The sequence below is a fragment of the Stenotrophomonas sp. FR012 genome, from assembly GCF_047520565.2.
Taxonomy (GTDB): domain Bacteria; phylum Pseudomonadota; class Gammaproteobacteria; order Xanthomonadales; family Xanthomonadaceae; genus Stenotrophomonas; species Stenotrophomonas sepilia.
In genome coordinates this window covers 1-51230 of record NZ_JAXBQL020000018.1, presented here as the reverse complement: position 1 = coordinate 51230, position 51230 = coordinate 1, and the positions used below count along the sequence as shown (strand labels likewise).

General features: G+C 66.6%; 46 protein-coding genes and 1 tRNA gene. 14 read left to right on the top strand and 33 right to left on the bottom strand.

All coding sequences use genetic code 11. From position 1 onward, the window contains the following. Window positions 1–179: 179 nt before the first annotated feature. From ACM0O9_RS18935 to ffh, 10 genes are all read right to left on the bottom strand, one after another. Window positions 180–587 carry a DUF1801 domain-containing protein gene (locus ACM0O9_RS18935; protein ID WP_065178085.1) on the bottom strand — a complete coding sequence of 136 codons (408 nt, stop codon included), beginning with the start codon at window positions 585–587 and terminating at the stop codon, window positions 180–182. A gap of 38 nt (window positions 588–625) precedes the next feature. Beyond that, window positions 626–1060, bottom strand: coding sequence for a DUF1801 domain-containing protein (locus ACM0O9_RS18930; protein WP_005415738.1), 435 nt, complete (start codon window positions 1058–1060; stop codon window positions 626–628). Window positions 1061–1138: 78 nt separating this feature from the next. Next, the gene (locus tag ACM0O9_RS18925; protein ID WP_262221256.1) at window positions 1139–1519 is read right to left on the bottom strand and encodes a DUF6404 family protein; all 381 of its coding nucleotides are present in this window, start codon (window positions 1517–1519) and stop codon (window positions 1139–1141) included. Window positions 1520–1601: 82 nt separating this feature from the next. Further along, entirely contained in the window at window positions 1602–2003 is a 402-nt protein-coding gene (gene rplS, locus ACM0O9_RS18920) for a 50S ribosomal protein L19 (RefSeq protein ID WP_005415736.1), read from the bottom strand. Between the two features lie 153 nt (window positions 2004–2156). Continuing rightward, window positions 2157–2915: a tRNA (guanosine(37)-N1)-methyltransferase TrmD gene (gene trmD / locus ACM0O9_RS18915; RefSeq protein WP_005415735.1), complete on the bottom strand. Its 759-nt coding sequence runs from the start codon at window positions 2913–2915 to the stop codon at window positions 2157–2159. Between the two features lie 8 nt (window positions 2916–2923). Then, window positions 2924–3436, bottom strand: coding sequence for a ribosome maturation factor RimM (gene rimM / locus ACM0O9_RS18910; RefSeq protein ID WP_005415734.1), 513 nt, complete (start codon window positions 3434–3436; stop codon window positions 2924–2926). 44 nt (window positions 3437–3480) lie between these two features. Then, window positions 3481–3741, bottom strand: a complete 261-nt coding sequence (gene rpsP, locus ACM0O9_RS18905) for a 30S ribosomal protein S16 (protein WP_005415733.1) — start codon at window positions 3739–3741, stop codon at window positions 3481–3483. A gap of 99 nt (window positions 3742–3840) precedes the next feature. Then, the gene (locus ACM0O9_RS18900; protein WP_414603936.1) at window positions 3841–4653 is read right to left on the bottom strand and encodes an aminotransferase class IV family protein; all 813 of its coding nucleotides are present in this window, start codon (window positions 4651–4653) and stop codon (window positions 3841–3843) included. Beyond that, on the bottom strand, window positions 4650–5726 hold the full coding sequence (locus tag ACM0O9_RS18895) for an NAD(P)H-dependent flavin oxidoreductase (protein ID WP_061479149.1): 1077 nt from the start codon (window positions 5724–5726) through the stop codon (window positions 4650–4652). Before ACM0O9_RS18895 ends, ACM0O9_RS18900 begins: the two co-directional genes overlap by 4 nt. A gap of 148 nt (window positions 5727–5874) precedes the next feature. Continuing rightward, entirely contained in the window at window positions 5875–7251 is a 1377-nt protein-coding gene (ffh, locus tag ACM0O9_RS18890) for a signal recognition particle protein (RefSeq protein ID WP_005408591.1), read from the bottom strand. Window positions 7252–7373: 122 nt separating this feature from the next. Here ffh and ACM0O9_RS18885 point away from each other — a divergent pair, with 122 nt between their 5' ends. Then, on the top strand, window positions 7374–8168 hold the full coding sequence (locus ACM0O9_RS18885) for a cytochrome C assembly family protein (protein WP_005415730.1): 795 nt from the start codon (window positions 7374–7376) through the stop codon (window positions 8166–8168). Window positions 8169–8209: 41 nt separating this feature from the next. Here the strand turns inward: ACM0O9_RS18885 and ACM0O9_RS18880 are convergent, their stop codons facing one another. From ACM0O9_RS18880 to radA, 4 genes are all read right to left on the bottom strand, one after another. Next, window positions 8210–8668 (bottom strand): YqhG/Tai3 family protein, encoded by a 459-nt coding sequence (locus ACM0O9_RS18880; protein WP_065196537.1) that lies wholly within the window; start codon window positions 8666–8668, stop codon window positions 8210–8212. A gap of 90 nt (window positions 8669–8758) precedes the next feature. After that, window positions 8759–11065 (bottom strand): tetratricopeptide repeat protein, encoded by a 2307-nt coding sequence (locus ACM0O9_RS18875; RefSeq protein WP_414603935.1) that lies wholly within the window; start codon window positions 11063–11065, stop codon window positions 8759–8761. A 49-nt stretch (window positions 11066–11114) separates the two neighbouring features. Then, window positions 11115–12971 carry an ATP-binding protein gene (locus ACM0O9_RS18870; RefSeq protein WP_065185973.1) on the bottom strand — a complete coding sequence of 619 codons (1857 nt, stop codon included), beginning with the start codon at window positions 12969–12971 and terminating at the stop codon, window positions 11115–11117. Window positions 12972–13173: 202 nt separating this feature from the next. Further along, entirely contained in the window at window positions 13174–14550 is a 1377-nt protein-coding gene (radA, locus tag ACM0O9_RS18865) for a DNA repair protein RadA (protein ID WP_005408586.1), read from the bottom strand. A gap of 150 nt (window positions 14551–14700) precedes the next feature. Between radA and ACM0O9_RS18860 the strand changes: the two genes are divergently transcribed. Continuing rightward, window positions 14701–16758, top strand: a complete 2058-nt coding sequence (locus ACM0O9_RS18860) for a putative bifunctional diguanylate cyclase/phosphodiesterase (protein WP_414603934.1) — start codon at window positions 14701–14703, stop codon at window positions 16756–16758. A gap of 199 nt (window positions 16759–16957) precedes the next feature. Here the strand turns inward: ACM0O9_RS18860 and cyoD are convergent, their stop codons facing one another. Genes cyoD through cyoA form a run of 4 tightly spaced genes read right to left on the bottom strand, consistent with a single transcriptional unit; the run spans window position 16958 to window position 20974 of the window. Next, window positions 16958–17299 (bottom strand): cytochrome o ubiquinol oxidase subunit IV, encoded by a 342-nt coding sequence (gene cyoD / locus ACM0O9_RS18855; protein ID WP_005415725.1) that lies wholly within the window; start codon window positions 17297–17299, stop codon window positions 16958–16960. Continuing rightward, the gene (gene cyoC, locus ACM0O9_RS18850) at window positions 17299–17937 is read right to left on the bottom strand and encodes a cytochrome o ubiquinol oxidase subunit III (protein ID WP_005408583.1); all 639 of its coding nucleotides are present in this window, start codon (window positions 17935–17937) and stop codon (window positions 17299–17301) included. Before cyoC ends, cyoD begins: the two co-directional genes overlap by 1 nt. Then, a complete protein-coding gene (gene cyoB / locus ACM0O9_RS18845) occupies window positions 17934–19931 on the bottom strand; it encodes a cytochrome o ubiquinol oxidase subunit I (protein ID WP_414603933.1) in 1998 nt (665 codons plus the stop codon). Before cyoB ends, cyoC begins: the two co-directional genes overlap by 4 nt. A gap of 2 nt (window positions 19932–19933) precedes the next feature. Further along, window positions 19934–20974: a ubiquinol oxidase subunit II gene (gene cyoA, locus ACM0O9_RS18840; RefSeq protein ID WP_005415723.1), complete on the bottom strand. Its 1041-nt coding sequence runs from the start codon at window positions 20972–20974 to the stop codon at window positions 19934–19936. A 353-nt stretch (window positions 20975–21327) separates the two neighbouring features. Between cyoA and ACM0O9_RS18835 the strand changes: the two genes are divergently transcribed. Both ACM0O9_RS18835 and ACM0O9_RS18830 read left to right on the top strand, forming a co-directional pair. Next, window positions 21328–21963, top strand: a complete 636-nt coding sequence (locus ACM0O9_RS18835) for a GyrI-like domain-containing protein (RefSeq protein WP_414603932.1) — start codon at window positions 21328–21330, stop codon at window positions 21961–21963. Window positions 21964–21976: 13 nt separating this feature from the next. Beyond that, window positions 21977–22309 (top strand): hypothetical protein, encoded by a 333-nt coding sequence (locus ACM0O9_RS18830; protein WP_414603931.1) that lies wholly within the window; start codon window positions 21977–21979, stop codon window positions 22307–22309. A gap of 95 nt (window positions 22310–22404) precedes the next feature. Here ACM0O9_RS18830 and ACM0O9_RS18825 read toward each other — a convergent pair. The 4 genes from ACM0O9_RS18825 to ACM0O9_RS18810 all read right to left on the bottom strand — a co-directional run bounded on the left by ACM0O9_RS18825 (window position 22405) and on the right by ACM0O9_RS18810 (window position 26925). Further along, a tRNA-Thr gene (locus ACM0O9_RS18825) sits at window positions 22405–22480 on the bottom strand. A gap of 85 nt (window positions 22481–22565) precedes the next feature. Continuing rightward, the gene (locus ACM0O9_RS18820) at window positions 22566–22892 is read right to left on the bottom strand and encodes a hypothetical protein (RefSeq protein WP_111201640.1); all 327 of its coding nucleotides are present in this window, start codon (window positions 22890–22892) and stop codon (window positions 22566–22568) included. A 51-nt stretch (window positions 22893–22943) separates the two neighbouring features. Further along, entirely contained in the window at window positions 22944–23954 is a 1011-nt protein-coding gene (locus ACM0O9_RS18815; RefSeq protein ID WP_414603930.1) for a 2-hydroxyacid dehydrogenase, read from the bottom strand. A gap of 97 nt (window positions 23955–24051) precedes the next feature. Continuing rightward, entirely contained in the window at window positions 24052–26925 is a 2874-nt protein-coding gene (locus ACM0O9_RS18810) for an autotransporter domain-containing protein (protein WP_414603929.1), read from the bottom strand. A 236-nt stretch (window positions 26926–27161) separates the two neighbouring features. Between ACM0O9_RS18810 and ACM0O9_RS18805 the strand changes: the two genes are divergently transcribed. Genes ACM0O9_RS18805 through ACM0O9_RS18785 form a run of 5 tightly spaced genes read left to right on the top strand, consistent with a single transcriptional unit; the run spans window position 27162 to window position 33170 of the window. After that, the gene (locus ACM0O9_RS18805) at window positions 27162–27689 is read left to right on the top strand and encodes an RNA polymerase sigma factor (protein WP_080352916.1); all 528 of its coding nucleotides are present in this window, start codon (window positions 27162–27164) and stop codon (window positions 27687–27689) included. Continuing rightward, window positions 27686–28654: a FecR family protein gene (locus ACM0O9_RS18800; RefSeq protein ID WP_235649523.1), complete on the top strand. Its 969-nt coding sequence runs from the start codon at window positions 27686–27688 to the stop codon at window positions 28652–28654. The genes ACM0O9_RS18805 and ACM0O9_RS18800 overlap by 4 nt, the downstream gene beginning before the upstream one ends. Before the next feature lie 11 nt (window positions 28655–28665). Further along, window positions 28666–31464: a TonB-dependent receptor plug domain-containing protein gene (locus tag ACM0O9_RS18795; protein WP_414603928.1), complete on the top strand. Its 2799-nt coding sequence runs from the start codon at window positions 28666–28668 to the stop codon at window positions 31462–31464. A 45-nt stretch (window positions 31465–31509) separates the two neighbouring features. Then, complete coding sequence (locus ACM0O9_RS18790; protein ID WP_414603927.1) at window positions 31510–32466, top strand: hypothetical protein; 957 nt, start codon at window positions 31510–31512, stop codon at window positions 32464–32466. Next, on the top strand, window positions 32463–33170 hold the full coding sequence (locus tag ACM0O9_RS18785; RefSeq protein ID WP_414603926.1) for a hypothetical protein: 708 nt from the start codon (window positions 32463–32465) through the stop codon (window positions 33168–33170). The genes ACM0O9_RS18790 and ACM0O9_RS18785 overlap by 4 nt, the downstream gene beginning before the upstream one ends. An 82-nt stretch (window positions 33171–33252) precedes the next feature. On the opposite strand, the gene ACM0O9_RS18780 is transcribed toward ACM0O9_RS18785, so the two are convergent. The 7 genes from ACM0O9_RS18780 to murJ form a co-directional block, all read right to left on the bottom strand. Beyond that, window positions 33253–33915 carry a lysoplasmalogenase gene (locus ACM0O9_RS18780; protein ID WP_065196546.1) on the bottom strand — a complete coding sequence of 221 codons (663 nt, stop codon included), beginning with the start codon at window positions 33913–33915 and terminating at the stop codon, window positions 33253–33255. Further along, window positions 33912–35795 (bottom strand): M61 family metallopeptidase, encoded by a 1884-nt coding sequence (locus ACM0O9_RS18775; protein ID WP_164261371.1) that lies wholly within the window; start codon window positions 35793–35795, stop codon window positions 33912–33914. Before ACM0O9_RS18775 ends, ACM0O9_RS18780 begins: the two co-directional genes overlap by 4 nt. A 181-nt stretch (window positions 35796–35976) precedes the next feature. Beyond that, window positions 35977–36927 (bottom strand): 4-hydroxy-3-methylbut-2-enyl diphosphate reductase, encoded by a 951-nt coding sequence (gene ispH / locus ACM0O9_RS18770; RefSeq protein ID WP_005415710.1) that lies wholly within the window; start codon window positions 36925–36927, stop codon window positions 35977–35979. 27 nt (window positions 36928–36954) lie between these two features. Next, window positions 36955–37479: a signal peptidase II gene (gene lspA, locus ACM0O9_RS18765; protein WP_005415709.1), complete on the bottom strand. Its 525-nt coding sequence runs from the start codon at window positions 37477–37479 to the stop codon at window positions 36955–36957. Next, window positions 37479–40310 carry an isoleucine--tRNA ligase gene (gene ileS / locus ACM0O9_RS18760; protein ID WP_414603925.1) on the bottom strand — a complete coding sequence of 944 codons (2832 nt, stop codon included), beginning with the start codon at window positions 40308–40310 and terminating at the stop codon, window positions 37479–37481. Before ileS ends, lspA begins: the two co-directional genes overlap by 1 nt. Continuing rightward, the gene (locus ACM0O9_RS18755; RefSeq protein ID WP_005415707.1) at window positions 40307–41254 is read right to left on the bottom strand and encodes a bifunctional riboflavin kinase/FAD synthetase; all 948 of its coding nucleotides are present in this window, start codon (window positions 41252–41254) and stop codon (window positions 40307–40309) included. Before ACM0O9_RS18755 ends, ileS begins: the two co-directional genes overlap by 4 nt. A 75-nt stretch (window positions 41255–41329) precedes the next feature. Continuing rightward, window positions 41330–42934: a murein biosynthesis integral membrane protein MurJ gene (gene murJ, locus ACM0O9_RS18750; RefSeq protein ID WP_414603938.1), complete on the bottom strand. Its 1605-nt coding sequence runs from the start codon at window positions 42932–42934 to the stop codon at window positions 41330–41332. 117 nt (window positions 42935–43051) lie between these two features. Here murJ and rpsT point away from each other — a divergent pair, with 117 nt between their 5' ends. Then, window positions 43052–43321, top strand: coding sequence for a 30S ribosomal protein S20 (gene rpsT / locus ACM0O9_RS18745; RefSeq protein WP_005408560.1), 270 nt, complete (start codon window positions 43052–43054; stop codon window positions 43319–43321). A 194-nt stretch (window positions 43322–43515) separates the two neighbouring features. Here rpsT and cgtA read toward each other — a convergent pair whose 3' ends face one another. From cgtA to rplU, 3 genes are all read right to left on the bottom strand, one after another. Continuing rightward, window positions 43516–44568, bottom strand: a complete 1053-nt coding sequence (cgtA, locus tag ACM0O9_RS18740; RefSeq protein WP_069139083.1) for an Obg family GTPase CgtA — start codon at window positions 44566–44568, stop codon at window positions 43516–43518. Window positions 44569–44745: 177 nt separating this feature from the next. Then, window positions 44746–45009: a 50S ribosomal protein L27 gene (rpmA, locus tag ACM0O9_RS18735; protein ID WP_005415704.1), complete on the bottom strand. Its 264-nt coding sequence runs from the start codon at window positions 45007–45009 to the stop codon at window positions 44746–44748. Between the two features lie 18 nt (window positions 45010–45027). After that, window positions 45028–45336 (bottom strand): 50S ribosomal protein L21, encoded by a 309-nt coding sequence (gene rplU / locus ACM0O9_RS18730; protein WP_005408557.1) that lies wholly within the window; start codon window positions 45334–45336, stop codon window positions 45028–45030. Between the two features lie 317 nt (window positions 45337–45653). On the opposite strand from rplU, the gene uvrA reads away from it, so the two are divergent. The 3 genes from uvrA (at window position 45654) to ACM0O9_RS18715 (ending at window position 49870) form a co-directional block, all read left to right on the top strand. Further along, the gene (gene uvrA, locus ACM0O9_RS18725) at window positions 45654–48647 is read left to right on the top strand and encodes an excinuclease ABC subunit UvrA (protein ID WP_414603924.1); all 2994 of its coding nucleotides are present in this window, start codon (window positions 45654–45656) and stop codon (window positions 48645–48647) included. Continuing rightward, window positions 48647–49060 carry an acyl-CoA thioesterase gene (locus tag ACM0O9_RS18720; protein WP_414603923.1) on the top strand — a complete coding sequence of 138 codons (414 nt, stop codon included), beginning with the start codon at window positions 48647–48649 and terminating at the stop codon, window positions 49058–49060. The genes uvrA and ACM0O9_RS18720 overlap by 1 nt, the downstream gene beginning before the upstream one ends. Window positions 49061–49144: 84 nt before the next feature. After that, the gene (locus ACM0O9_RS18715) at window positions 49145–49870 is read left to right on the top strand and encodes an enolase (RefSeq protein WP_164092684.1); all 726 of its coding nucleotides are present in this window, start codon (window positions 49145–49147) and stop codon (window positions 49868–49870) included. Between the two features lie 72 nt (window positions 49871–49942). Here ACM0O9_RS18715 and ACM0O9_RS18710 read toward each other — a convergent pair whose 3' ends face one another. Beyond that, window positions 49943–50389 (bottom strand): copper chaperone PCu(A)C, encoded by a 447-nt coding sequence (locus ACM0O9_RS18710; protein WP_005415700.1) that lies wholly within the window; start codon window positions 50387–50389, stop codon window positions 49943–49945. 34 nt (window positions 50390–50423) lie between these two features. On the opposite strand from ACM0O9_RS18710, the gene ACM0O9_RS18705 reads away from it, so the two are divergent. Beyond that, entirely contained in the window at window positions 50424–51200 is a 777-nt protein-coding gene (locus ACM0O9_RS18705) for an enoyl-CoA hydratase/isomerase family protein (protein WP_005415699.1), read from the top strand. Window positions 51201–51230 lie beyond the last annotated feature (30 nt).

Below are 51230 nucleotides of genomic sequence, written 5' to 3'. Positions count from 1 at the left end.
GGTAGTGCGGGCCGCTGGCCGGCAACTTCAAACCCCTCCGCAAGCATCGCAAAGCAGCCGGCCAGCGGCCGGCTCTACCGCTTCTTCGCCGCCGGGGATTACCACGGTAGTGCCGGCCGCTGGCCGGCAACTTCAAACCCCTCCGCAAGCATCGCAAAGCAGCCGGCCAGCGGCCGGCTTTACCGCTTCTTCTTCGCCGCGTTGAGCGTCGCCGCCGCGCGCAGCAGCGCCTTGAACGCAGCGGCATCCGGCATCGCGCCTTCATGGATGTCGATCGCACGCCGCGTGTTGCCGTCCAGGCTTGCGTTGAACAGCCCCTTTGGATCGGCCAGCGCCGCACCGTTGGCGAAGGTCAGCTTCACTGCCTGCTTGTAGGTCTCGCCGGTGCACAGGATGCCGTTGTGCTCCCACACCGGTGTACCCCGCCATTTCCAGGTTTCCTGCACGTCGGGCAGCGCTTCATGGATCAACGCACGCACGCGTGCCAGTGTTTCACCGCGCCAGTCTGCCAACTCGGCGATGCGTGCATCGATCAACTCGGTGGCCGGTGTTCCGGCATCGGCCGGGTTGGGGGCATGCGTGGCCATCAGGAGCTCTCGTCGGGAAAGGAATGAGAAGGTCGGGGTTACATGCGCTCGCCGGGCAACGCGGCGGCCTGGCGCACCCAGTCGAGGAACTGTGCCTCATCCAGCAGGCCGTCCTGCGGGATGTGCAGGTAACGCGTATCGGCGCTCCTGGACGGCTCGGGCGGCACTGGCGCCAGTGCCGCGCCACGGAAGAACGCCACCTTGATGTAGCGGGTGAAGCAATGGAAGCTGAGAAACCACCCTTCGCCCGGCGCAACCGCATACATCGGCGAGTTCCACTTCACCGCCTTGTGCACCCCAGGTACGGCCTGCTCGATCAATGCATCCAGTCGCGCGCCGATCGGACGTTTCCAGTCCGGCATGGCGGCGATGTATGCCTGCACCGGCGCATCGCCCTCGCCCTTGGCGATCTGCGGGTTGCCACCGGACAGCAGCGTGGGCGCAGTGGAAGGTGCGGTTCGCTTGGCAGGCATCGCACGCTATGTCCATCGGGATGAAGCTGCAGCCTAGCGCGGGCCCGCCCGGTGGTCACGGCGCAGTGCGCCATCGGCTCAGCCCGCCTGCCGTGCGCGGAACCGGCGCCAGTCCGGCAGCTTGCGGTGGCAGCGCAGCGAGCGCATCAGCGCTGCCATCACGATACCGAACAGCACGCCAGCCGACAGGCCGGCCACCAGCAACAGCGCCAGCGGGCGCTCGCTGCCCTGCCACAGCATCAGCCACATCAGCGCGGTCCAGAACACCCCGAACAGCAGGCCCTGCACCAGCGCATTGGTGCCGAAGCCCGCCAGGATCGGTGGCGGCAGGGCAATGCCCAGGCGCCATAGCAGGCGGTGCAGCAGCGGCGCCGACTGCACGCGCGCCAGCCCCTTGCCGTCGAGAAAGCGCAGTGCCGACTGGATCACGGCGGGATAGCGCGGGTTGATGTCGCTCATCAGCTGATCGTGGCCGATGCGATGCCGGAAACGCAAACGGCCACCCGAAGGTGGCCGTCGCGGCAACAACCGAAGTTGTTTATCAGGCCTTGTCGGCCAGACGGGCAGCCTTGGCGGCAGCAGCGGCAGCCAGGTCTTCCTTGATGCGGGCAGCCTTGCCTTCCAGGCCACGCAGGTAGTACAGCTTGCCGGCGCGGACCTTACCACGACGCTTCACTTCGACCGAGTCGATGATGGCGCTGTGGGTCTGGAAAACGCGCTCGACGCCGTAGCCGTGCGAGATCTTGCGCACGGTGAACGAGGAGTTCAGGCCGGCATTCTTGGTGGCGATGACGACGCCTTCGTAGGCCTGCACGCGCTCGCGGCTGCCTTCCTTCACCTTCACGTTGACGACAACGGTGTCGCCCTGGCTGAACTTCGGCAGTTCACGGGTGATCTGGGCGGATTCGAATTCCGCGACGATGGACTTGTTCAGCTTGCTCATGGGTTACACCGATTCTTGTTCGGGTGGGCGTGTCGTATCGACAACGTGGGCTCATGCAGTCACCGGACTGTGCTGCACGTTTGTTTTGGTACTGCGCGCGCCAACCGGAGATGGCGGGAATTGGTCATGATAGCCGATAAAGCCAGCCCTGCGCTAGGGGCTGGCCTTCTGGTTCCGGGCCTGACGGCCCTGCTCCAGCAATTTGCGGTCAGCCTTGCCCAGTGCCTGTTCATCCAGCAGGTCCGGGCGTCGCTGGGCGGTCCGGAGCAGCGACTGCTGGCGGCGCCAGGCGGCGATGGCCGCGTGGTTGCCCGAGCGCAGCACCTCCGGCACGTCCCCCAGTGGGTGCTGGGCCGGCTGGCTGTAATGCGGGCAGTCGAGCAGGCCGAGGTCGCCCTCGAAGCTGTCCTGCGCCGCCGACTCCGCATCGTTCAGGGCACCGTCCTGCAGGCGGGCCACGGCGTCGATGATCACTGCCGCGCCCAGCTCGCCCCCGGACAGCACGTAGTCGCCGAGGGAGATTTCCTCGTCGACATTGGCCTCCAGGAAACGCTCGTCGATGCCCTCGTAGCGGCCACAGAGCAGGACCATGCGCGGCAGCGCCGCCAGTTCCCGCACCTTGGCCTGGGTCAACGGCGCACCCTGCGGACTGAGATAGATCACCCGCGCCGGGGTGGGATCGGCCTCTCGGATCGCCTGCAGGCAGGCCTGCAGCGGCTCGATCAGCATCACCATGCCCGGGCCACCACCGAACGGACGGTCGTCCACCCGGCGGTAGTTGCCTTCGGCGTAATCACGGGGGTTCCAGCCATGCAGGCTGAACAGTCCCTTCTCCTGCGCGCGCCCGACCACGCCCAGTCCAGCGGACTGGGCGAGGAACTCGGGAAACAGGGTGATGACGTCGAAACGCATGCTCACACTCAGAACTCGGGATCCCAGTCGACCACGATCAGGTTGGCCTCGAAATCGACCGATTTGACGAAGTCCGGCTGCACGAACGGAATCATCCGCTCGCGGTCACCCCGGACCACAACCACGTCATTGGCGCCGGTGCTGAACAGGTGCGAGACCTGGCCCAGGGCGACGCCCTCGGTGGTCTTCACATCCAGGCCTTCCAGGTCCACCCAGTAATACTCATCGGGCTTCGGCGGCGGCAAGGCACTGCGGGCCACGTAGATCTCGGTGCCGCGCATCGCTTCGACCACATCGCGATCCTCGACCCCGGGGAAACGGGCCACCAGGTGCTTGCCGCTGTCGCGGCCGCGCACACCTTCAACCGTGGTTTCCACGCCGGATGGGCTGCGCACGATCCACGGCTGGTAACGGAAAATGGCGGAACGTGGCTCGGTCCAGGACTCGAGTTTGATCTCGCCGCGCACACCAAAAGCGCCGACAACCCTGCCCAGCAGGATGCGGCGCTCGATATCTTTCATCTGCTTCAACCAAGAGGGCCACGCCGAAGCGTGGCCCGTCAGGATCAGGCCGCAGCGGCCTGGGACTTGGTCGCTTCCTTGATCAGGTTGCGGACCTTGTCGGTCGGCTGGGCGCCGTTCTTGACCCAATGGTCAACGCGGGCCAGGTCCAGCTCGATGCGCTTCTCGGCGCCCTGGGCGACCGGGTTGTAGAAGCCGACGCGCTCGATGTTGCGGCCGTCGCGCGCGCTGCGCACGTCGGTGACGATGATGTGGTAGAACGGACGCTTCTTGGCGCCGCCGCGGGTCAGTCGAATCTTGACCATGGTGTTTTTCCTATTGCCCAGTCGCCAGGATGGCGAGGTAAGCGGGCGATTATAGCGGCAGATCGCGGCCGGGCCAACCCCGGGGATGAACTCCCGGGGTCAGATCCCTTTTGCGGCGCAAAAGGGATCTGACCCCAATTTGTCCCAAGCCACCGCCGCCAACACCTGCCTGCCCTGTTCAGCCAGCGCCGGCGAGCCGGCCAGGACATGTCCGTCAATGGCCTCCAGCGCCCACAACCCGCTGGCGTTGCAGGCAAAAGCCGCCTTCACGCCGGCCAGATCGGCCAGCCGCAGCGGCTGAGTGGCCTGAGGCCCCGGCCAATGCTGCTTCAGCAGTGCCTCGGCAGTCCCGCGCAGGGCCGGCGCCTGCGGCCAGAGCAGCCGTTCACCATCGTGCACGGCCAGATTCCAGGTGCTGCCTTCACTCACGCCGGCATCGGCGGTGACGAACAGCACATCGTCGAATCCTTCCGCCATCGCCGCGCGACGCTCGGCGAACAGGCCGAAGGTGCCCACATGCTTGATCTGCGGCATCTCGCGCTGCCAGGCCACGCTGCGCACACGCTTGGAGGCGGTCAGCTTCATCGGCGCGGACACCGCCACCAGCACGTCCACTGGCACCGCCGTCAGCGGATTGCGGAAATCAAAGCGGCGCGAGTACACCGTCACCCGCAGGGAGGCATCGGCCTGCCCTGATTGCTGCAATGCCTGCGCCATCCATGCCTCCACCTGCACCGTGTCCAGTTCGCTGCCGAACAGTTCGCGCGTAGCCTGTGACAGCCGCGCCAGATGCAGGTCCAGCCCCTGCACTGCACCACCACGCACCTGCAGCGAGGTGAAGTGGCCGTAATTCACCAGCGCCGGCAGGAGATCCTCCACCTGCGCCGCCCGGCCGTTGCAGCTCACCATCATGGCAGCAGTGCCTGCGCCTGTTCCCACATGCCGCGCAGCACGTCGGCGGCCGGTTGCGCCGGCGCCATCCACGCCGACTGCCCGGCCCAGGCCTGCATCGCCGCCAGACGATTTTCCTGTGCCGCCTGCCTGCGCATCGGGGCGGTCAGGCCGCGCTGCACCGGGTATGGACGCGGCGCGGGGGCGCCTTCTGCAGCAGCGGCGCGCACATAGGGCGTCGCCAGGCCACGGCCCAGGCGACCACTGAAGGCGCGGGTCGGCCAGGTATCTTCCGGTTCGCTGGCGGCCAGCCCATCGGCCCACGCCGAAGCGATCGCCGCTTCCGGCGTGCGCAGGAAGGCGGTGCCGATCTGCACCGCACTGGCGCCCAAGGTGAGTGCGGCAGCGATGCCACGGCCATCGGCGATGCCGCCGGCGGCAATCACCGGAATCTGCAGCTGATCGGCCAGGCGCGGCAGCAGCGCAAACAGTCCCACCAGCTGGCGCTCGGCCATCGCCGGATCAAAGGAACCACGATGGCCGCCGGCCTCCGCGCCCTGCGCCACGACCGCGTCGGCGCCGGCGTCCTGTGCCGCGCGCGCTTCGGACAAGGTGGTGGCACAGGCGATCCAGGCGATGCCGGCGTCCTTCAACTGCTGCACGTGGCGCGGCAACAGCACGCCCATGATGGTCGAGGCCACCGCAGGACGCGCCGCCAGCAGTGCGGCGAACTGTTCTTCGAAGTCGGCCGGCGTGGCGTCGGCGGCGCTGGCCGGCACCTCCGGGCCCCATTGCGCGAGGAAGGCGCGGCTGGCGGCCTCGGCGGCAACGTCACGGGCAGGTACAGGGTCCGGCATCCACAGGTTCACCTGCGCCGGACCGCTGGAGGCTGCGCGGAAGTCATCCATCCAGCGACCGATATCGGCCGAAGAGGACAACACCGCGCCCATTGCGCCCATGCTGCCGGCGTTGGCCAGCGCAGCCGACAACGGTACCGGGCAGGCACCGGCCATCGGTGCCAGCAGGATCGGAACGGAAACGCCAAAGCGCCGGCAGAACGCCTCGGCGCGGGAAGCTACAGCGGAACTCTGCATGACGGCCCATCGTTTCGGACAGGCCCCCATGGTGCGCGCAGGACAGGGGAAGAGTCGAGCCTGCTGCCCGACGGCCTGCTGCGGCGCTTGTGCGCCGCCGCCCGAGCGTGGGCCCGGGCGCTACATCAGATTGCGGACGGGGCCGTCATCAACGGAACGGCATGCCGCGGCCGCCCATGGCGCCCATCATCCCCTTCATGCTGCGCAACATGCCCTTCATGCCACCGCCGGCCATCTTGCTCATCATCTTTTCCATCTGCATGTACTGCTTCATCAGCTTGTTGACGTCGGCCGGCGTCACGCCCGAGCCCTTGGCGATGCGCGCGCGGCGCGAGCCGTTGAGCAGGTTCGGATTGCGCCGTTCCTTCTTGGTCATCGAGCTGATGATGGCGATCATGCGCGGCACTTCCTTGCCCTGGCTGACCTGCTGCTTCAGATGGTCGGGGATGTTGCCCAGGCCCGGCAGCTTGTCCATCAGGCCGCCGATGCCGCCCATGTTCTGCATCTGCTCGAGCTGGTCACGCATGTCGTTCAGGTCGAATTTCTTGCCCTTGGCGACCTTCTCGGCCAGCTTGGCGGCCTTGTCCTTGTCGACCTGCTGCTCGACCTGCTCGACCAGCGACAGCACGTCGCCCATGTCGAGGATGCGGCTGGCGATACGGTCCGGGTGGAACACGTCCAGGCCTTCCGGCTTTTCACTGACACCGACGAACTTGATCGGCTTGCCGGTGATGTAGCGCACGCTCAGCGCGGCGCCGCCGCGGGCGTCACCGTCGGTCTTGGTCAGTACCACGCCAGTCAGCGGCAGGGCATCGCCGAAGGCCTTGGCGGTGTTGGCCGCGTCCTGGCCGGTCATGGCGTCGACCACGAACAGCGTTTCGGCCGGATTCACCGCAGCGTGCAGGGCCTTGATCTCGGCCATCATCGCTTCGTCGATGGCCAGGCGGCCGGCGGTATCGACCAGCAGCACGTCGACGAACGACTTGCGTGCATCGTCGATGGCGGCGCGGACGATGGCTTCCGGCTTCTGGTCGGCACTGGACGGGAAGAACAGCACGCCCACCTGCTCGGCCAGGGTTTTCAGCTGCTCGATCGCGGCCGGACGGTAGACGTCGGCCGAGACCACCATCACCTTCTTCTTGCGCTTTTCCTTCAGGTGCTTGGCCAGCTTGCCCACGGTGGTGGTCTTGCCGGCGCCCTGCAGGCCCGCCATCAGGATGATGGCCGGAGCGGGCACATTGAGGTTCAGGTCGCTGGCTTCAGCGCCCATCACCGCAGTCAGCTCGTCGCGCACGACCTTGATCAGCGCCTGGCCCGGGGTCAGCGACTTCAGCACTTCCTGGCCGACCGCGCGCACCTTGATGCGCTCGATCAGCGCCTGCACCACCGGCAGCGCAACGTCGGCTTCGAGCAGCGCGATGCGCACTTCGCGGGTCGCCTCGCGGATGTTCTCCTCGGTCAGGCGGCCACGGCCACGCAGGCGCTCGATGGTGCCGGAAAGGCGCTGGGTCAGGGACTCGAACATGCGGCGCAACCTGTCTGAAAGCGGGGGACAATAAGGCAGACAGTATAACGGGTCTGGCTGTCTCCCCGGACTGCGGCCACGGGGCCGTCGCCAGCATCACGGGGGTATGCGAAACTGCAACGATGACAATCGTTCTCATCGCCGTCCTGCTCTACCTGGCTGCCAGTGCCCTGCTGGTGCGCGCGCTTGGCCGCGATGAGACGACCGGCTCCCCCATCTGGCTGTGGCCGGCCCTGCCCGCCATGCTGCTGCACGGCGGCTACCACGTGATGGTGGCGATGCGCACCAACGGCGGGCCGGACATGCACTTCTTCGCCGCACTGTCGCTGGTCGGCCTGGGCATGGCCTGGCTGACTTCGCTGGTCGGCGCGCGCGGGCGGATGTCGGCGCTGGGCGTGGTGGTGTTCCCGCTGGCCGCCGTGCTGCTGCTGGCCTACCACGGTTACGGCCACGAACCGAGCAAGGTGCTGGGCTGGCGCCTGGCCAGCCACGCCTGGCTGGCCCTGCTGGCCTACGCCACGCTGAGCATCGCCGCGCTGCTGGCGATCATGCTGTGGCTGCAGGAACGCGCCCTGCGCCGCCGCGAGTTCCGGCCTTGGCTGCGCGCGCTGCCGCCGCTGGCCGACCTGGAATCACTGCTGTTCCGGGTGATCACCGTCGGCTTCGCGCTGCTGACCCTCACCCTGGTCACCGGGGTGCTGTTCGTCGACGACCTGCTGGCGCAGAAGCTGGTGCACAAGACCGTGCTGAGCGTGCTGTCGTGGATCGTGTTCGGCGTGCTGCTGATCGGCCGCCGGCGCTACGGCTGGCGCGGCATGAAGGCGGTGCACTGGACGCTGGCGGCGATGCTGTTGCTGCTGCTGGCCTTCTTCGGCAGCCAGTTCGTGATCGAACTGGTGTTCGGGCATTCGCGATAGGCGGTGTGCCGACCAACGGTCGGCACCCACCGGCGCTACCGTCAAGGCTGGGCCAGGATCTTCCGCACCGAACGACCACTGTTGGTGACGATGTCATCAACCTGCCAGCATCCCTGCCCGTGGCGCACCATCGGCAAGCGGGTCAGGTAGGCCTTCTTCCACACCGAATAGCGCATCTCGACCTGGCCGGCGGAGGCCGAAGCCTCCTTCCAGCTGTAGCGCACCGGGGTTTCGATGTCACCGTCCTGCGCATCCAGCCACGGATCCGAATCGATGGTGCAGATGCCCTCTTCGCGCTGCTGGCAGGCGCGCTCTCCACGCAGTGCCTTGCCGAAGGCAGGGCTGACCAGGGCCGGGGGTGGCTCCAGCAGATCACCGTTGCCCGTCGTTGCCTGGTAGAAGGCGCGGGCCACCGCCTCTGGTTCCTGGCAGGCGGGTGACGCCTGCACGGCGGGGGCCAGCAGCAGCCCGGCGATCATCAACATCCCTGTCTTTCGCATGTATTTGTCCCTGAGGTGGTGCCGGCCGCTGGCCGGCATCAGGATATCCCGGTGCTGCCGGCCAGCGGCCGGCACTACCCGATACCCGGCCTACAACCCGTAACGCTCGATCACGTCCAGATGCGGCTGGCGATCCTGGTCACAGGCTTCAGCCAGGCGCAGCCAGCAATGCGGATGCGGCCACGTCGCGGTGTGCTGCTGCAGGAAGCGGTGCAGTGCCAGCGGTGCGTGGTCCTGCGGCTGGGCCACGGTGAACAGCAGGCCGGGCAGCGTACCCTCTTCCACATCGGGGTCGGTGACGGTGTAGTCCGGCCGGCTGTGTGACCACACCTTCCAGCCCTGTGCCTCGGCCGCCTCGACGAAGGCATTCCAGGCCTCTTCGCCCGGGTGCGCGCCATCGATCATCCAGCTGCGGGCGAAACCGCCGCGCTCGAGTACATGCACCTGCGCATAGGTCGGGATGAAATGCTCGCGTGCTTCCTCCTCCTCCGGGGCCGGATGCACCAGCGCGGCATCGAACACCACCCAGTCACCCACCTGCTGGGCGCGGTTGGACGGCGCGTTCTCGACGATGCGCGCGGTCACCGGACCGCTGCGACGGGCGTAGTACTCCATCGGCTCGCCGTTTTCTTCACTGCGGATGATCACCCAGCCCCACGGCTCCTCTACCACGCCGTCCTGGCTGGACAATTCCATGCCAAGCGCCGCCGCCGAGCGGCGCACGGCGTCCCAGTCGCGCGCGGCGCTGGCTGCGCTCATGTGGTCCCAATGCGCGGCATTGGGCTCGTCCAGCAGCTCCACCAGCTGTGCATAACAGGCCTGGGCCTCGCTGAAACGGCCGGTTTCCATGTACATGCGCGCCAGCGTGCCGCGCGCGCCGTGCGAGCCCGGAGACAGCTCCAGAAGCGATCGGGCCGCCTGCTCCAGCGCCGGCCAGTCGGACACGCGGCGTGCACGCTGCACCTCGCACCAGTGCGCGAACACCGGCACGCTGCCGCGATACAGATCGGCCAGCTGGCGCAGTCCGTCGTCGTCGCCCTGTTCGGCCAGCCAGCGCATCAGCGTGTAGGCCGCGGGGCCATCGTGCTGGGTATGGCCGCGTACGAACCGCCACAGCAGCGACCGCGCCTCGGCCTGCGCGCCGCAGGCATTCAGCGCGGAGGCAGCCATGTCGGCCAGCGCCTCGTCATCGGGCAGCTCGGCATGCGCCTGCAGCAACCACTGCGCTTCGCGCTCGGGATCGCGCGACTGGTTCTGTTCGCCCTGCGCGTCCAGCCATGCCAGCAGCTCGCCCGCCGGCACCGGCAGCGGCGCGACGTCCGGCAATGCCTCGATGCGCGCGGCCAGGCCTGCCACCAGCGCCGCAGCACCCCGATCCTGGCGCAGCTGCGCCAGATGGGTGCGGGCCAGTTCCAGCTGCCGCAGTGCGACCCAGCGCGCGCCACGCTGCAGCGCCAGCTCCAGGCTCAGCGCCGCGACTTCGATCAGCAGGCGGTGCGAACCGACCCGTGCGAAGTGCTCGATGATGGTGTTGAAGCGCGTGCCCAGATCCCACGTATTGCGCGCGGGATCACGCTGGCACAGTGCTGCGGCGGTGTTTGCCCACAGCCGCCAGTAGTTCGGGGTCAGCTCGCTCCACGGCACCAGCTGCTGCAACGCCTCTTCGTCGCGGCCTAGCTGGGCCAGCGCCCAGGCCTTGGACAAGCGACGCGGCACCGTGCAGTTGGCCGGTTCGTACTCCCCGGAGGCTGCCACTTCGGCCTCGCGCTTCTCGATCAGCGCCAGTGCCTCGTCGGCGCGGCCTACAGCGAGCAGGATCTTGATCTGCATCTCGGGGAAGCTGTCGAACACTTCCTTGCCACAGGCTTCCACGGCATCGGCTTGCACCTGCAGGTAATCCAGCGCCTCCTGGCCACGGCCATCATCGAGCAGCGCATCGGCCTTCTCGCAGCTCAGGCACTGGAAACAGGCCCAGCTCGGATCGATGCGGCCAAGGGTTTCGTCGCAGACCTCGATGCGCTCGGGCACCCAGCCCGGGCCATCGATGTTGCCGTAGCAGGCGGCCAGGTCCTGGGTCACGCAGATCGACTGCGGGCATTCCAGGGTGTCCTCGCGGTGCGCGCGCTCGAACAGCGCTACGGCTTCGCCGAGTGCGCTCTCGCCTTCCACGCGGTTGCCGACGCGGTTGCGCAGCGCCCAGTGGCCGACATAGACGTCAACCCAAGGGTTGTCCAGCGCCTTGCCCAAGGCGCGTGCTTCGGGCAGCAGGGCATCGACGCGGTCGATCTGCAGTTCACTGACCTCATCGGCGAGACGGTTCAGCAGGTGCGCGTTCTGCGCTTGGCCGGCCTGGCGCAGGTCACCCTGCAGCTTTTCGACCCAGTTCCAGATGTCCATGGGGATAATTGCTCCTGTCTAGCGAAGGCTGGATGAGAGGGTGCGGTGCTCAGCGCAGCATCTGCTGCAGGGCACCGGCGATATCGGTGAAGGCACCATTGAGATCCGGGCCCGGCGTAGCGGTCGCGCGTGCCAGCGGGCGGCCCTGCGCGGCGACGATGACTTTCAGCGAGCGCAGCAGGCGCGCCGCAGCCTCGGCCTGTGGGTGGCCCTCGCGCTGGGCGCGCAGCAGTGCCTGCACCGCCGGGTTGTCGAGATTGAGATACAGCCGCGACGGTGCGCGCGATTCGATGCGCGCGGTGAACTGGCGCGCCAGGCGCAGCGCGGCCATCGAGACGCGCTTGTCGTTCTCGTCGTCTTCCAGCCGCTGCTTCAGCTCGGCCTCGCGGTCGGGCACCACCACCACCGGCAGCGCCTCCGGGCTGAAACGCGCGGGCAGCAGCTGCTCGCCGTCGCCCAGTTGTTCGCGCAGCCACGCCAGCTGCGCCTCGTCGAGGCTGTCATCACTGCGGAACAGTGCGCGGTTGCCCTGCTCGGTGCCGAGCTCGACCAGGCGCAAGCCCTTGGCCTGGGCCCAGCGCCGCAGGAACGGCACCACCGCGTAGCGATGGCCATGCGCGACCGGTACGCCCATCGCACGGAACAGCATCTCTTCAAAGCCGCCGCCGTTGTCGAGGATGACATGCACGGCACCGCGCGCCGGCAGCGCACTGGCCGGCAGGTCGCCCTGCGAGGTCGGTACCCGCACATGCTCCATCAGCAGTTCGAACAGTCGCTCATCGCACAGTGCCGCACCCAGCAGGGCCTCGTTGTGGCGGGTCAGCACGCGCCGCCAGGCTTCCGGTTGCTGCTTCGCAACGTCGGCCAGGCCGTCGATCAGCGCCTCCAGCAGTGCATGCTGCACCGCGCGGTACTGGTCATCGCGCTGCAGGTCTTCGCGGCTGGCGGTGGGCGTCAACCGCGAGGATTCGATCACTCCGCCGATGAATCCGGCCCACGGCGGCAACAGGTCGCGCGCGTCGTCATCCAGCAGCATCCCACGCACGAACACCGACAGGTTGCGGTTGTCGCTGGTGCCATAGGTGGCGCCATCCTGCACCCACAGCAGGCCAGTGGCATCGCTATTGCCATCGGCGCGCAGCGGCACGGTGACGATCGGTTCGAAATCGTGCTCGAACCGCGCGGCGAACTGCAGCGCCTGCCGACGCGCCTGCACCGGATGCACGGCGACCTCCCCCTGGCCGCGCCACGGCGGCGGCTCGGGATTGAGCGCCTCGCCCGCAGCACCGATGAAGATCGGCTCGGACAGCAACGCGCAGTAGCGGCCCAGCACCTCATGCAGGCGCGCCTCGTTGGCCAGCGGCAGGAAGTCCGGATGCAGCTCCAGCTCCACCTCAGTGCCCACCGCGCGTGCAGGCACTTCGCTGACGGTGTATTGCTCGGCGTTGCTGGACACGTACAGATGGCCCAGATCCGGCGTCTGGTACGAGGTGGTGCGCACGCTGACCCGGCGCGCCAGCACGAAGGCCGACAGGAAGCCGAGGCCGAACATGCCGATCAGCCCTTCATCGTCCTCTCCGCCCTGGCGCAGGCCACGGGTGTAGCCGACGCCGACGGTGGCCAGGTAATCGTGGATCTCCTGGCGGGTCAGGCCGGCCCCAGTATCGGTGATGCGCAGCACGCCGGCACCGGCATCAACCTGCACCGAAATGCGCGAAGGCACGTCAACGCCGGGCTGCTCGATGCGGCGGCGGATGATCGAGTCATGCGCGTTCTGTACCAGCTCACGCAGCGCCACCACCGGGGTGGAATACAGGTGCTTGCCCAGCACCGTCATCAGTCCATTGAGATCGACCCCGGCACGACGGATCTCGGCGTTGGGGGCGGTGAGTGCGGTGTCCTGCATGTAATCGTTTACTCCTGAGCACGGAAAGACACCAGAGGGCGTCTTCGTCGAGCGGGAAAAACTAGCACAGTGAAGCTGACCGTTACTGCATTGGACACTTGTAGAGCCGAGCCCATGCTCGGCTGCTGTTCGACCACCAGTCGAGCATGGCTCGACTCCACAGAAAGCAGCCGAGCGTGGGCTCGGCTCTACAGGGCCGGCATCACGCCGCGTCGATGGCCTCGGACAGGCGTTCCACCGCGATCACCTCCATGCCTTTCACCGAACCGCCCTTGGGCGCATTGGCCTTAGGCACGATGGCGCGCTTGAAACCATGGGTGGCGGCCTCGCGCAGGCGGTCTTCGCCATTGGGCACCGGGCGGATCTCGCCGGACAGGCCCACTTCACCGAAGGCGATGGTCTTCTCCGCCAGCGGCCGATCCTGCAGCGACGACAACACCGCCAGCAGCACCGGCAGATCGGCGGCAGTCTCCTGCACGCGGATGCCACCGACCACATTGACGAACACGTCCTGGTCGCCGACCAGTACGCCGCCATGGCGATGCAGCACCGCCAGCAGCATCGCCAGGCGGTTCTGCTCCAGGCCGACCGCGACACGGCGCGGGTTCGACAGCGGCGATGCATCGACCAGCGCCTGTACCTCCACCAGCAGCGGCCGTGTGCCCTCGCGGGTGACCATCACGCAGCTGCCCGGCTGGTGGGTGCTGCCGCCGGAGAGGAAGATCGCCGAAGGGTTGGAGACCTCCTTCAGGCCCTTGTCGCCCATCGCGAACACACCCAGCTCGTTGACCGCACCGAAGCGGTTCTTGAACGCGCGCAACAGGCGGAAGCGGCTGCCGCTCTCGCCCTCGAAGTACAGCACCGCGTCGACCATGTGTTCCAGCACGCGCGGGCCGGCGATGCCACCCTCCTTGGTCACGTGGCCGACCAGGAACACGGCAGTGCCGGTCTCCTTGGCGAACCGCACCAGCCGCGCCGCACTCTCGCGCACCTGGCTGACCGAACCCGGCGCAGCGGTCAGGCTCTCGGTCCACAGGGTCTGCACCGAATCGGCCACGATCAGCCGCGGCCCAGCCCTGGAGGCATGCTGCAGGATCGACTCGACCCCGGTCTCGGCCAGCGCGTTGACCCCGTCCAGTGGCAGCTCCAGGCGGTGCGCGCGGCCGGCCACCTGGGCCAGCGACTCTTCACCGGTGACGTACAGCACCGGCAGTTCGGCCGCCATCTTCGCCACCGCCTGCAGCAGCAGCGTCGACTTGCCGATACCCGGGTCGCCGCCCACCAGCACCACCGCGCCTTCGACCAGGCCACCACCCAGCACGCGGTCGAACTCGCCGATGCCAGTGGAGACCCGGCGATGCTCGGTCTGCTCCACGTCCTTCAGCGCGGTGATCTTCGGCGGATCGATCTTGCCGGCCCAGCCCGCCCGCCGCGACGCCGGTGCCTTGGCCGCCGCCGCGCTCTCCAGCACGATTTCAGACAGCGAGTTCCAGGCGTTGCACTCCGTGCACTGGCCCTGCCATTTGCTGAATTCGGCGCCGCATTCATTGCAGACGTAGGCGGTGCGGGCTTTGGCCATCGGGTGATTTCCAGCAACGGGAACAGGCGTGGCAGGATAGCCGAGCCCGGTCGCAGCTGCTGCGACCGCTCAAGTCCTGCCCACCCGCGCCGATAGGGGTCGCGGGCGTGGGCCTTGCGGGCGCCCCCTTCCTCCCCCACTGGATTCAACATGACTGGCAGTTACAGTCAGAGCCTGGTCATCATCTCCCTGCTGGTGGCCATTCTTGCTTCGTACACGGCGCTGGACATGGCCGGGCGCCTTGCCACCGCCGAGGGCCGCGTGGCCCGCTGGTGGCTGGCGGGGGGTGCGGCGGCGATGGGCCTGGGCATCTGGTCGATGCACTTCATCGGCATGCTTGCCTTCGACCTGCCGATTGCGCTGGGCTACGACCTCGGCATCACCCTGTACTCGCTGGCGGTCTCGATCGGCGCCTCCGCCTATGCGCTGTGGCTGGTGTCGCGCCCCACCCTGCCGTGGCGTCGGCTGCTGGCCGGTGCCGTGCTGATGGGCCTGGGCATCGCAGCCATGCACTACCTGGGCATGGCTGCGATGCGCATGCAGCCCGGCATCGACTACCACCCGGGCTGGTTTGCCGCCTCCATCGCGGTGGCCATCGGTGCCGCTGGCGCCGCCCTGTGGATCGCCTTCCGCCTGCGCGCCGAGCAGCGCCACACCCTGCTCCTGCGCGTGCTCGCATCGCTGGTGATGGGCCTGGCCATCGTCGGCATGCATTACACCGGGATGGCGGCGGCGCGCTTCCCCGAAGGCAGCATCTGTGGCGCCGTCGGCAGTGGCGGCATCGACACGCGCTGGCTGGCCGTGCTGGTGATCGTCACCACCGTGGCCACGCTGGGCATCGCCCTGGTGGCCTCGCTGTTCGACCGGCAGATGCGCGTGCGCACCGGGCTGCTGGCCGATTCGCTGGCGCACGCCAACGACAAGCTGATCCAGGCGGCGCTGCATGATCCCTTGACCCAGCTGCCCAACCGCATGCTGCTGCAGGACCGCATCGAGCAGGCCATCGAGAAGGCGCGGCGCCGCAATCATGCGGTGGCGGTGATGTTCTGCGACCTGGATGGTTTCAAGGCGGTCAATGATGCCTATGGCCACCAGCTTGGCGACCGCCTGCTGGTGGCGGTGGCGCAGCGCATCGGCGGCCTGCTGCGCCCGCAGGACACGTTCGCCCGCCTCGGCGGCGACGAGTTCGTGATCGTGCTGGCCATCGATATTCCCGACGATGCGGTCGTGGTGGCCGAGCGCATCATTGCCGCCGCCGGTGAGCCGTTCACGCTGGATGCGGCCGAACTGCAGGTCAGCGCCAGCCTGGGCATCGCCCTGTATCCGGATGACGCCAGCAACGAGCGCGAGCTGATGGCGCACGCCGATGCGGCGATGTACCACACCAAGGAGACCGGGCGGAACGGCTACACCTTCTTCACCCCCTCGATGCAGCTCAGTGCCAATCGCCAGCTGCGCCTGCTGCAGGACCTGCGCAAGGCCATCGCCCGCAACGAACTGATCCTGCATTACCAGCCCAAATTTCCGGCCGCGGGCGCACCGGCCACCGGGGCCGAGGCGCTGCTGCGCTGGCAGCACCCGGAGTTGGGGCTGCTGGCACCGGATGTCTTCATTCCGATCGCCGAACGCAGCGGCCTTATCCTGCCGATCGGTGACTGGGTACTGGACCGGGCCTGCGCGCAACTGCGGGCATGGCACGATGCCGGGCATGCGGAATGGACCATGGCAGTGAATCTCTCGCCGTTGCAGTTTGCCTCGCCGGCACTGCTGGACAGCGTGCGCAAGGTGCTGGAGCGGCACCGGATCGAACCGGCACGGCTGACCCTGGAGATCACCGAAACCACGGCGATGAAGGACGTCGATGCCAGCTTGGCGATCCTCAGCGACCTGACCGCAATGGGCGTGCACATCGCCATCGATGATTTCGGTACCGGCTATTCCAGCCTGCTCTACCTCAAGCGGATGCCAGCCACCGAACTGAAGATCGACCGTGCGTTCGTGCACGACCTGGAACGCAATGACGAGGACGCCGCCATTGTCTCGTCGATCATCGCGCTGGGCCGCACCCTGCAGCTGCAGGTGGTGGCCGAGGGCGTGGAGACCCAGGCGCAGCGCGAGTACCTGAGCGAGCTCGGCTGCGACCAGCTGCAGGGCTACCATCTGGGCCGGCCGATGGAGGCCGAAGAGTTCCTGCGCCGGGTGGGGTGAGGCCCCGGTTTCGGGGTCAGAGCCCTTGCCGCAGGCATGGGCTCTGACCCCATCCACGCAACTCCATCCACGCATGGCGTGGATCTACCCGGCCCCCGGGGTCAGAGCCCTGCCCTGCGGACAGGGATCCGACCCCGCCATCCGCCAACAGAAAGGCCGCCCGAGGGCGGCCTTTCTGCGTGGCAACGTCGCGAGGACGTCAGTGCATCATGTGCACGTTCATGTTGTGCATGACCCACAGGGTGCCGATCACGATGATGCCGATCACCACGACGGTGAAGGCCGCAGCGTTGACGTTCCAGCGACTTTCCGAAGAGCGATCCAGGTGCAGGAAGAACACCAGGTGGACCAGCATCTGCAGCACCGCAGTGACTGCGATCACCACACCGTTGACGGTGCGCGAGAAATCGCCCGACATCACCATCCAGAACGGGATGACGGTCAGCACCACCGCCAGCACGAAGCCGATCAGGTACGACTTCACGCTGCCGTGGCTTTCGCCGCCGGTGCCGTGGTCGTGTGCATGGTTGTCATGTGCCATTACAGCGCTCCATTGAGGTAGACGACGGAGAACACGCCGATCCAGATCAGGTCCAGGAAGTGCCAGAACAGGCTCAGGCACGCCATGCGGGTCTTGTTGGTCGGGGTCAGGCCGTACTTCTTCAGCTGCACGAACATCACCAGCAGCCACAGCAGGCCGGCGCTGACGTGCAGGCCGTGGGTACCGACCAGGGCGAAGAACGCCGACAGGAAGGCACTGCGGTCCGGACCGTAGCCCTGATGGATCAGGTGCTGGAACTCCCACACTTCCATGCACATGAAGCCGAAGCCCAGCAGCCAGGTGATGCCCAGCCACAGGTACATCTGGCCCATCTGCTTGCGGTGCATGGCAATCATGCCCAGGCCGAAGGTCAGCGACGAGGTCAGCAGCAGCGCGGTTTCCCACGCCACGAACGGCAGCTCGAACAGGTCCTTCGCGGTGGGACCGCCATCGGTACCGCCTGCCAGCACCACGTAGGTGGCGAACAGCGAGGCGAAGATGAGGCAGTCGCTCATCAGGTACACCCAGAAACCGAAGACGGTGTTGCCGCCGGTATCGTGGTGCTCGTGGTCGTCATGGCCATGGGCCGCCGCATGCGCGGCGTGCCCGTGGCTCAGGGTCGAGGTATTGGTGCTCATGCCTTCAGCTCCGACTTCACCAGGCCCTGGGCTTCCAGGTGCTTGCGGTGTTCGTTCTCGATGCGTTCCACCTCGGCGGCCGGGACCCAGTAGTCCACGTCCTGGTCGAAGGTGCGGTAGATGAACGTGGCGATCATGCCGACGAAGCCGACGCTGGCCAGCCACCAGATGTGCCAGATCATCGCGAAGCCGAACACCAGGCTGAAGGCACCGATGACAACGCCCGTGCCGGTGTTGCGCGGCATGTGGATGTCGGTGTACTTGGCCGGCTTCGGCCAGGCTTCACCCCGCTGCTTGCGCTCCCAGAAATCGTCCAGCTCGGTGACTTCGGGCAGCGTCGCGAAGTTGTAGAAGGCCGGCGGCGAGGAGGTTTCCCACTCCAGCGTACGGGCATCCCACGGGTCGCCGGTCAGGTCGACGGTCTTCTTGCGGTCGCGGATCGACACGGCCACCTGGATGATCTGGCACAGGATGCCGGCGCCGACGATGAACGCGCCGCAGGCGGCAACCAGCAGCAACGGCTCGTAGGCCGGGTTCACCGTGCTCTGCAGGCGACGGGTCATGCCCATGAAGCCCAGCACGTACATCGGCATGAAGGTCACGTAGAAGCCGATGAACCAGCACCAGAACGCGCACTTGCCCCAGAACTCATTGAGGCGGAAGCCGAACATCTTCGGCCACCAGTAGGTGATGCCGGCGAACATGCCGAACACCACGCCGCCGATGATGACGTTGTGGAAGTGGGCGATCAGGAACAGGCTGTTGTGCAGCACGAAGTCGATGGCCGGGATCGCCAGCATCACGCCGGTCATGCCGCCGATGACGAAGGTGACCATGAAGCCGATGGTCCACAGCACCGGGGTGGTGAAGTGCACGCGACCGCGGAACATGGTGAACAGCCAGTTGAAGATCTTCACGCCGGTCGGGATCGAGATGATCATCGTCGTGATGCCGAAGAAGGCATTGACGTTGGCACCCGAACCCATGGTGAAGAAGTGGTGCAGCCACACGATGAACGACAGCACGCCGATGCAGGCGGTGGCGTAGACCATGCCCTTGTAGCCGAACAGCGCCTTGCGCGAGAAGGTCGCGATGACTTCGGAGAACACACCGAACGCCGGCAGGACCAGGATGTACACCTCCGGGTGACCCCAGATCCAGATCAGGTTGATGTACAGCATGGCGTTGCCGCCACCGTCATTGGTGAAGAAGTGCGTACCCAGGTAACGGTCCAGGGTCAGCAGCACCAGGGTGATGGTCAGCACCGGGAAGGCCGCGACGATCAGCACGTTGGTCACCAGGGCGGTCCAGGTGAACACCGGCATCTGCATCAGCTTCATGCTCGGGGTGCGCATCTTGAGGATGGTGATGAAGAAGTTGATACCACTGAGCGTGGTACCCAAACCCGCCACCTGTAGGCCCCAGATGTAATAGTCCATGCCGACGCTTGGACTGTATTCGATGCCCGACAACGGCGGGAACGCCAGCCAGCCGGTGGCAGCGAACTCACCGATCCACAGCGACAGCATGATCAGCACCGCGCCCGCCACGAACAGCCAGAAGCTGAGCGAGTTGACGAACGGGAACGCGACGTCGCGCGCACCGATCTGCAGCGGCACGGCCAGGTTCATCAGGCCGGTGATCAGCGGCATCGCCACGAAGAAGATCATGATCACGCCGTGGGCGGTGAAGATCTGGTCGTAGTGGTGCGGCGGCAGGTAACCCTCGGAACCACCGACGGCGATGGCCTGCTGGGTACGCATCATGATGGCGTCGGAGAAACCGCGCAGCAGCATGACGAAGGCGACGATGAGGTACATCACGCCGATCTTCTTGTGATCCACCGAAGTGAACCACTCCTTCCACAGATAGCCCCACAGCTTGAACTTGGTGATCAGGGCGACGACGCCCAGGCCACCAAGAACCGCGCCGACCAGGGTGGTCAGCACGATCGGATCGTGGGGGATCGACTCAAGAGAGAGTTTTCCCAACATGTTCATTCTCCCGAACCCGCGTGGCCGGCATGGCCTGCGTGTTCGTGTTCGGTGGCATCCAGGTTTTCACCCGATTCCTTGGAATCATGCGCGTCACTCGGGGCATGGCCCTCGTGCGCTTCATGGGTGGCGGCATCGGCAGCGGCGGCACCGGCATGCGAGTGCTTCATGCCGTAATGCTTGTTGTCGCCCATGTGCTTGGCGATGACCCAGTCGAACAGGCCTTCTTCGGTCTTGCCGAAGTAAGTGACCGGATACCACTCGGCGTTGCGCGCTTCACCCAGGGCCTTGAACGAGGCCTTGTCCAGGGTCTGCTCGCCGGCGCGGACCTGGTCCAGCCACTGGCGGTACTCGGCATCGGTGACCGAGTAGGCGGTGAAGTGCATCTTGGCGAAGCCCGCGCCGCTGTAGTGCGAGGACATGCCCGGGAATTCACCGGTCTCGTTGGCGATCAGGTGGAGCTTGGTCTCCATCGCAGCCATCGAGTAGATCATGCTGCCCAGGTGCGGGATGAAGAAGGCATTCATCACCGAATCGGACGTGATCTTGAAGTTCAGCGGCGTGTTGACCGGGAACTTGATTTCGTTGACGACCGCCACCTTCTCTTCCGGATAGATGAACAGCCATTTCCAGTCCAGCGAGATCGCCTCGATGGTGACCGGCTTGACGTCCGAATCCAGCGGACGATACGGGTCCAGTGCGTGCGACGAACGCCAGGTCAGGACCGCCAGCACCAGCACGATCATGCAGGGAATGGACCACACCACCACCTCGATCGCCGTCGAGTGGGACCACTTCGGCTCGTAACGGGCCTTGGTGTTGGAGGCGCGATACTTCCACGCGAACGTCAGGGTCATGATGATGACCGGGATGACGACCAGCAGCATGAGCACGGTGGCCGTGATCAGCAGGGTCTTCTCATCCTGGCCGATCTGGCCCTTCGGACTGAGGATGGCCACGGCATCGCAGCCGGTGAGCATCACCAGCAACGACAGCAGCAGGCCCGGGCGCAACCAGCGCCCAAGGGTTTTCAACGGAATCATCGGTCGATCCAATTGCGAGGGAATGCCGTTCCCCGTCCCTGCCTGTTCCGGCCAAAGCCGGTCCCACCGGTCCGGAAGACAGGCAGGGAGGTGGGGTCGAGTCAGCCTTTCAATTTTAGGCCGTCACCCACCATTTAAGAAAGGCATTGACATTGATCGAGCGCAGGAAAGGCCCGATTCTGGCTGCGACACGTTGTCGCACCGCGCACGCGCGGCGGGCAGGACGCCCGCGGGCGGCATCCTGGCATCAGGTGCTGGCCGGCAGTCCGCCCTCGTTCGGCAAAGTCACCTGAACCTGTTCAGGCGTGCTGGCGGGTGCCTGGCGTGGGATGCTCGGCGCAGGAGGAAGGCCCGTGGACAAGATCGACTTCAAGAAGCGCGACCGGGCGCTCTATCAACCGCCCGCCGGCAGGTTCGTACGCGTGGATGTACCGCCCATTCCCTACGTGATGGTCGATGGTCGCGGCGACCCGAACACGGCCCCCGCCTACCTGCAGGCCGTGCAGTGGCTGTATTCGGTGAGCTATGCACTGAAGTTCGCGCTGAAGGCCGAAGGGCGCGACTACGTGGTGCCACCGCTGGAGGCGCTGTGGAGTGCCGAGGACCCGGCCAGCTTCCTCGCGCGGCGCAAGGATGAGTGGGCCTGGACCGTAATGATCCGCACGCCCGAGGGCATCGGCCCTGCACAGTGGCAGGCCGCGATCAGCAAGGCGCGCGCGAAGCTGGGAGAGGCGCCGCCCAGCCTTCGCCATGAACTCCTTGCCGAGGGCCCCAGCCTGCAGACCTTGCACGTGGGCGCCTACGACGACGAGGGACCCGTCCTGGCGCAGCTGCATGACGAAGTGATGCCCGCACTGGGATACACCTTTGCCGGCCCCCATCATGAGATCTACCTGAGCGACCCGCGCAGGACCGACGCAGCGCGGTTGAAAACCGTGCTGCGGCAGCCGGTGCGACCGATCGGGCCTGATGAGGACTCGCACACGTGACACAGGGAATCCCATGCGCCTGATCAGCCGACTGCTGCACTGGACCACCCTGCCCGCCGGGCGCCGCCTGATGGCCGTGCTGGGTGCTGCACTGGTGATCGTGCTGGCCTGCAATCCGGATCGGCTGCCGTTGTTGCCGGTGGTGGATGCGCTGGGGCTGGACGTGCTGATGCTGTTGCTGGGTGCGCAGGTGGTGGCGGTACTGCCTTGGGTGCGGGAGCGGGCCGCGCGCGGGATCAGAGTGCTTGCACGCCTGATGATCGGTGCATCGGCTGGAGCCGCGGGTGGTTATCTCCGGCAGCTGGCATGGTGGCTGGCGCGGGATGCAGGGATGACGAGGCGTTGATGAAGGCTTGCAGCCTTCAGTGAGGTGGCCATCCAAGGATCACCCGCGGGCGCAAACAAAAAGCCCCAACCAAGGCCGGGGCTTTTCATTGCAACTGGTGCCGGAAACAGGAGTCGAACCTGCGACCTACGCATTACGAATGCGCCGCTCTACCAACTGAGCTATTCCGGCCTAGCTGGGCATTGTAGGACTACAAGCAACATGCGGTCAATGGCCGCGCATCTACCCTCTTCATGGGCCAACAAGCCGCTACCAGCTACTGATAGTGGCTTTCACGGATGACCTTGGAACATCGCTGGTCGAGATCAACATGAAATGACTTCAGTCCACCTTCTGGCAGCAGAACCCTGTCATGGACGTGCTGGACCGAGAAGCCAATATCTGCGGTGCCGGAAGACTCCTCCGCAATCCGATACATCTCCCGTTTCCATCCCCTCGTCTCTTGAACGTAAGTCTCGATTGTTGTCACGCATCGTTCTAGCCCTTCCCACCCCTTCTCGCCTCGGGACTCCTCCGCTGCACAGCCGCCCGCCATCAGCAATGGAAACAGCAGCCCAACTTTCAAGGTGACTAAGCGTTTCATCTGCGCCCCTCAATGATAGGTATGAAAACGCACACCCCTCATGACTTCCAATCATCTCAGCGATGTCTCCACCCGGTTCGCACACACCCGCCCCTCGGCGAAATCCCGCAGGTTCCCCAGCGTGATTGCCGAGATCTCCTGCAGCGCCTCTACGGTGAAGAAGCCCTGGTGGCCGGTCACCAGCACGTTGGGGAAGGTCATCAGGCGCTGGAAGGCCTCGTCGTCGATGATCTCGCCGGACAGGTCCTGGAAGAACAGCGCGCTTTCCTGCTCGTAGACGTCGATGGCCAGATGACCCAGCCGCCGCGACTTCAGCGCGCGGATCACCGCATGGGTATCGACCAGCGCGCCGCGCGAGGTGTTGACCAGCATCGCGCCGGTCTTCATCCGCGCCAGTGAGGCGTCGTTGATCAGGTGCTGGGTATTGGGCGTCAGCGGGCAATGCAGCGACACGATGTCGGCGCGCGCCAGCAGTTCATCCAGCCCAACCATGTCGCCCACGCCGGCGAAGGCCGGCGATGGATACGGGTCATGCCCCAGCACGGTGCAGCCCATGCCGTGGAAGATGCGCGCGGTGGCCAGGCCGATCTTGCCGGTGCCGACGATGCCGACCGTGCGCCCATGCAGGGTGCGGCCGAGCAGGCCATCGAGCATGAAGTTGCCCTCGCGCACGCGATTGTAGGCGCGATGGGTCTGCCGGTTGAGCGTCATCACCAGCGCCAGCGCGTGCTCGGCCACGGCTTCGGGGGAATAGGCCGGCACCCGTGCGACGAACAGCTCCAGCGCTTTCGCGGTGGCCAGGTCCACATTGTTGAAGCCGGCGCAGCGCAGCAGGATGGCGCGTACGCCCAGCGCATGCAACGCGTGCAGAACCGGCGCGTCGAGGCGGTCGTTGACGAACACGCATGCCGCGGCGCAGTCCTGCGCCAGTGCGGCGGTATGCATGTCCAGCGCGGCATCGAAGTACACGAATGCAAAGCCCTGCCCGGCCGCATCGCGCTGGTTGGCCTCGTCGAGGAAGCGACGATCGTAGGGGCGGGCACTGAAAACGGCGATCTGCATGGACAGGCCTGGCTGGAATTCCCTGCCGACCATACCGCAGCACCTGCCCTGATGGGATGGTCCCGGCGATACGGATATCGCCGGGACCGAGTACCCCTTAGAACTGGTAGCCCAGGCCCAGCATCACGCCGTTCTGGATCTGCCCGTCGCGGCGCTCACCCACGTAGTCGGCCATGATCGACAGGCGCTCGCTGGCGCGACTGGTCACGCCGACGTTCCAGGCCAGCACCTGCTCGCCCACGGCCTGGCTGCTGGCACCAAACACCAGGTCCGGGGCCGCAGCAAAGCCGGTGCTGTAGCGCGCCTGCGAATCGCCCAGCTCCTTCTGCCAGACCACGCGGGCACGCGGGGTAATGCGCTCACCGTTGTTGCCTTCGAAGGTCTTGAACAGCTGCAGGCCGGCACCCACACGAATGCTCTCCAGGCTGCCGCTGCGGCCCACCAGCGCACCGGCGCCCTGCCCTTCATTGAAACGGGTGGCCGAGGTCCGTGCGTAGTCCACCACCGGCAGCAGCGGCTGGATCACCAGACCCTTTCCAGTGGTGAAGGAGAACGCATGCTCCACCCGTGCCGAGATGGCATCGTTGCTGTACTTCGCGCGCAGAGGCTGCTGCAGCCCATCAATGCCGCCGACACTGCGGCGGGTGTCATGCCGCAGGTCGGTGTAGCGCACGGCCGCCGACAGGTAGCCCCGCGAATAGGTCGCATCCAGGTAGCCGCCCACATCCAGCGCGCGTACGTCGCCACTGAAGCCGGAGCCGTCGCTGGCCTTGGTCGACATGTCGGCGGCGGCCACGCTCACGCCGAGGGTCACGCGGTCATCGGCCACGCGGGTATCGGCACCGATCACGATGCCGCCGACAGTGTGGCTCAGGCCGGCCACACCACCGTCGGCGTCGATGCGGCCATGGCTGGCGAAACCGCGCGCCCACAGGCCACGGCTGCGACCCGCCACGTTACTGTCGCCAGTACCGTCGCCCGCCGGCTCGACCAGATGCATGGCCAACTGATTGAACAGGCTGCCATGGCGCATGCCCGGCTGCGCCGACACCGACTGCGCCGCCTGCGAAGCCAACCCGTCTGCATCGCCGCCACTGCGCATCGCTGCCTGGTGCTGCTGCACCACGTTGCCGATGCTGCCGATCAGTGCATTGTCGGCCAGACGCAGGCTGGCATGCGCATCACCGCGCAGGGCGCCAGCCTGCTGTGCGATCACATCGCGGTCGGTGAACTGCAGCGCGCCGAGCAACGACTTCAGGCCGCTGTCCTGGCGGTCCGCTGCAGCGGCCAGCGCACGCCCCAGGCCGTCGCCGGAGGTGCCGTTGGCGAACAGGCCCAGCTGATCGAAGCCCGGGTTGGCGGTCAGCCACAGGCCGTCGGCGGTCTGGTTGACGTTGAAGCTGAGCAGCGAATTGTGGCGCGGGCGAAACACTTCACCGGCCGTGATGCTGGCGCTGTAGCCGGCATCGCCCAGCCGCACGGCATCCTGGAAGCCCCCCTGGTAGATCGGTCCTTCCACCAGGTCGCGACGGTAGGTGCCGGCATAGAAGCCCTGGGCCACGTTCAGCGCCAGATGTGCGCCCTGCGCGATCACCAGCGCGCCCTCCTCGGAGCCGCCATCGTAGAAGCTTCCGACGCGCAGGCGGCCACTGCCGGTACCACCGGTTTCGGTAACATCGAACAGCACCTGCCCGCCGGGCATGATGTTGACGTAGCCGTGGGTCACCAGATCACCACCACGCGGCATCAACGTGCCGAACACGCGCAGTCGGTTGAAGCCGTCTTCGCGGTAGGACGGGCCGGTGCCATCCAGCAGCGCATCGCTGTCGGTGCCGACCGATGCGATATCACCATGGCCGACCACGATGCTGCCCGGCATCACGCGCAGCTCGGGGGTGCGCAGCGCACCACCCTCCAGTGCGATGGTGCCGTTGTCCACCAGAATGAAATCGGCGCCAGTGGTTTCGGCGGTGCGCCAGGTAGCGCCATTGCTGACACGGATCACGCCCGCCGAACTGGCCAGGGTTGAGGCATCCAGATCGGCCAGCCGCAGCTGACCGCGCAGTTCATTCTGGACGTCGGGATCGGCGAGCAGCTGCTGCAACGACTGCGCGCCGATACCGTTCGCCCCCCGCGTGGAGACGTTGTACAGGCTCACCGCATCGTTGATGTAGGTGCTGGCCCAGTCGGTGTTCCAGCGCGCGAAATCGTCGTCGACGAAGGCCTGCAGCTGGCGCGCGGTGCGCAGGTAGCCCGGGTTGATGTCGCCGCTGACGTTGCTGGTGACACGGAGGGTGTCGCCCGGATCGCGATAGCCTGCCGTGTTGATGATGTTGTTGCCGCGGATGTCCTGGCCCGGGAACGACTCCAGCTTGCTGCCGCTGCCATCCGGATCGAAGGTGACCGACGTACCCGTGGTGCGCGCCGGGTCGCGGAATACCAGCAGGCCATTGGGTTGAACCACTTCATACATCGCCTTGTGCAACAGGCCCGCATCCATCCCGCCGCCGTAGTTGCCTGTGTAGATCTGGGTCATGCGCGCTGACGGCGCATAGGTGATCCTGCCGCCACTGCTGGCGGCGTGGATCTGCACCGAGTCGACCAGTGGCAGATCGCCGCCGAGGTAACGGTTGACGCCACCGGACTGCATGATCGAGCAGGACGAGATGCAGTGGCCGGACACGATGGTGTCCAGGCCCTGGGTGCGGATCACCGCCTGCAGCCACTCGCCGGCGATCAGCGCGCCACCATTGGATGTGCGCAGCACGACTTCGCGGATCGGACGGCCTTCAGCCTGTGCCTTGGCCAGCAGCGCGGGCAGCGCCACCACGTCAGCAACGGTGACGCCGCCGCTGAGGAAGACGCGATCGTCCCGCACGTGATAATTCATTGCCATGACGTCATCAACCGCCGCCATGGCGGTGACGCCCATCAGCCCGGCCAGGGCCAGGCTCAACTTCGAATGTTTCATGCGTTCTCTCTCCACCCGCAACACACGGGTCAGGAGTTCAACGTCCGGGCGGCGCAAACTCCCCCAGCGCACCAGTCCCCGAAACATGAATGCATTCACAATAAAATCAGGGGTCATGCACACTCTTCCCCATCCGGTCATCGTCGCGTAAAACTCGAAGACGCACCCGCCACCGACGCCCGAGGCCAGCCCTGTCCACCCCCTCTCCTCTGATCCATCGCGCGCCGGACCTGTCCGTGCCGACGGACGCGTTCATTGCGTTCGTACGGGAAGAACGCGCGCCGTTGTGCGCTTTCCTGCGCACGCGCGGCGTTGGGCCGGAGGATGCCGAGGACATCGCGCAGGACTGCATGGAGCGGCTGATCCGCTATCGCGCGCACAGTGCCGACGAGCTGCGGTTGCTGCTGTATCGTATCGCCCGCAACCGCCTGGCAGACCGTGGCCGCTCGTCGCAGTCGCGGCCACACCTGTCCCTTGCCGAACACGATGGCGGCGACGAGCCCTCCAGCACGTCGCCCGATCCATTGCGCCAGGCCGAGTCCGGGCAGATGCTGTCCCTGCTGCGGCAGGCCCTGTTCAAGCTGCCCGAGCGCGCGCGCGAGGTGTACCTGCTCAACCGGATCACCGGCATGAGCTATACGCAGATCGCGCGGCACTGTGGAATCACCGCCAAGACCGTGGAAAAACATATCGCCCGCGCCCTGCAGGGCCTGCGCCAGGAACTCGGATCGGATCCGCTGCACAACGACAGGGACAACGGATGAGTCACGCCAGCCCCAGGGAAGACACCCTGCTGTTTGAACGCGCCAGCGCCTGGGTGGCGCGGCTGGAGGCTCCGGACTGCACGCCGGGCGAGCGAGAGAGGTTCGAGGACTGGCTGGCCGAGGACCCGGCCCATGTCAGCGCCTGGATCCAGGCCGAGACCCTGTTCCAGCGGGGCGAAGAACTGGCCGCTGACCCGTGGCTGCGCACCGCCGCAGCACGTGCGGCACGGCCGGCACAGCGTCGCTGGCTGCCGGCAGTGGCCGCCGCCGCAGGCGTCTGCCTGGCCATCGGGATCGGCTGGATGGTCGCCATCGACGGCAACCCCACGCCGCTGCGCTATGCCAACGATTCCCACCTGCCCCGGCAGCAGACGCTGGCCGATGGCAGCGTGGCCACGCTGGATGCGGGCACCACGCTGCACGCCCGATTCGGTTGGCGCCATCGCAACCTGGTGCTGGAACGTGGCCGCCTGCAGCTGCAGGTCGCACCGTCGAGCAAGGCGCTGCAGCTGCGCGCCGGCGACAGCACCATCCGCGACATCGGCACCACCTTCCAGGTGGAGCGCCTGAACGACGGCCTGGTCGAAGTCGCACTGCTGGAAGGTGCGGTGGAAGTCAGCAATGGGGGAACCCAGCACACCCTGGCACCCGGCCAGCAGCTGCAGGTGCTGCCCTCGGGCCGCTTCCAGCCCGGCCCGGCGCTGTCGTCCAATGCCGCTGCCGAAGGCTGGCTGAAGGGACAGCTGGTGTTCGATGCCACGCCGCTGTCGATCGTGGTCGAGCGCATGAACCGCTACGGCCGCACGCCGCTGGTGATCGCCGATCCCGAGATCGCCAGCCTGGCCGTGAGTGGCACCTTCCGTGCCGGCGATGCGCAGGAACTGCTGTCGGCGCTGGAACTGGGCTGGTCGGTGGCTGGCCAGACGCGACCGGATGGCGCGCTGGAACTGCGCCGCACGTACTGAGGAGGCCTGCAGTGAAGGCAGTACCGGGCGCGCTGCGGGAGGGGCTGCTCTGCACCCTGTTCTGCTTCGCGCTGAGCATCGCCGCGCTGCCCTCTGCCGATGCAGCCGAACAGGCCGGCACCCTGGAGGTCCATGTGGGTTCAGGCCCACTCGCACCGGCCCTGCAGCAATGGGCGCGCCAGAGTGGCATCGCCCTGCTGTTCGATGCGCGTGAACTGGATGGCCTGCGCACGGCCGGCACCCATGGCCAACGCGATGCGGCCGCGGCCCTGAAGGAACTGGTCGCCGGCATGCCGGTGACCATCCTGCGCACGCCTGCCGGTGGATTCGTCGTCCGGCGCACCCGGCCAGCACCGCCATCGCCCCCGCCGGTCGCGACGCGTGCGATGCCCGCGGTACCGTCGCCGGGCGGGGTGCCCGAGACGCCACCGCAGGTGGAGCTGGCGCCGATCCATGTCACCGGCAGCCGGCTGCCGCGCACCTCCGTGCAGACCACGCTGCCGGTGACCATCATCGACCGCGATGACATCCTGCGCAGCGGTTACGGCAGCCTGTTCGACCTGCTGCGGCACTTGCCGGGCATGAACGGCCACCCGGCGATGAGCACCTCGCGCAGTGGCGATTCGCAGTACCTGCCGGTGGGTGCGGCCACCACCACCAGCCTGGACGGCATGGGTCCGCGTGCGACCTTGTTCCTGGTCAATGGCCGGCGCCTGCCACGCTATCCGATGGTGTCGCTGGAACAGGGCGGGCTCACCGACCTGGGGGGCATCCCGCTCAGCTTCGTCGAGCGCATCGAACTGGTGCGTGGCGGTGCGTCGGCCATCTATGGTGCCGACGCGATGTCCGGCGTGGTCAACATCATCCTGCGTGACCAGGCCGATGGCCCTGAAGCCATGCTGCAGACCGGCCTGAGCGGGCGTGGCGACGCCGGCCAGTATCGCCTGCAGGCGGCCACCGGTGGCGTGCGCGACGGAGGGGACCGCTGGTTCGCTGGCGTCGACCTGCATCGCATCGACCACGTGGCCGGCGATCGCCGCGAATGGCATGCGGAAACCTCGCAGTACCTGATCGGCGCGTTCCGCGATGGACGCTACTGGCCGGCAAAGCGCTGCGAAGGGCCATTGAAACGGCGCGATGGTGCCTGCTGGTTTGACAGCGCACGCCCGCGTTCGCTGCAACCGGCCTCGGACACCGCCTCGGCCTACCTGCGCTATCGGCATGAGCGCGGCAAAGGTCGCTACGCCTACGCCGAGGCGCGGGCCAGCCACAACCGGCAACGCTTCGACCTCGGCCCGACCGCCGTAGCCATCGGGCTTTATGGGTTCACCTTCAACAGCGTGCTGCGCGAAGCCGGCAACGTGCGTCCGCATGTACGTGCCACCGATGCCGACGTCACCTTCGGCATGGGCCGCGACCAGGGCCGCCGCAGCTGGGATGCCGGCATCAGCGCACAGCGCAGCGATGTCACCCTGACGACGTCCGGCACCGTGCGCGCCCAACCACTGCTGCGCGCTGCCGAGACGCTGGATTTCCTGCCCGGCTTCACCTCGTTGCCGGCAGAGACCGCCGCGCAGTTGTTCCCGTCGATCCGCAACCGCGGGCGCACCGAGCAGTGGCAGGGCTGGTGGGGCATGCAGCGCGAGTTGATGCCATTGGCCGGCGGTGCTGCACAAGTGGCCACCGGCATCGACCTGCGCCAGGAACGCTGGACGTCGCATCCCGACGCGCTGCTGAGCCAGGGCGACCTGGCGCTGGGCCTGCCACAGGAACAACGCCACCTGTCACGCCGCAGTGGCGGTGCCTACGCCGAACTCGGCCTGCCATTGGCGCGCACGCTGCGCATGGACCTGGCAGCACGCTGGGACCGCGATGGCGATTACCAGGCTTTCTCGCCCCGCGTGGGCGTACGCTGGAGCCCGACACCGCAGTGGTCATTCCTGCTTGCCACCGGGCGCGGCTACCGGGCCCCCAGCCTGTTCGAGCAACGGCGGCCGCCGGGCTATTTCGGCGCGATCGAACTACCCGCCTCCAGCGCACTGCCCAACTGCGCGCAGAGCAACGGCAACGGACGCTGCAGCGTAACCGTGGACGTGGTGGAGAACGATGCGCTGAAAGCGGAGCGGTCGCGCAGCCATTCCCTGGGTGCGACCTGGACACCGACCGATGCGTTTTCACTGTCGCTGACCCACAACATCGTCGAACTGCGCAACGAGATTCTGGCCCTGCAACCGGCCGACGCAGTGTGGAATTCAAGCACGTGGGAGTTGGACGAGGACGGCAACCTGCACAACCTGCGCCTGTCCTTCGACAACATCGGCCGCACCACGTCGCGCAACCTTGTTCTGCGCGGGGAGTACCACATCGACACCGGCAGCACCGGCCAGTGGCTGTTCTCGCTCGATGCGCTGAAGCAGCAGGAACTGCGCCGCGAGCGTGGTCACGAAGCGACGGTGGACCTGCGTGGCCATGTCACGCCAGCGATGGCCGCCGTGCTCAATGTGCAGTGGCAGAACAGCAACTGGGACATCGCCCTGCGCGGCAACCAGGTAGGGCGCACGCGTGCCTGGCTGCCCGGTGCGGAATGCCCGGAGGAACAGCGCGAGCAGAACCATTGCATGAATCCGCGGCAGCTGCGCTGGAACCTGCACCTGGCAAGGCGGCTGGGGCCGCGCGTGGTCGCCGCGCTGGACGTGCACAACGTGCTCGACACGCAACCGGTGAACTACCTGGTCGGCAATGGCGGCCAGATGCCGGGGCTGGACGATCCACTTGGCCGCTACTTCCTGCTGACCCTGCAGATCCGCTGAGCGTAGTACCCTACGCGCCCTGTTCCATCGGTCCCCCACCACCCCATGAAGGCCTATCTCTGGTTCTGGGGCGCGTTCCTGCTGTTCTTCGCGTTGCCCTTCCCCTGCATCCTCTACTTCGGCACGTCGTGGCCGGTGCCACTGGCCGACCGCAGCGCGCCATGGCTGGCCCTGCTGCTGCTCGCCCTGTCGCTGGCCCTGTGGCTCGCGTTGCTGCTCGCCTTCCTGCACTACCTGCTGCTGGGCCCGCCGCGCGCGCTGCATCGGGTGCGCACCATCCTGGCCGACGGTGAGCCGCGTGATGCGTTGATCGAACAGGCCGAGCAGACCGGCGTGCACGTGCGCGGCTTCGCGCAGTGGAGACTGAAGCTTGGCTTCCAGAACCTGTCCGGCACGCCGATCAACGAACAGATGCTGGTGGTGGACAGCAAACCACAGCTGCAGCGTTTCGTGGCCGGCCAGCGCATCGAGGTTCGCCTGAGCCGGACGCCGGGTGCGTTCCCAAATGTGGTGCTGGAGGGCGCCCAGCCCGAACTTGATGTCGCCAGCCTCTGGCGCCGCGGCGCCGGCGCGGTCATCGGCATCGTCGTGGTTGCCAACGCCTACGTGCTCGCCTATCGGCTGCAGAGCGAGGGCCTGGGCTGGACGTTCATGTCCTTCGGCCACCCACTGCTGGTGTGCCCGCTGGTGTTGTGCGGCTACGCCCTGGGCCTGCGCGTCCTGGGGCGCCTGCTGCAGGCCGATGCACGCGGAGACGCACTGAAGTACCGCGGCATCGGCGTGGATGCGAAGGTGCTGAAGCTGCGCCAGACCGGCACCTACCTCAACGAGCAGCCGCAGGTGGAGTTCCAGCTGGAGTACACCGATCGCGAAGGTGGCATACAGCAGGTGAGCGTGCGCCGCTTCATCCCGTTGATCGAGCTTGCCAACCTTCCACGCGAGCAGGTTACGCTGCTGTACGACCCGGAAGATCGCGGCAGCGTTCGCCTGGAGGGTATATGAAGCAGCCACCCTCGACCCTGCTGGTGTTCTCCGTGGTACTGCTGGTGCTGGCCGGCGTCGCCGTGGCAGGCGGGGCACTGCAGACCCTCGGCGAAACGATGGGCCATGTGGTGCAGGATGACCGCGCAACCACGCCGATCACCACTCCCCCACCGCGCGAGAGGCCTGCTTCGGCCGCACCGATTCCCGAACCGCGGTCGATGCCGGTGCCCGAACGCAGCAACCGCTTGTTCGATGCGGACTACCTGCTGGCCGCCCGCCAGGCACTGGAACAGATGCCAGCCCTGGCCGGGCACCGGTTGATGGTGTTCCACAGCATCCACTTCTACGATGATGGCCGCATCAATCTGGATCTGGTCGATCCGCAGCAACCTACGCACGTGGACAGCTACCACTTCGAGCACGGCCAGTGGCGCAAGGGTGACCCGGTCGATCCGCAGCGCTTCGCGCCCACCATCACCCTGCGCCGCAGCAGCACGGCGCTGGCCAACATCGATTTCGAGGCGGTGCCACGCGTCGCCCAGGCGCTGCAGGCGCAGCGCAACGCGCTGATGGCCACGCCGGGTGACGTCGGCCACGTCTATGTGATCGTGCGCAAGGGCGGCAGGCTGGTGTGGCTGCCGGACGAGGTCGCCGGCGATCGCCAGTCCGCACGACTCTCGTTCGACGCACAGGGGCGTTCCGGCCACGCGAACCGACGATAGTCAACGCAAAAAGGGGACGGAGGGGATTAAGTCGCATGTGCCTTGGTGCGGTCTGCGACTTAATCCCCTCCGTCCCCTTTTTCTATTTCACCGAACGGGCGATGGCGTACTGCGCGCCGTAATAGGTGGACAGCACCAGCAGGCTGGCCAGTGGCAGGCCGCCGGCGAAGCGGTCCCAGGCCAGCAGCGAATCGCTGGCCACGAACAGCAGCGCACCGACGGCAGCCCAGGGCGCACTTCGGGCTTCCACGGCAGGCTGCGGGCTGCGCCATTGCCGTGCCAAGGCCAACACCGCCATCGAGGCCAGCACCACCACGTACGCCAGCACCGGCATACGCATCGGTGCAGGCAGGTGCGGCCACAGCCCAAGCACATTGAGTACAGCGAACGCACCGAGCAGGATGCTGGCGGCGAGCAGGCCACGCCCGGCACGCAGGCCCTCACGGAAGGCGACGATGTAGCAGAGGTGCGCCAGCAGGAACGCCACCAGCCCCGGTACGAACGCGTCCATCGGCAGCATCAGCGCGATGTCACCCAGGCACGACAGCAGCATGCCGGCCAGCACCGCGCGCCGGTAGGACGGCTGCGCAGGATCACGCACCCGCCAGGCGATGGCGGCGATCAGCAGCGTGGTCGCCGGCTTCGCCAGCCAATGCAGCCAGCGCCCGTCACCGTGAAAGAACGCGCCGACGATGGCGAGGATCGCCATCAACAGGATCACGCCATCGCGGGCGCGCGGTTTCATCGCGCCTTCCACAGGTCCGCCAGGCGGTCAGGCTTGCCGGCGATACGCTCCAGCACCGGATACTGCAGGCCACCGTGGTAGTCGATGTTCATCGTCTCGATGCGGTCGAACTGCTTCACCAGCAGGACGATCGGCGCCTTGTCCTTGGCCGCCGTCGCCACCGCATCCTTCAAGCGCTGGCTGCTGTACTCGCGCCCGCCAACCGCAATCACCTTCATGCCGGGTGCAAGACCGGCGTTGAACGCCGGGCTGTCCCAGATCACGTCGCCGACCACGCCGCTGTCGAGCACGGTCGCGCCCAGCGAATAGGCCAGCAGTGCGGCCTTGGCACGCTTTTCCTGCGCCTTGTAGGCGTCGTTCGGAGTATCGCGGTAGACCAGCTTCCAGCCCGCCAGTTCCAGCCCCCCGGTCAACGAACCGTGGCCGTCCAGGCGCCCGCGCAGGAACGTCGCCCAGTCGTACGGCACGATGCCGTTCAAGGTCGCCACCACGTCGTCGAAGGTGTAGGGGTTGACGTCCCAGTCACCGTTGCCAACCCCGAAGAAGGCGCGCGCGAAGTCATCCAGGCTGCGGCGGTTGCCGCTCAGTTCGCGCAGCTTGCCCTCCACTTCCAGCCACAGCATCTGGCCACCGGAGTAATAGTCTTCGCTCATCTGGTAGTTGCGGTACGGCAACGTCCGGCGCTGGGCGATGGTCGGGTCGTTGGTGGTGTCCTGCAACGGGCGCCAGGCCAGGCCCGGGCGGCCGCGATCATAGGTCGCGGCCACATTGGCCAGCATGTCGCGCGCCTGCGCCGTCGACCACAGCCCCGAGCGTGCCGCCAGCACCTGTCCCCAGAACTGGGTCTGGCCTTCGTAGACCCACAGCAGGCTGTCGCCCATCGGCGTGTTGAAGTTGGCGGTTGCCAGGTCAGCGCCACGCCGGTACTTGCCGTTCCAGGAATGGGTGTACTCGTGCGGTAGCAGATCGCGCATCCAGGCGTTGTCGTCCCACTCGGTGAAGTAACCCGGGTCGGCACTGTTCTCGCTGGAACGGTGATGCTCCAGGCCGATGCCACCAAGACGGTCGGTCAACGCCAGCAGGAATTCATAGTGGTTGTAGTGGCGCGCACCGTAGAGCTTGTCGGCCTGCCGCACCAGTGCGCGGTGCAGGGTGATCTGTGCCTCGCTCGGCTTCAGCGACTTGGCCTCGTCGGCAAACACATTGAGGTGCACCGGCACCTTCGCGCCCGGATCGAGATCGATGCGCTGGTAGTGCTCGCCGGCAAACAACGGCGAATCGACCAGGTGGTCATAGGTGATCGGCTTGAACACCACGGTATCGCCGTCGCGGCGCGCGGTTTCCAGCGCAGTGGCAAACGACCAGCCCTTGGGTAGGATCACGCTGGCCTGCGCCTGCAGGTCGCGTGTATCGACGCCGGCCGGATACAGCGAGTTGGCATTCCACTGCAGGTTGAGCATCTCCGGGGTCATCACCACCCGGCCCTGGCTGCCGCCCTGCGAGGACAGGAAGTCGAAGTGGGCGACGATCTCGCTGACGCCCTCGGGCACGTCTACCTTGAACGCATAGACGTTGTACTGGTCGCGCTGCCAGGCCAACGGCTTGCCGTTGGCGGTCACGCGCAGGCCGGCCAGCTTGTCGATCGGGCCGGTGGGCGAATGGTTGCCGGGAATCCACTGCGGGTACAGCAGGGTCATCGGACCGGGTTTGACCGGTACGGTGGCGGTCACCTTGAAGATGCGGCGAGCGAGATCGCGCGCATCCACATCGATGCGCAGCAGGCCGGGCGCCGTGGCGTTGGCCGGCGGCGAAATCTGAGCGAGCGCGGGCGTGGTTGCCAGCGCGAACAGCAACGACATCGCCAAGGCACGGGTCTTCATCGGGCAGGTTCCAACAGCGGAGAATCTCCCGATGCTAGGCCTGTAAAGTGCCCTGCCCCATGGCCAAAGGTCATGGGCGGCCCGGCCATCCGCGCATGACAAAAAGCGTGCGAACCAAGGTTCGCACCCACCAGAGCAGTTTCAGTAGATCCACGCCATGCGTGGATGAGGCGCTTCCCGGTCAGTCGACCAGGCGCAGACGCAGTTCCTTCGGCAACGCGAACACCATCGATTCCGGTTCGCCTTCCAGCTCGCCCACGCCGGTTGCACCCAGCTCGGCCAGGCGCGCCAGCACGCCATCGACCAGTACCTGCGGCGCCGAGGCGCCAGCGGTCACGCCGATGTGCTGCTTGCCCACCACCCACGCCGGGTCGATCTCGTGCGCACCGTCGATCAGGTACGACTCCACACCTTCACGGCGGGCCAGTTCGCTCAGACGGTTCGAGTTGGAGCTGTTCGGCGAACCGACCACCAGCACCAGGTCGCAGCGCTTGGCCAGGTCGCGCACGGCGTCCTGGCGGTTCTGCGTGGCGTAGCAGATGTCGTCGTTCTTCGGGCCCTGCATCGCCGGGAAACGCTCGCGCAGCGCATCGATGATGCCGCGCGTATCGTCCACCGACAGCGTCGTCTGGGTGGTGTAGGCGAAGTTGTCCGGCTGGTTGATGTGCAGCGTGGCAACCTGCTCGACATCCTCGACCAGGTAGATCTGGCCGGTGCCGGCTTCGCGGTTCCACTGGCCCATGGTGCCTTCCACTTCCGGGTGACCGGCATGGCCGATCAGCACCACGTCACGGCCGGCACGGCAGTGGCGGGCGACTTCGAAGTGGACCTTGGTCACCAGCGGGCAGGTCGCGTCGAACACCTTCAGGCCACGGCGCTCGGCTTCCTGGCGCACGGCCTGGGAGACGCCATGCGCGCTGAAGATCACCGTGTTGTTGTCCGGAACCTCGTCGAGCTCTTCGACGAAGATCGCGCCGCGCTGCTTCAGGTCGTCGACCACGAAGCGGTTGTGCACCACTTCATGGCGGACGTAGATGGGCGCGCCCAGCGTTTCGATCGCGCGCTTGACGATCTCGATCGCACGATCGACACCGGCACAGAAACCACGCGGGTTGGCGAGCAGCACATCCATCAGTTCAATCTCCCGGCAGCGGCCGGCTTACGGTTTCGGATTGGCATTATCCGCCTTTTTGGCGGACTTGCCGTCGAACAGGCCAAACAGGGCGATGCCGATGGCACCCACCACGATGGCCGAATCGGCGATGTTGAACGAGGGCCAGGTATAGCTGCCCACATACCACTGGATGAAATCGACCACATGGCCGTGCACCTGGCGGTCGATCACGTTGCCGATGGCACCGCCGATGATCAGCGCATACGGCACCGCGGCCTTCCAGTTGCCACGGGCGGTGCCGCGCAGCCACCAGGCCATCAGGCCGCTGATGGCGATCGCCAGCGCGGTGAAGAAGTACTTCTGCCAACCACCGGCGTCACTCAGGAAACTGAACGCCGCACCGGTGTTGTAGGTGCGGTACCAGTTCCAGAAGCCGTCGATGACCACCACCGGCTGGAACTCCGGCAGGCTCGACAGCACCCAGGCCTTGGACCACTGGTCCAGGCCGATGATGGCGGCCGACAGCAGCAGCCAGACCAGGGCGTTCGGATGCGGACGGGACGCGGCCATCAGAACCAGCTCCGCACTTCACCGGCACCGGTGATGTTGCTCACGCAGCGGCCGCACAGTTCCGGATGGTCGGCGTTGCTGCCGACATCGGCGCGATGGTGCCAGCAGCGCACGCACTTGGTCTTGGTGGTCGGCTGGGCGCTGACGAACACCTCGTCGGTGGTCGCCGGCCGCACCTGCACGTCGCCGCTGATGAACAGGAAGCGCAGTTCATCGGCCAGCGGCTGCCACTTCGCGGCCTGCTCTTCGCTGGCGGCGATGGTGATTTCCGCTTCCAGCGCGGCACCGATCGCGCCGTTTGCACGCATCGGCTCGAGCACCTTGGCCACCTGCTCGCGCACAGCCAGCAGCTGGTCGAAATCGGCGGCGTTGAGCTGGGCACCGGCCGGCAGCGGCGCCAGGCCGTCGTACCAGGTGGTGAACAGCACATGGCCGGCACGTTTGCCCGGCAGGTAGCCCCACAGCTCGTCGGCGGTGAAGGTCAGGATCGGCGCCACCCAGCGGGTGAACGCTTCGGCGATGTGGTACATCGCGCTCTGTGCCGAACGGCGACCGTGCGAATCGGTCGGCATGGTGTACAGGCGGTCCTTGGTCACGTCCAGGTACAGCGAGCCCAGGTCCACGCTGCAGAAGTTCAGCAGCAGCTGCACGATCTCGGCCATGTTGTAGCCGTCGTAGGCCGCCTTGATCTTCTCCTGCAGCTCCCAGGCGCGATGCACGATCCAGCGGTCCAGCGCGACCATCTGCCCGAGCGGTTGCAGGTGCCGGGCCGGGTCGAAACCGTCCAGGTTGCCGAGCAGGAAGCGTGCGGTGTTGCGCAGGCGGCGGTAGGCGTCAGCATTGCGCTTCAGGATTTCCTGCGACAGCGACATCTCGTTGCTGTAGTCGGCCGAGGCGATCCACAGGCGCAGGATGTCCGCGCCCAGCTTGTTCATGATGTCCTGCGGCTCGATGCCGTTGCCCAGCGACTTGGACATCTTGCGGCCGTGCTCATCCACGGTGAAGCCGTGGGTGAGGCACTGCTTGTACGGCGCGCGCTTGTCGATCGCCACGCCGGTCAGCAGCGAGGACTGGAACCAGCCGCGGTGCTGGTCGGAGCCTTCCAGGTACAGGTCAGCCGGCTTGCCGAAGCCACGCGCGGCGAGCACGCCTTCATGGGTCACGCCCGAATCGAACCAGACGTCGAGGATGTCGGTGACTTTCTCGTAGTCGGCCGCTTCGGCGCCGAGCAGTTCGGCGGCGTCCAGCGAGTACCACACATCGATGCCCTCGGCTTCGACGCGGTCGGCGACCTGCTGCATCAGCTCCACCGAGCGCGGGTGGATCTCGCCGGTCTGGCGATGGGTGAACAGTGCGATCGGTACGCCCCAGGTGCGCTGGCGCGAGATGGTCCAGTCCGGGCGACCGTCGACCATGCTCTGGATGCGCGCCTTGCCCCAGGTCGGGAACCAGCCGACAGTGTCGATCGCAGCCAGCGCATCGCTGCGCAGGTTGGCCTTGTCCATCGAGATGAACCACTGCGGAGTGGCGCGGAACACCACTGGTGTCTTGTGGCGCCAGCAGTGCGGATAGCTGTGGCGGATCGGGTGGAAGGCCAGCAGCGAACCATTGTCGCGCAGCACGCCGACGATGGCCTCCTGCGCCTTCCACAGGTGCTGGCCGGCCAGCACCACCTCACCGGCCGGCGGGGTCGATTCCAGGTACACGCCACGGCCGTCGATCGGGGTCACCTGCCCGGCGTTGTACTTGTCCAGCAGGCCGTACTTCTGGCTGACCACGAAGTCTTCCTGGCCGTGGCCAGGGGCGGTGTGCACCGCACCGGTACCGTCCTCGTCGGAGACGTGGTCGCCATTGAGCAGCGGGATGTCGCGCTCCGGATAGAACGGATGCGCCAGCAGCTGGTTCTCCAGCGCCGCACCGGTGGTTTCACCGTGCAGCACGACGCTCTCGACGCCGTAGCGCTGCAGCGAGCGCTCGGCCAGCGCGGCGGCCAGCACCAGCCAACGGCGCTTGCCGTTGTGGGCCGGGCCTTCGGCCAGCACATAGTTGATTTCCGCGCCCAGCGACACCGCCAGCGAGGCCGGCAGCGTCCACGGGGTGGTGGTCCAGATCGGCACGGCCACTTCGACGTCGGCCTGCACGCTCACGCCGAACGCCTTGCCGATGGCCTGGGCATCGCGCGCGGCGTAGGCCACGTCGATCGCCGGCGATTCCTTTTCCTGGTACTCGATCTCCGCCTCGGCCAGTGCCGAGCCACAGTCGAAGCACCAGTACACCGGCTTGGCGCCACGCACCAGGTGACCGTTGGCGACGACCTTGGCCAGCGCACGGATCTCATTGGCTTCGAAGTCGAAACTCAGGGTCTTGTACGGGTTGTCCCAATCGCCGGTCACGCCCAGGCGCTTGAAGTCCACGCGCTGGATGTTGATCTGCTCTTCGGCGAACTCGCGGCACTTCTGCCGGAATTCAACCGCATCGAGCTTGGTGCCGACCTTGCCCCACTTCTTCTCGACCGCGATCTCGATCGGCAGGCCATGGCAGTCCCAGCCCGGCACGTAGGGCGCATCGAAGCCGGCCAGGTAGCGCGACTTGACGATGATGTCCTTCAGGATCTTGTTGACCGCATGGCCCAGGTGGATGCGGCCGTTGGCGTAGGGCGGGCCGTCGTGCAGCACGAACAGCGGGCGGCCGGCGGCGTTGTCACGCAGCTGCTGGTAGAGCCCCTGCGCTTCCCACTGCGCCAGAATGCCCGGCTCGCGCTTGGGCAGGTCGCCGCGCATCGGGAATTCGGTGGCTGGCAGGTTCAGGGTGGTCTTGTAGTCCTGGCTCACGCAGTGGCTCGCAATCTATGTTCGGAAAGGAGGGCGCGCGCCTGTTCGGCGTCGCGGTGCATCTGGTCGGTCAGTGCCGCCAGATCATTGAATTTCTCTTCGTCGCGCAGCTTGGCGACAAACTCCACGTCGATGTGGCGCCCGTACAGGTCGCCCTGGAAATCGAACAGGTGGGCTTCCAGCAGCGGCTCCACGCCCTCCACCGTCGGCCGAGTGCCGAAGCTGGACACCGACGGCCACGGCTGGTCGAACACGCCGTGCACCCAGGTTGCGTAGATGCCCGACAGCGCCGGGGTCTTCGGGAAGCGCAGGTTGGCGGTGGGGAAGCCCAGCGTACGGCCGAGCTGGCGACCGCGCACCACGCGCCCGCTGATCGCATACGGGCGACCAAGCAGGTCGTTGGCGCGGGCGAAATCGCCCCCCTGCAGCAGCTGGCGGATGCGGGTGCTGGAGATGCGCTCGCCATGCAGGTCCACCGCTTCAATCTCGCCGGCGCTGAAGCCCAGTTCGGCGCCCATCTCCTGCAGCAGCGCCAGATCACCGCGGCGGCGGTTGCCGAAGCAGAACTCCGGCCCGATCCAGACTTCGCGGGCGCCCAGCCGGTGCACCAGCAACCGGCGCACGAAGGTCTCGGCCGGCATCGCCGCCATCGCCGCGTCGAAGCGCAGCAGGCCGACCGCATCGACACCGAGCTCGCGCAGGATCTCGACCTTGCTGCGCGCCAGGGTCAGCCGCGGCGGCGGCGTGCCCTGGGCGAAGAATTCACGCGGCAGCGGCTCGAATGCCACGGCCACTGCGGCCACGCCCAAGGCGCGCGCGCGGGCGACCGCGTGGCGGACCAGCGCACGATGGCCCAGGTGAAGGCCGTCGAATGCACCGATACAGACCACGCTTCCGTTGGGGAACAGCTCCCCGCCCTCGACGCTTCTGAACAGCCTGCTCATCAACTCTCGTTCCGGCCCGACCGGGGCCGCCGCTTCAATGGTGTAACCCTGAAGTATAGCCGCCACGGGCCGCGATCAATGCCCGCGCAGGTCGCGCGGGCGGAAGCCCATCGCCAGCATGGCCACGGCATAGGTCGCGCCGCCGCCGCCGACCAGCAACGCAAGGGCACCGATCCGCTCCCAGACACGCATCGCGGAGAAACCCGGCAGCCAGTGCAGCAGGGCCAACAGCACGCCAACCATGGCCGCACAGGCCAGCACCAGGCGCAGCAGATAGCCGCCCCAGCCCGGCCGGCGCTGGTAGACATCGGTCTTGCCCAGCCAGTACCAGAGCAGGCCCAGGTTCAGGTAACTGGACAGCGCGCTGGCGATGCCCAGTGCCAGGTGCAGGCCCGGCTGCTTGCCGATGGCCGCCATCACGCCCTGCGCCTTCAGCGCGTCGGGCACCATCACCTGGTACAGCACGGCCAGCAGGGCGAAGTTGAACACCATGTTGGCCACCAGCGCCGCCACGCCGGCGCGCACCGGGGTCCTGGTGTCCTGGCGGGCGTAGAAGGCCGGCAGCACCACCTTCAGCAGGGCGAATGCCGGCAGGCCGAAGCTCAGGCCATACACCGACAGCGCGGTCATGCGGGTGTCGAAGGCGCTGAACTGGCCGTGCTGGAAGATGGTCGCGATCAGCGGCTCGGCCAGCAGCAGCAGGCCCAGCATGGCCGGCACCGAGATCAGCAGGGTCATGCGCAGGCCCCAGTCCAGCGAGCGCGAGAAGCCCTCGCGGTCGGTGCTGACATGGTGGCGGGCCAGCGCCGGCAGGATCACCGTGCCCAGGGCCACGCCGAACACGCCCAGCGGCAGCTCCAGGAAGCGGTCGGCCAGCGACAGCCAGGACTGCGAGCCGTCGGTCAGCTTGGCCGCGATCACCGTATCCAGCAGCAGGTTGATCTGCGCCACCGAGGAACCGAACAGGGTCGGCACCATCAGCGTCATGACCTTGCGCACGCCCGGGTGGCGCCAGCCCCAGCGCGGCAGGGTCAGCAGGTTGATGCCCTTCAGCGAGGGCAGCTGGAACAGCAACTGCAGGATGCCGGCGGCCAGCACCGCCCAGCCCAGCGCCAGGATCTGCTTTTCCGGCGTACCGCCCAGCCGCGGTGCCAGCCACAGCGCGCCGGCGATCATGCACAGGTTGAGAATGACCGGGGTCAGCGCCGGCATGGCAAAGCGCTGGAAGCTGTTCAGCGCACCACCGGCCAGTGCGGTCAGCGAGACGAACAGCAGGAACGGGAAGGTCAGGCGGAACAGGTCGACCAGCAGGCCCTGCTTGATCGGGTCGGTATCAACGCCACTGGAGAAGACCGAGGCCAGCTGCGGCGCGAAGATCAGCGCCAGTGCGGTGACCAGCATCAGCACCCCGCCCAGGGTGCCGGCGGTGCGGGCCATCAGTTCGCGCAGCTCGGCGTGGCTGCGGGTTTCCTTCACTTCCGTGAACACGGGCACGAAAGCGGTGGCAAACGAGCCCTCGGCGAACAAACGCCGCAGGAAATTGGGTACCCTGAAGGCGACCCAGAAAGCATCAGTGATGGCGTTGGTGCCGAACGTGGTGGTCACCACGAAGTCCCGGACAAGTCCGAGAACGCGCGAGACCATGGTCATGCTGCTGAACGACAGCAGGCCCCGCAACAACTTGGGTGAACTCACTCAGCGTCCCTCTTGACAATCGACTTGACGTGCATTTCTTACGCCATCATACTAGCTAGCTTGCTGTTCCCATAACACCGATTTTTTCAGGAAACCACCACCGTGGCCAATATCAAGTCCGCCAAGAAGCGCGCCAAGCAGACCGTCGTGCGCAACGCGCGCAACGTGGCTCAGCGCTCGATGCTGCGCACCGCTGTCAAGAAAGTGATCAAGGCGCTGGACGCCAACGATGCCGCCGGCGCCGAAGCCGCCTTCGCCGTTGCCCAGCCGATCCTGGATCGCTTCAGCGCGCGTGGCCTGATCCACAAGAACAAGGCTGCTCGCCACAAGAGCCGCCTGAACGACCGCATCAAGGCCCTCAAGGCCGCCTGATCCGGCGTTGCCGCCCTGCCCTTCGGGGTTGGGCTGCAGACAAAAGCCCGGCCCCGGCCGGGTTTTTTGTTGCCCGCGATCCGGGACTTTTGACACGTCCGGGGTCAGATCCCTTTTCCAGCGGAAAAGGGATCTGACCCCGGCAACAAAAAACCCGGCCGAAGCCGGGTTTTCCGCATGGAACCACAACGCCATCATTGCGCGTCGCGGGCTTCCTGCTCTTCTTCTTTCTGGCGATCGAAGAAGGCCATGATCCGGCTCATGATCGGGAAGGTGCCTTCGCGACCCAGTGCGGAGACCAGGAACCACGGCTCCTTCCAGCCCAGCTCGGCAACGATCTGCTCGGCCGCGGCCTGCGCCTCGTCTTCGAACATCAGGTCAGCCTTGTTCAGCACCAGCCAGCGCGGCTTTTTCAGCAGTTCCGGATCGTGCTTCCCCAGCTCGCGCTCGATCGCACGCACCTGCTCCACCGGCGAGATGCCGTCCACGCCACCTTCCATCGGCGAGATGTCCACCAGGTGCAGCAGCAGGCGGGTGCGCTGCAGGTGGCGCAGGAACTGCGCGCCCAGGCCGGCGCCATCGGCCGCGCCTTCGATCAGGCCGGGAATGTCGGCGATCACGAAGCTGCGGTGGTTCTCCACCTTCACCACGCCCAGGTTCGGGTACAGCGTGGTGAACGGGTAATCAGCCACCTTCGGCGTCGCCGCCGAAACGGCGCGGATCAGGGTGCTCTTGCCGGCGTTGGGGAAGCCCAGCAGACCGACATCGGCCAGCAGCTTCAGCTCCAGCTTCAGCGTGCGCTCCTCGCCCGGCTCGCCCGGCAACGCCTGGCGCGGCGAGCGGTTGGTCGAGCTCTTGAAGTGCATGTTGCCCAGGCCGCCACGACCGCCCTTGGCCACCAGCAGGCGATCGCCGTGCTGGGTCAGGTCGCCGATGACTTCATCGGTCGCCACGTTGATCACCACGGTGCCGACCGGCACGGTGATGGTCAGGTCTTCGCCACCCTTGCCATAGGCCTGGCGGCCCATGCCGTTCTCGCCGCGCTGCGCCTTGAAGATGCGGTCATGGCGGAAGTCGACCAGGGTGTTCAGGTTTTCGTCGGCGCGGATGTACACGCTGCCGCCCGCACCGCCGTCGCCGCCGTCCGGGCCGCCGAGCGGAATGAACTTCTCGCGACGGAAGCCAATGCAGCCGTTGCCGCCGTTGCCGGCGAACACTTCGATTTCTGCTTCGTCTACCAGTTTCATTGTTTCGATGCCTGCGATGGGCGTGGCCTGCCGGCCGCCGCCTTGAATGTTATGCCTGCCGATGGCCGGCAGCCCGGCCTGGCCGGTCTTGCTTCAACTCTAACGAAAAGCCCCGCCGAAGCGGGGCTCTTCATGCAGCACTCCCATGCCGGGGCACGGGTGCCGGCGATGCCTGGATCAGGCGTCGGCCGAGACGATGCTGACGGTGCGACGCTTCTTGGCGCCCTTGACCGAGAACTCCACCTTGCCGTCCACGAGGGCGAACAGGGTGTGGTCACGGCCCAGGCCAACGCCCGAACCCGGGTGGAACTGGGTGCCGCGCTGACGCACGATGATGTTGCCGGCTTCGATGGCCTGGCCGCCGAAGATCTTGACGCCCAGGTACTTCGGGTTGGAGTCGCGACCGTTGCGCGAGGAGCCTACGCCCTTTTTATGTGCCATGACTGCTTCTCCTGATGCTTAGCCGGCGATGCCGGTGATCTCGATTTCGGTGTAGTACTGACGGTGACCCTGACGCTTCATGTGGTGCTTGCGGCGACGGAACTTGATGATCCGGACCTTGTCAGCACGACCCTGGGACAGGACCTTGGCGGTGACGGCAGCGCCCTTCAGCGCATCGCCCAGCTTCACGCCGTCGCTGTCACCCAGCATCAAGATGTTGTCAAACTTGATCTCGCTGCCGACTTCGACTTCGAGCTTTTCAATGCGGAGCTTTTCGCCCTGCGCCACGCGGTATTGCTTACCGCCGGTGACCAGTACTGCGTACATGACCAGGCCTTCCTCTGTAGTTATTGTGGTCTGAGCTGCCGCCATCGAGGGCGGACAGGAGCGGGATTGTACGCAGATCATCGGGCGCGGGTCAAGTCAACCCCTGAACGCCGCAGGGGGCGGCGTCGGAACGGGGTCAGATCCCTTTTCACCCCGTGAAAAGGGATCTGACCCCTGCCTGTCGGCCTGTCTCACAAGGTGAGACACCGGGCTGGCATTGTCGCCCATTGCCCCCATCTGGTCACCTCGGTAGGCTGACCGATTGCCGTTCCCTGCTGGCCCGGCACCCAGCCAACGCCCCCACAACCGGATCCCCCATGGCGATGGATTTCATCCGCATCCGCGGCGCGCGGACGCACAACCTGAAGAACCTCGACCTCGACCTGCCCCGCGACAAGCTGATCGTGATCACCGGCCTGTCCGGCTCGGGCAAGTCCTCGCTGGCGTTCGACACCATCTATGCAGAAGGCCAGCGCCGCTATGTCGAGTCGTTGTCGGCCTATGCGCGCCAGTTCCTGAGCGTGATGGAAAAACCGGACCTGGACCACATCGAGGGCCTGTCCCCGGCGATCTCGATCGAGCAGAAGTCGACCTCGCACAACCCGCGTTCGACGGTCGGCACGATCACCGAGATCTACGACTACCTGCGCCTGCTGTACGCCCGCGTAGGCACCCCGCGCTGCCCAGACCACGGCTACCCGCTGGAAGCGCAGACGGTCAGCCAGATGGTCGACCAGGTGCTGACCCTGGACCCGGAACAGCGCTACATGCTGCTGGCGCCGGTCATCCGCGACCGCAAGGGCGAGCACGCCCAGGTGTTCGACCAGCTGCGCGCGCAGGGCTTCGTGCGCGTGCGCGTGGACGGCGAGCTGCATGAGATCGACGCGGTGCCGCCGCTGGCGCTGCGCCAGAAGCACACCATCGAGGCGGTGATCGACCGCTTCCGCCCGCGCGAGGACATCAAGCAGCGCCTGGCCGAGAGCTTCGAGACCGCGCTGAAGCTGGGCGACGGCATGGCCTCGGTGCAGAGCCTGGACAACACGGAAACCGCGCCGACCCTGTTCTCCTCCAAATACTCCTGCCCGGTCTGCGATTACTCGCTGCCGGAACTGGAGCCGCGCCTGTTCTCGTTCAACGCACCGATGGGCGCCTGCCCCGGCTGCGATGGCCTGGGCATGGCCGAGTTCTTCGATCCCTCGCGCGTGGTGGTGCACCCCGAGCTGTCGCTGGCCGCCGGTGCGGTGCGCGGCTGGGACCGCCGCAATGCCTACTACTTCCAGCTGATCGCTTCGCTGGCCAAGCACTACCGGTTCGACGTCGACGCGGCCTGGAACTCGCTGCCGGACAAGGTGCAGCAGGCCGTGCTGTACGGCAGCGGCGATGAAGCGATCACCTTCACCTACTTCACCGAAGCCGGTGGCCGCACCCAGCGCAAGCATCGCTTCGAGGGCATCATTCCCAACCTCGAGCGCCGCTACAAGGAAACCGAATCGCCGGCGGTGCGCGAGGAGCTGTCCAAGTACATCAGCGAACAACCCTGCCCGGAATGCCATGGCGCGCGCCTGAACAAGGCTGCACGCAATGTGTTCGTGGCCGACCGCCCGCTGCCGGAGCTGGTGGTGCTTCCGATCGACGAGGCGCTGAAGTTCTTCAGCGAGCTGAGCCTGCCGGGCTGGCGTGGCGAGATCGCGGCGAAGATCGTCAAGGAAATCGGCGAACGCCTCGGCTTCCTGGTCGACGTGGGCCTGGATTACCTGACCCTGGAGCGCAAGGCCGACACCCTGTCCGGTGGCGAGGCGCAGCGCATCCGCCTGGCCAGCCAGATCGGTGCCGGCCTGGTCGGCGTGATGTACGTGCTCGACGAACCGTCGATCGGCCTGCACCAGCGCGACAACGAACGCCTGCTGGGCACCCTCACCCGCCTGCGCGACCTCGGCAACACGGTGATCGTGGTCGAGCATGACGAGGACGCGATCCGCCTGGCCGACTACGTGCTGGACATCGGCCCGGGCGCAGGCGTGCATGGCGGCGAGATCGTCGGCCAGGGCACCCTGCAGGACATCCTGGAGGCACCGCGCTCGCTGACCGGCCAGTACCTGTCGGGCAAGCGCGCGATCGAGATTCCGGCGCGCCGGCACAAGCCGAACCCGAAGATGACCCTGCACCTGCGCGGGGCCAGCGGCAACAACCTCAAGGGCGTGGACCTGGCGATTCCGTCGGGCCTGCTGACCTGCGTGACCGGCGTGTCCGGCTCCGGCAAGTCGACCCTGATCAACGACACCCTGTTCTCGCTGGCCGCCAACGAGATCAACGGTTCCTCGCACCCGATCGCCCCGTACAGGGAGATCGATGGTCTGGACCTGTTCGACAAGGTGGTGGACATCGACCAGTCGCCGATCGGCCGCACCCCACGTTCGAACCCGGCCACCTACACCGGCCTGTTCACTCCCCTGCGCGAACTGTTCGCACAGGTGCCCGAAGCGCGTGCACGCGGCTACTCGCCGGGCCGCTTCAGCTTCAACGTGCGTGGTGGCCGCTGCGAGGCCTGCCAGGGCGATGGCCTGATCAAGGTCGAGATGCACTTCCTGCCGGACGTGTATGTGCCGTGCGATGTCTGCCACGGCAAGCGCTACAACCGCGAGACGCTGGAGATCCTGTACAAGGGTTTCAACATCAACGACGTGCTGGAAATGACCGTCGAGGATGCGCTGAAGCTGTTCGAGCCAGTGCCGTCGATTGCACGCAAGCTGGAAACGCTGGTCGACGTCGGCCTGAGCTACATCAAGCTGGGCCAGAGCGCGACCACGCTGTCCGGTGGCGAAGCGCAGCGCGTGAAGCTGTCCAAGGAACTGTCGCGCCGCGATACCGGCCGCACCCTGTACATCCTCGACGAGCCGACCACCGGCCTGCACTTCCACGACATCGAAGCGCTGCTGGGCGTGCTGCACAAGCTGCGCGACGAAGGCAACACGGTGGTGGTGATCGAGCACAACCTGGACGTGATCAAGACCGCCGACTGGATCGTCGATCTGGGTCCGGAGGGCGGCCACCGCGGCGGCACCATCCTGGTCACCGGCACGCCGGAAGACGTGGCGGCCTGCCCGCAGTCGTACACCGGCCAGTTCCTGGCCCGCATGCTGCCCTCCACCAGCGCGCGCCCCGAGCAGCCGGCCGCCGTGGCCAACAAGCCCGACGCCCGCCCGCCGCGCAAGGTGAAGCCCGAGAAGCCGGCCAAGGTGGCGAAGAAGGCCGTGGCCGCCAAGAGCACCGGCAAGGCCAGCAAGAGCACGACGAAGAAGAAGGACGCCTGATGAGCAGCGAACACAAGATCCTGGCCCGCATCCCGATCAGCGTGCGCTGGCGCGACATGGACAGCATGGGCCACGTCAACAACGCCAAGTACATTTCCTACCTGGAAGAAGCGCGCGTGCGCTGGATGCTGGGCGTGGACGGCGTGTCGATGACCGACCGCATCGCACCGGTGGTCGCCGCGACCAACGTCAACTACCGGCTGCCGATCGTGTGGCCCAACGACATCGTGGTCGAATTGTTCGTCGAGCGCCTGGGCAACAGCAGCGTGACCATCGGCCACCGCATCGTCGACCAGCAGGACGCATCGAAGCTGTACTCGGATGGCAACGTGGTGGTGGTGTGGATGGATACGCAGACCGGCAAGAGCGCGCCGCTGCCTGAGGCGATCCGCAACGCTTCCACCTGGAAGTAGTGCCGGCCGCTGGCCGGCAACCTCCAGACGCTTCGCGCATGCCGGCCAGCGGCCGGCACTACCGATCCAATTCAAAGGACTGACATGATCCACCAGACTGAACTGAGCGACCTGCTGCCCGGCATGGTCCCCTTCCCCACCGACGTCTTCCCCGCCGACCAGGCCTGGCTCGGCCAGCACCTGCTGCCGCTGCTGAAGATCGACCTCGGTGTGCTGCGCCCGGAACTGGCCGGCCAGGTGGCGACGATGCTGTGCCCGATCGAGCCGTACGACGGCTGCATCGGCGAAACCACCGAAGAACACCACAACGATTTCACCGCCACCAACTGGATCGCCTTCGAGCTGACCGCCGGCAACCAGATGCGCTTCCTCGGCAACGAGGGCTATTTCATCGGCGATGCAGTACAGGACAAGGACGCGCAGGAACACATTGCGCAGATGCGCGACAGCTACGCCAAGGCCCGCGACTACCACGCCATGCATGGCCGCCTCGCCTGCTACTCGCGCTACGGCAAGGGTGAGGCCAGCGAGCGTGCTTATCTGGATACGCTGGGGGGACAGATTTCCTGTGGCAACTGGATCGAAACGGCCGATATTCCTGCCGCCTTCACCCTGGAATTCACCGACGCCGCCAACGACCGGCATGCTCCAGATGATGCCGAACTGGCGATCATCCGCCGCGATGGCCACAAGTTCTTCGCCGTCGCCGAAGTCGCCGGCTACAACTGGTGCGCCACCGGCGCCGACGCGATCGTGATGCTGTATGAGCCGGTGAGCCGCACGGTGCTGTTCTCGTACGACTGGTCGTAAGACCTGCGCTAGTGCCGGCCGCTGGCCGGCATTTCCTGTTTTTGCCGGCCAGCGGCCGGCACTACCATCCCGCTACGGCGCGGCCTTGCGCACGGTCAACGTCGCGCTCGCTTCACCACCACCTTCCAGCTGCAACTGCAGCGGCAGCGCCTGCCCCTCCTTCAGCGCCCCCCGGCCCTGCATCAGCATCAGGTGCAGGCCACCGGGCTTGAGTTCGGCACGCGCGCCGGCTGCCAGCGGCAGGCGCTCGATCGCGCGCATCCGGCTGACGCCATCGACGATCGTGGTCTCGTGCAGCGACACGTCGCCGAAACTACTGCTGGTCGCACCGGTGATCACCACCGCCCTGCTGCAGCCGTTGTGGATCACGCCATAGCCGGCAGTCATCGGCATCGCCGGATTCGGTGGCAACCGCGCCCAGCCCTGCTCCACCGTGACGCAGCGTGATTCCGCAGCCGAAGCCGATGCTGCGGCCGCACACAGCACCCACAGTACGCCAACGAATGGTTTGGTTATCATCGCCCAGGTTCCTTCTTCGCAACGAGACCGCAGCATGACGACGCTCATCGAGGTGATCAACCACGGCCCCATCCGCGAACTGCGCCTGGCGCGGCCGCCGGTCAATGCACTGGACACCGATCTGTGCCGGCAGTTGATCCATGCCATCGAACTGGCCATGGCCGAAGACGCGCACGGCATCGTGCTGTCGGGCAGCGAGCGCATCTTCACCGGTGGAATGGACGTGCCGCACCTGCTCTCGCATGGCGATGACAAGCACAAGCTGCTGGACACCTGGAACGCTTTCTTTGGCGCCGTGCGCACACTGGCCGAGAGCCGCATCCCGGTGGTCGCGGCGATCACCGGCCACGCGCCGGCCGGCGGCTGCGTGCTGGCCCTGTGCTGCGACTACCGGGTAATGGCGCGCAGCGCCGATCCGTCGCGGCCGTATGCCATCGGCCTGAACGAGGTGCAGGTGGGCCTGATCGCGCCGGAGGGCATCCAGCGCCTGCTGCGCCGTGCGGTGGGCGTGCACCGCGCCGGCGTGCTGCTGACCACCGGTTCGCTGGTACCGGCCGAACAGGCGCTGCAGATCGGCCTGGTCGATGAACTGGCCGAAGGCGACCTGGTGGTGGCCCGCGCCGTGGCCTGGCTGCAGAACCTGCTCAAGCAGCCTCGGCAGCCGATGCTGCTGACCCGCGCCATCGCTCGCGCCGACCTGCACGAAGCGCTGCACCCGGACCTGATCCAGCTGGACCGTTTCGTCGAGGCCTGGTTCGCCCCGGACGCACAGAACGCCCTGCAGGCCCTGGCGGCGCGCCTGGGCAAATAGACGGTAGTGCCGGCCGCTGGCCGGCAACCG

Bases quoted from the DNA above. Each gene is read 5' to 3' on its own strand.
- lspA (WP_005415709.1), bottom strand. From the start codon at position 37,479: ATGGCCGCGTCCCGTCCGCATCCGAACGCCCTGGTCTGGCTGCTGCTG.
- cyoD (WP_005415725.1), bottom strand. From the start codon at position 17,299: ATGGCACATGACAACCATGCACACGACCACGGCACCGGCGGCGAAAGC.
- ACM0O9_RS18880 (WP_065196537.1), bottom strand. From the start codon at position 8,668: ATGCGAAAGACAGGGATGTTGATGATCGCCGGGCTGCTGCTGGCCCCC.
- rpmA (WP_005415704.1), bottom strand. From the start codon at position 45,009: ATGGCACATAAAAAGGGCGTAGGCTCCTCGCGCAACGGTCGCGACTCC.
- ACM0O9_RS18935 (WP_065178085.1), bottom strand. From the start codon at position 587: ATGGCCACGCATGCCCCCAACCCGGCCGATGCCGGAACACCGGCCACC.
- ACM0O9_RS18710 (WP_005415700.1), bottom strand. From the start codon at position 50,389: ATGATAACCAAACCATTCGTTGGCGTACTGTGGGTGCTGTGTGCGGCC.
- rplS (WP_005415736.1), bottom strand. From the start codon at position 2,003: ATGAGCAAGCTGAACAAGTCCATCGTCGCGGAATTCGAATCCGCCCAG.
- ACM0O9_RS18875 (WP_414603935.1), bottom strand. From the start codon at position 11,065: ATGGACATCTGGAACTGGGTCGAAAAGCTGCAGGGTGACCTGCGCCAG.
- cyoC (WP_005408583.1), bottom strand. From the start codon at position 17,937: ATGAGCACCAATACCTCGACCCTGAGCCACGGGCACGCCGCGCATGCG.
- ispH (WP_005415710.1), bottom strand. From the start codon at position 36,927: ATGGATGTGCTGCTCGCCAACCCGCGTGGTTTCTGTGCCGGTGTCGAT.
- cgtA (WP_069139083.1), bottom strand. From the start codon at position 44,568: ATGAAACTGGTAGACGAAGCAGAAATCGAAGTGTTCGCCGGCAACGGC.
- radA (WP_005408586.1), bottom strand. From the start codon at position 14,550: ATGGCCAAAGCCCGCACCGCCTACGTCTGCAATGAATGCGGCGCCGAA.
- cyoB (WP_414603933.1), bottom strand. From the start codon at position 19,931: ATGTTGGGAAAACTCTCTCTTGAGTCGATCCCCCACGATCCGATCGTG.
- cyoA (WP_005415723.1), bottom strand. From the start codon at position 20,974: ATGATTCCGTTGAAAACCCTTGGGCGCTGGTTGCGCCCGGGCCTGCTG.
- ACM0O9_RS18820 (WP_111201640.1), bottom strand. From the start codon at position 22,892: ATGAAACGCTTAGTCACCTTGAAAGTTGGGCTGCTGTTTCCATTGCTG.
- ACM0O9_RS18800 (WP_235649523.1), top strand. From the start codon at position 27,686: ATGAGTCACGCCAGCCCCAGGGAAGACACCCTGCTGTTTGAACGCGCC.
- ACM0O9_RS18895 (WP_061479149.1), bottom strand. From the start codon at position 5,726: ATGCAGAGTTCCGCTGTAGCTTCCCGCGCCGAGGCGTTCTGCCGGCGC.
- ACM0O9_RS18830 (WP_414603931.1), top strand. From the start codon at position 21,977: ATGCGCCTGATCAGCCGACTGCTGCACTGGACCACCCTGCCCGCCGGG.
- ACM0O9_RS18720 (WP_414603923.1), top strand. From the start codon at position 48,647: ATGAGCAGCGAACACAAGATCCTGGCCCGCATCCCGATCAGCGTGCGC.
- trmD (WP_005415735.1), bottom strand. From the start codon at position 2,915: ATGCGTTTCGACGTCATCACCCTGTTTCCCGAGTTCCTCGCCCAGTCC.
- ACM0O9_RS18715 (WP_164092684.1), top strand. From the start codon at position 49,145: ATGATCCACCAGACTGAACTGAGCGACCTGCTGCCCGGCATGGTCCCC.
- ACM0O9_RS18925 (WP_262221256.1), bottom strand. From the start codon at position 1,519: ATGAGCGACATCAACCCGCGCTATCCCGCCGTGATCCAGTCGGCACTG.
- ACM0O9_RS18790 (WP_414603927.1), top strand. From the start codon at position 31,510: ATGAAGGCCTATCTCTGGTTCTGGGGCGCGTTCCTGCTGTTCTTCGCG.
- ACM0O9_RS18870 (WP_065185973.1), bottom strand. From the start codon at position 12,971: ATGCAGGACACCGCACTCACCGCCCCCAACGCCGAGATCCGTCGTGCC.
- ACM0O9_RS18930 (WP_005415738.1), bottom strand. From the start codon at position 1,060: ATGCCTGCCAAGCGAACCGCACCTTCCACTGCGCCCACGCTGCTGTCC.
- rimM (WP_005415734.1), bottom strand. From the start codon at position 3,436: ATGAAAGATATCGAGCGCCGCATCCTGCTGGGCAGGGTTGTCGGCGCT.
- ACM0O9_RS18785 (WP_414603926.1), top strand. From the start codon at position 32,463: ATGAAGCAGCCACCCTCGACCCTGCTGGTGTTCTCCGTGGTACTGCTG.
- ACM0O9_RS18815 (WP_414603930.1), bottom strand. From the start codon at position 23,954: ATGCAGATCGCCGTTTTCAGTGCCCGCCCCTACGATCGTCGCTTCCTC.
- ACM0O9_RS18775 (WP_164261371.1), bottom strand. From the start codon at position 35,795: ATGAAGACCCGTGCCTTGGCGATGTCGTTGCTGTTCGCGCTGGCAACC.
- ffh (WP_005408591.1), bottom strand. From the start codon at position 7,251: ATGTTCGAGTCCCTGACCCAGCGCCTTTCCGGCACCATCGAGCGCCTG.
- ACM0O9_RS18755 (WP_005415707.1), bottom strand. From the start codon at position 41,254: ATGAGCAGGCTGTTCAGAAGCGTCGAGGGCGGGGAGCTGTTCCCCAAC.
- ACM0O9_RS18885 (WP_005415730.1), top strand. From the start codon at position 7,374: ATGACAATCGTTCTCATCGCCGTCCTGCTCTACCTGGCTGCCAGTGCC.
- ACM0O9_RS18705 (WP_005415699.1), top strand. From the start codon at position 50,424: ATGACGACGCTCATCGAGGTGATCAACCACGGCCCCATCCGCGAACTG.
- uvrA (WP_414603924.1), top strand. From the start codon at position 45,654: ATGGCGATGGATTTCATCCGCATCCGCGGCGCGCGGACGCACAACCTG.
- rplU (WP_005408557.1), bottom strand. From the start codon at position 45,336: ATGTACGCAGTACTGGTCACCGGCGGTAAGCAATACCGCGTGGCGCAG.
- ACM0O9_RS18810 (WP_414603929.1), bottom strand. From the start codon at position 26,925: ATGAAACATTCGAAGTTGAGCCTGGCCCTGGCCGGGCTGATGGGCGTC.
- ACM0O9_RS18780 (WP_065196546.1), bottom strand. From the start codon at position 33,915: ATGAAACCGCGCGCCCGCGATGGCGTGATCCTGTTGATGGCGATCCTC.
- ACM0O9_RS18900 (WP_414603936.1), bottom strand. From the start codon at position 4,653: ATGATGGTGAGCTGCAACGGCCGGGCGGCGCAGGTGGAGGATCTCCTG.
- rpsP (WP_005415733.1), bottom strand. From the start codon at position 3,741: ATGGTCAAGATTCGACTGACCCGCGGCGGCGCCAAGAAGCGTCCGTTC.
- ACM0O9_RS18860 (WP_414603934.1), top strand. From the start codon at position 14,701: ATGACTGGCAGTTACAGTCAGAGCCTGGTCATCATCTCCCTGCTGGTG.